This is a genomic window from Kitasatospora sp. NPDC058063 (assembly GCF_042885395.1).
GTDB lineage: Bacteria > Actinomycetota > Actinomycetes > Streptomycetales > Streptomycetaceae > Kitasatospora > Kitasatospora lactacystinica.
In genome coordinates this window covers 113,655-169,523 of the sequence record NZ_JBHVSD010000002.1, presented here as the reverse complement: position 1 = coordinate 169,523, position 55,869 = coordinate 113,655, and the positions used below count along the sequence as shown (strand labels likewise).

Sequence of the window (55,869 nt, the reverse complement as noted above, 5' to 3'; positions counted from 1 at the left end):
CCTGGAGGTACTGGTAGCCGAGTTCGGCCGCGAGCCGGGCCCGGTGGGCGATGAGGGCCCGGTAGATGCCCCGGCCGCGCCAGTCCGGTGCGGTGCCGCCGCCCCAGAGGCCGGCGAACCCGGTGCCCGGGACCAGCTCCATCCGGGCGCCGCTGACCGGGCGGTCGCCGGCCATCGCGACGACCATGCTGACGGTCGAGCTGCCGTGCCGCAGGTGGTCGAGCAACCGCGCGCGCAGCCCGGGGTTCTCGGAGCCGAAGGCCTGTTCGTTGGCCTCCATCAGCAGGTCCACCCCCGCCGGGTCGGTCACCGGGAGCAGCCGGACGCCCTCGGGCAGGGCCGCGTCGGTGGGCAGGTCCGCGATCCGGGCGAGCATCAGTGCCTCGTCCGGCTCCGGGGTGAAGCCGGCCGCCAGCAGCCTGGCGCCGAGGTCGGCGGGGCGGTCGTGGGAGTAGGCCTTCCACTCGAACTCCAGGCCCAGTCCGGCGAAGTGGCGCACCTGCGCGGCGATCGCCGCGTCCGCGCCGGCCTCGTCCAGGCCGGACCAGACCACACCGTTCCAGCTGTGCTCCGAGCCCACCTGCCGGATCACCGCACCGTCGCGTTCGACGCGACAGCCGGGGTCGGGCGACGCGTTGCGCCGGAGCCGGTCGTCGAACAGGGCGAGCACCTCGTCATGATCCATCCGCTCACTCCAGCACGAGCCGGGAGCGCGCGCCATCGAGTTTCCGTACCGCCGAACGCGGGCGACGGTCCCCGGCGGCGGTCGCACCCGCGGGAGACGCACCCGCTGGGGACTCATCCGAGGGCGAAGCATCCGCGCCCGGTGTCCGCTCCGCCGCCCCGATCCGGCCGGACCGGATCGCCTCGCCCGGCGCCCGAGCACCCATGATGGCGTCCAACAGGCCCCGGGCCCGGTCGAGTTCGTCCATCTGCCGGGTGATCCTGGCGCGCTCCCGGGCCAGGCCGGCGAGCAACTCGGGGCAGGTCGGGCCGGGCGGGCGCCGCCCGGGAAGCGGCAGGCCGTGGAGGATTTCGGCGATCACGGTGCTGTTGAGCCCGGCCGCGAGGAGGGTGCGGATGCCCCGGACGGTGTCCACGTCCCGCTCGTCGTACTCGCGGTAGCCGCTGGGGCGGCGCTCGGGGGCGAGCAGCCCCTGTTCCTCGTAGTAGCGCAGGGCGCGCGGGGTGACGCCGGCGCGCCGGGCGAGTTCTCCGATCCGCATCGCGGACACCTCCTCGGCGGAGCGTCCGCGCCGTCCGCCGCGACGTTCCACCGTGCCTCTGCGCCTTGACTCTGCCGTCGGCGTGAAGCTCTAGCGTAGCCGCCGTGCCGAACGAACGAACTTCCTCAACCACCCCTGCCCGAACAGCTGTTGCCGTGCTTGGCCTGGGCCCGATGGGCCGGGCGCTCACCGGGGCGCTGCGGGCCGCCGGGCATCCGGTCACCGTGTGGAACCGCACGCCGGGCCGGGACGCCGAGCCGCTCGACCTCGGCGCGCGGTCGGCCGCGAGCGCCGCCGAGGCGGTGGCGGACGCCCCGCTCGCGCTGCTCTGCGTCCGCGACCAGCCGGCCGCCCGTAGCGTGCTCGAGGCGGCCGGAACGGCGCTGCGCGGCCGGACCGTCGTCAACGCCACCTCGGTCTCCCCGGACGACGCGCGGGCGAACGCCGCCGACGCCGAGGCCCGGGGCTTCCGCCTCCTGGACGCCGCGGTCCTCACCCCCACCCCGACCGTCGGCCGCCCGGAGGGCACTGTCCTGCTGAGCGGCGACGCCGAGGCCTTCGCCGCCCACGAGGCGGCGCTGCGGGCACTGGGCGGCACCGTACGCCACGTGGGCGCGGACCCGGGGCGGGCGAGCGCCTTCGACGCCGCCCTGCTCGACCTGTTCTGGACCACCGTGCACGGCTACCTGCACGCCCTGGCGCTGGCCCGTGCCGAGGGCATCGGCGGCGTCGAACTCGCCCCGTACGCCCAGGGCCTGCCGCGCCTGCTGCCGCCGCTGATCGACGGCTACGCGCAGCGCGCGGACGAGCGCAGGCATCCGGGCGACCGCAGCAGTCTCGCCTCCGCCGAGGCCGGTCTGGCGCACGTCGCGCACACCGCCCGGGCGCGCGGCCTGGACACCTCGGTGCTGGACGCGGCGCTCGCCCTCACCCGGACGGCGGTCGGCGCCGGGCACGGGGCGGACGGAGTGTCCGTCCTGGTCGAGCTGCTCGCCAGGGACCGGCCGTCCGGCGGCGGCCCTACTGCGCCAGGTACCCGCCGTCCACCGGCAGCACGACCCCGGTGACGAAGGACGCGTCGTCGGAGGCGAGGAAGAGGACGGCCGCCGCGACCTCGGCCGGGTCCCCGAGCCGCCCCATCGGGTGCCGCTTCTCGATCGCCCCGAGGTACTCCGGGCCACCGGGCTCGTCGTACAGCCGGGCGACGCGCGCGGTGGTGATGGTGCCGGGGGCGACGGCGTTGACCCGGATGCCGCGGTCGGCCCATTCCACGGCGAGGTGTTTGGTGAGGCCGGAGGCGACGAACTTGGCGGGCCCGTACACCGCCTGGCCGCGCTGACCGGCCTCGCCGGAGATGGAGGACAGGCAGACGATCGAGCCGCCGGGCCGGTCCTGGGCGGTCATCGCCTCGATCGCGTACTTGCAGGTGAGGAACATGCCGCGGCCGTCCACCGCCATCACGTGGTCCCACTCCTCGGCGGTGGCCTCGGTGATCTCCATCAGGGGGATGATCCCGGCGTTGGCCACCAGGACGTCCAGTCGCCCGTGCCGCTCGACGGCGGCGGCCACCATCCGGCGGGCGTCCTCGTCCCGGGCCACGTCACCGACCACCGTGCTGACGGCGCCGGGGAACCGTTCGGCCAGTTGGTCCAGCCCGGCCGCGTCCACATCGGTGGCGACCACCGACGCGCCCTCCCGGGCGAAGCGTTCGGCGACCGCCCTCCCGATGCCGTTGGCCGCACCCGTCACCACACAGGAGCGGCCGGCCAGCCGCCCGCCCGCAGGGCTCTCCGCGTTCACAGTCACCATGGCGGGACTCTATCCAGCCGACGGGCGGGAGCCGGGGCTCTTCTACCGGTACGCCGGATCCGGACGGTCGGCGGCGCAAAAGCGGTCACGGAGCGGTCCCGGAGCGCTCCCAGGACGACGCGAAGCGGCGCGAAGGGACCGCGAAGGGGACATGAAGGGAGCGCGAGGACCAAGCCGGCGGAGAACCGGAACGGCGGCGGCCGGGACCGTCGGTACGGTCCCGGCCGCCGCGCCGCCGCTCCGGGGCGACCGCGGGACCTACACCCGCGCGTCGGTGGCCAGGGCCTGCGCCACCGGGAGGTTGGGCTGCGGGTGGGTCAGCAGGTGCACGCCCGCCGCCAGCGCGCCGCCGACCAGCGGGGCGAGCAGGAACAGCCACAGCTGCGACAGCGCCCCGCCGCCCGCGAACAGCGCCGGGCCGAGGCTGCGCGCCGGGTTGACCGAGGTGCCGGTGAGCGGGATGCCGACCAGGTGGACGACCACCAGCGCGACGCCGATCGGCAGCCCGTCGAAGCCGACCGCGGCCAGCCGGTGGGTGACCGCCAGGACGACGTAGACCAGCAGGAAGGTGAGGACGACCTCGGTCAGGAATGCGCCGCCGGCACTGATGTGCACCTGGGAGCGGTCGCCCCAGCCGTTGGTGCCGAGCTTGCCGTGGGTCTCCAGCCCCGGTATCTGCTTCGCCAGCAGCAGGACGAGCGCCGCGCCCGCGATGCCGCCGAGCACCTGCGCCACCCAGTACGACACCGCCGTGCGGCCGTCGATCCGGCGCGCCAGCAGGAAACCGAGCGTCACCGCCGGATTGACGTGGCAGCCGGAGATCGGGCCGAGCGCGTACGCGAGCGCCAGCAGCACGAAGCCGAACGCGAACGCGATGCCCACCGGACCGATCGCCTCCCCCGCGAGCACCGCCGCACCCACCGCCAGCAACACCAGCAGCAGGGTCCCGACGAACTCGCCGATCACCGCCCGCCTGTCCGTTCCGCCCATGCGCCTGGTCCTCCTGACCGTCAGGGCAGGCGGTCCGGTGCCGCCCACGTCCGGCCAACCCTGGTCGACCGTTCGGGGGACCGCATGTCGGCCGGACGGCTCAGCGCCGTGTTCACGGCGCGTCCGCCTGCCGAATTACTCCGAACGGATGAAACCGTACGAAAATGGCGAGCCCAATGCAAAACGGAGGTAAAACGGGCAGACAGGTACAGGTCGGGCGATGAACGGCTACCGGACCGTCAGCACGATCTTTCCGCGCAGGTGCCCGGCCTCGCTGACCCGCTGCGCCTCGGCCGCCTCCGCCAGCGGGAACACCCGGTGCAGCGGCAGTCGCAGGGTGCCCGCCTCGTGCAGGGCGAGCGCGGCCGCGAACGCGCGCCGGTGGTGGGACTCCACGCCCTCGACGCCGCCGTTGAACCGGACGCCGTGCTCCTGCGCCCCCACGACGTCGGCGATCGTCAGCACCCGGTCCGCGCTGCCCGTCAGCTCGATCGACAACGGCAGCACCCCGCCCCGCCCGGCCGCGTCCAGCGCCCGGTCCACCCCGCCCGGCGCGGCGGCCCGCACCCGCTCGGCCAGGCCCTCGCCGTACGCCACCGGGATCGCGCCGAGCTCGCGCAGGTGGTCGTGGTTCGCCTCGCTCGCGGTGCCGACCACGGTGATCCCGCGCGCCCGGGCGAACTGGAGCAGCACGGTGCCGACCCCGCCGGCCGCGCCGTGCACCAGCAGCGTCTCGCCCGACCGCACGCCCAGCAGGTCGAGGACCCGCTCGGAGGTCTCGGCCGCCGTCGGGAGCGCGGCGGCCTCCTCCCAGCCCAGCCCGGCGGGCTTGTGGGCCAGCACCGCCGCGTCCACCAGCGCGTGCTCCGCGTACGCGCCGCCCATCATGCTGCCGAACACCTCGTCGCCGGGAGCGAAGCCGCTCACCCCGGCGCCGACGGCCTCGACCACACCGGACACCTCGACACCCGGCACATAGGGGAAGACGACCGGGAAGAGCGCGGCCAGCTCGCCGGTGCGCAGCCTGCGGTCCACCGGATTGACGCCCACGGCGCGGACCGCGACCCGCACCTGGCCGGGCCCGGGCGCGGGCAGCTCGATGTCGATCGGGCGCAGCACGTCCGTGCCGCCGAACTCGGAGAAGGCGATCGCCTTGGTCATGGAAGGTCCTTAGGTTTCAGTGGAGTTGCCGACGGAGTCGCCGACGGAGCCAGTCGGTGGCGTTGCCGGCGGGTTCGCCGAGGGAGTCGTCGGCGGAGCCGGTCTGTGGAGCCGGTCGCTTCCGACGACTTCCATCCTGTGCCCGGGACGGCGCGGGCCCGCCCGGCCCTTCGGACGGTTCGACCTGTCCGAACGGCCAGGCCGCGACGGCGGCACCCGAACTAGGCTGGACCGCATGGACGACATGAACGGCGCGGCGGACACCGCCCGCACGGACGAGCCCTGGCGGCGGCACTGGGGCCGCCCCGAGGACGCGCTGGCCCGGGCCGTCGAGGTGCTGCGCGCTCCCCGGCCGGACATCCTCCCCCGCCTGTCCGAGGTACTCGGCACCCTCGTCCCGCACACCGCGCTCGCGCAGCTCAGCGGCGTCTGCACGTTCAACCCCACGCACGGCTACGGCCCGCCCGAGCTCACCGCGGCCCTCAGCACGCGGGACCTGTCCCGGCTGGCCGAACGCGCGGCCGCGACCACCTCGGCCGGCCGGCCCTGGCAGGGCGAGGCCGAACTCGCCGGACGGAACCGGCCGGTGGTGGTCGTGGCCACCACGCCGGCCGACGACAGCGGCGCCGCGCTGGTCCTCGTCCGGGCGGACACCGGACCCGTCGCACCCGGGGCACTCGCCGTCCTGCAACAGCTGTGGGACCTGGTGGTCGCCCACTCCGACCACCGCGCCACCGACGCCGCCCCCACCCAGACGGCCGCCTCCCGCGCCTCCGCCAACGCCCGGGCCCGCGCCATCGCCGAGTTCACCGGCACCCACAGCGCCGCACTCACCGCGATCCTGGCGCCGCTGCGCGCACCCGGCCTGGACGACGCCACGGCCCGCCGCACCGCCACCGAGCTGGCCGTCACCGCCCTGCTCGACCTGCGCCAGGGCGCCGAACTCGACCGCACGCTCAGCGAACAGCCCGCCGACACCGCCTTCGCCCGGCTGGTGCGCGAACTGCGCCCGCTGCTGCGCCACACCCGGGTCCACCTCGACGCCGCGCCCCCGGCGGAGGCCGGCCGCTCCATCCCGGCGGACGCCGCGCACACCGCCCGCGACGCCGTCCGGGTGGCCGTGCTGCTGATGCTGGAACAGGAGAAGCCGACCCGGCTGCACGTCAGCTGGCAGCTCACGGCCGACGGCCTGCTGCGCGCCGTGGTGCGCGGCGACGGCCTCGGCGCACTGACCGCCGACGCCCTCGCCGTCCACCGCACCGCCGACCGCATCACCGCCCTCGGCGGACACCACGGCGTCGAGGCGGTCCCCGGCTGGGGCACCACGGTGACCGTCGACCTCCCGCTGGCCCTGCCCGAACCCGCCGTCGTCACCGATCCGCTGGACGGCCTCCAGCCGCGCGAACGGGAGGTCCTCGACCAGCTGGCGCGCGGCCGCCGCAACCGGGACATCGCGGCGACGCTGCGGATCAGCGAGTCGACGGTGAAGTTCCACGTCGCCAACATCCTCGCCAAGCTCGACGTGTCCTCGCGCGGCGAGGCCGCCGCCCTGGCCCACCGCGCCGGACTGCCGCGCGGGCCGGTCGGGCTGCACGCGGCGTCCTGAACTCCCTCCCCCCGAAAGAAGACCCTCGTGACCGACCCCACCACCTGGGACCCGGCCGTCCCCGGCATCCTGCGCCTGCCCTCCGGCCGCCTCCTGCGCGGCCGCGGCCTCAGCCGCCCCCTGCCGCCCGGCCCCCGACCGGACTTCGGCCTCTACCTGTTGGGCCGCCCGCCGCACGTCGACTGGCCGAGCCGCTGGGTGCGCTGGCCCGACTTCCGCCTCCCCGCCGACCGCGCGGACGCCGCCGACGCCTTCCGCGAGGCCTGGGAGCGCGCCGCCACCGAGCGCGTCGAACTCGCCTGCGCCGGCGGGCGAGGACGCACGGGCACCGCCCTCGCCTGCATCGCCGTCCTGGACGGCGTCCCGGCCGCCGAGGCCGTGCCGTACGTGCGGGAGCACTACAGCCGGCACGCCGTCGAAACGCCGTGGCAGCGCAAGTTCGTGGAGCGGCTAGCCTAGGCGGGGTGGGTAGCGATCCAGGGACTTCGGTGGCCAACGAGGTCACCGGAACGGTCAACGGTGACGTGATCCAGGCCGGAACGGTCAACCTGAACAAGGCCGTTGAGCCCGAGGTCACCGCCGGGTCCATGGCCGCCGCCCGCGCCGCGTACGCCCGGCGGGTGCGGGAGACGTACGGGCGGCTCGACCTGGAGGTGCTCACCCCGCTCTCCGAGCAGGGCGAGCACCCGGCGGTCGAGCTGCGGGAGGTGTTCGTCACCCCGCAGGTGCGGGAGAACCCGCCACCGGTGGAGCTGCCACGCGAGCTGGTCCACCGACTGCTCACCAGCGGCGAGTTCACGGCGGAGGAACTGCCGGGCGACCTCGGGCAGTCCGCTCTCGAACGGCTGCGCAACGAGTACCTGAACCGGCCGACGGAGGACGTGCTCTCCGTCCTCGCCGGGCCGCGCGGCGAACGGGTGGTCCTGCTCGGTGACCCGGGGTCGGGGAAGTCCACGCTCGCCCGGTACCTGGCCCTCACACTGGTGCAGGACGCCGACGGTCCGCTCGCCCCGCTGGGCGGCCTGGTGCCGCTGGTGGTCGAGCTGCGCCAGTACGCCGAGGGGCAGTGGCGCGAGCGCACTTTCGAGGACTTCCTCGACCACCGCCACACCGTCGCCGGAATGTCCCTCCCCGGCCCCGAGCTGCGCCAACTCCTCACCGAGGGACGGGTCGTGGTCGTCTTCGACGGCCTGGACGAGCTCTTCGACCCGGGTGTGCGCGCCGCCACCGCCGAGCGCATCGCCGCCTTCGCCGCCCGCTACGACCGGGCGCGCGTGGTTGTCACCTCGCGCGTCATCGGCTACCAGCGCAGCGCCCTCGGCGGCGCCGGGTTCACCCACTTCATGCTCCAGGACCTCGATCCGGAGCGGATCGCCTGCTTCGCCCGCCGCTGGTACGCCATCGCCTGCCCGGCCGATGCCGAGCTGGCCGGCCGGCTGTTCGACCGCATCACCAGCGCCGTCGAGGCGTCCCGCCCCATCCGGGAACTCGCGGGCAACCCCTTGCTGTTGACCATCCTGACCATCATCGGCCGCCGCCAGACCCTGCCCCGCGACCGCCAGGGCGTCTACGAGCACGCGGTACGGGTCCTGGTCGCCCACTGGGACCGCGACACCAAGCACCTCAGCATCCCCCTGAAGCCCGGCGCCGCCGAGGCCCTCGGCCTCCTCGACGACCGCGAACGCCTGGAACTGCTCCGGCTGCTCGCCCGCCGCATGCAGGAGGGAACGGGTGGCATCGCCGGGAACCACATCCACGCGGAGGAGCTGGAGGAGGTGTTCCGCGACTACTTCACCCAGTTCGGCCTCCCGCCCCACCAGTGCCTCGCCGCCGCCCGCGCGCTGCGCGACCAGCTGCGGGAGCGCAACTTCATCCTGGCCCGGTACGGCGGCGAGGTCTACGGATTCGTCCACCGGGCGTTCCTGGAGTACCTCGCGGCGGCGGACATCGTCCAGCGCTACACGGTGGGACGGGAGTGGTCGCCGGAGGAGCTGATCGAGGAGGTCTTCGCGCGGCGGGTGGAGGACTCGATGTGGCACGAAGTCCTGCTCCTGGTGGTCAACCGGCTGAGCGAGGCGGACGCGGGGAGGGTGGTCGACCACCTGCTGGAGCAGGAGAACGCGGACTCCTTGATTCTGGCCTTCCAGTCATTGGCCGAGGTGCGGAAGATCGGGCTGCTGAACGCACAGAGCAGCCGTGCGATCGACTCCCTTGTCGCCGCATTGAGTGCGCCCGAATTCGCCGGTGCCATCGGACCGATAACCACCGCGCTGACTGCGCTGACCGCGACCCCCGCCTGGGCGGGACGTGGCCAATTCCTCTTCTGGTTCCACCTCCAAGGGCAGTTCACCGAGATGTGCAGGAAGGCGTCGATGGTGGCCGCCGCGTTCGACTCCACCATCGAGGGTTCCCTTGCCCGCATAACTTTTGGCCACCCGAGCGTCCGCGCCTCCGCCGTCGAGGCCCTGGCGCACCGGTGGGTCGGCCATGCCGGACTTCCGGCCACTCTGCTGGAACTCACAGCAGAGAATCAGCGCGAGGATGTCCGTTCCCGTGCGCTGGCAGAACTGGCGACGCGGTGGCCCGAGCATCATGCCGTCCTCCCTCTGGCCCTACGGAGCGCTGCCTGCTCGCCCGACGCTTCAGCGCGCAGGTCCGCATTGCGGCTCCTCGAGAGACGGGCACAGCATCCTGCTGTCCTGCCGCTCCTCCTGAAGCGCGCCACGGCCGACCCGGACTGGCTGACCAGGGAGACCGCGCTACGGGCACTCCGTTCGGGCTGGCCCGACCATCCGGACGTCCAACGGGTCCTCCAGGAAGCGGAGGAGCCGCGAGGTGGCTACCGCTACCGGCGCGAAACCACCTTGGTTCATGTCCCCGGGCCCTCCGACAGTCTCACCGATTTCATGGAAACCGCGAAGGACGCCAACGAGACCGTTCGGGCTTTCGCGGTCCCGAGCCTCGCAAGAACGTGGCCTACGGCCGACGAGGTACGCCGAGTGATTCTCGACCTCGCAACCGAAGACCCCGCCATCGAGGTCCGCAGAATTGCGGTCAGGGAACTCGCGGACCACTGGCCCGGGGACCCGGAAGTCCGAGCCCTGTTCTGGCAACTCGCCACGGCCGACACCGATGGCGAGTTGCGCTGCCACGCCGTCGAGGGCATCGCCGCCTCGGACGACAGCGCACCCGAGACCCTCGCACTGCTCACGCGGTCGGCCATGGACCCCGAGTCCACCCGGCTGAGGGCCCTGGCATTGACGCTACTGGCCTCACTCCATGGGGCCATCGGCGGAACGACCCAGTTGCTGCTCACCCGCGCCACGGAGGACCCTGCCTCCGAGGTCCGTGGAACAGCACTCAGTTGTTACGCGCTTCTCGCCCTTGACATGGCAGAAAGCACCATTCGCGGCCGGGCCGCCGACGACCCGAGCCCGGACGTCCGCAGCCGGGCGCTGACCACGCTCGCCTGGCAGTGGCCCAACAGTCCGGAGACCATGGCGGCGCTCCGACACGCTCTGGCCGACGACCCCGACCCCGAGGTCCGCGAGGCCGCCGAGGCCGGGCTCGGGGCGGTCGCGCACCTCACCTCCGGCACCTGAATCCCCTCAGAGGTCCCAGGTGCGGGCCGCCGCCCACGTCTCCAGCGGCTGCCAGTCGATCTCGGGGTGCTCGGCGTGCAGGGCCTCGGTGTCGATGTCGAGCCCGGGCTCCTGGAAGTAGCGGAACATCGTGGCGAGGTCCTCGGAGTACCCCGCCACGACCGAGAGCGGCACCTCCTCGCAGCGGATCGGCCGACCGCTCGCCGCAGTGATCGCGGCGGCGATCTGCTCGCCGGTGCGCCACTGGGAGGCGATGTCGATGCGGCGGCCCGCGTAGGCCTCGGGGCGGGCGAGGACGTGGGCGGCGAAGGCGCCGATGGTGCCGGCGGCGATCACGGGGAGCGGGACGCCGGGCGGCATGGGGAGGTGGAAGACGCCGTCGCGCAGGGACTGGAGGCTCCAGTCGTTGGCGTAGTTGTCCATGAAGGCGGCCGGGCCGAGGACGGTCCACGGCAGGCCGAGGCCGGCCAGGTGCCGCTCGACCCGGTACTTGCTGTCGAAGTGCGGGATGCCGGTGGAGCGGTCGGCATTGGTGGCGGAGGTGTAGACGACGTGCCGGACGCTTCCGACGGCCCGGGCGGCGTCCAGCAGGGCGGTGGCCTGGCGGACTTCGGCGTCGGGGTCGGTGCCGAACGGGGTGGACATCGCGAACAGCGCGCCGGCGCCGTCGAGTGCCGCGGCGAGGGAGGCCGGGTCGTCGAAGTCGGCGCGGACCACGTCGGCGCCGAGGGCGGCGAGTTCGGCGGCGGCGGGCGAGCCGGGCTCGCGGGTGAGGGCGCGGACGGGGCGGCCGGCGCGCAGCAGGGCGCGGGCGGTGGCGCCGCCCTGGGCTCCGGTGGCTCCGGTGACGGCGACGGGGGGCGAAGGCTCGATTATCTGCGTCATGCAGACAACATAGGGCGCCATCTCTGCGCGACGCAAACAATTAACGGGCGGCCGGTTACCCTTCCCCCATGACGATGTCCCGCGACGAGCTGATGGCCCGACTGTGGCCGGTCTCGCGCCGCTACCTGGCCTCGTACGTGCTGTTCAACCAGGCCGTCGCCGACCACCTGGGCATGCACCCGACCGACGTCCAGTGCCTCAACCTGCTCACCCTGGAGGACGGGCCGGTCACCACCGGCCGGATCGCCGAGCTCACCGGGCTCACCAGCGGCTCGGCCACCCGGCTGGTCGACCGGCTGGAGAAGGCCGGGCTGGTCACCCGGCAGCGCGACGAGGCGGACCGGCGGCGGGTACTGGTCGCGGTCCGCCCCGAGGCGCTGGAGCGCTTCGGGGCGGTGTGGCGCGAGCTGTCCACCGACTGGGTGGCCGCCTTCGCCGAGGACACCGAGGTCGAACTCGACTTCCTGCTACGGCACATGAACCGCACGGTCGAGCTGAGCCACCGGCAGATCGCCCGGCTCGCGGCCATGGATCCGGACGGCTCGAACGGGCCCTGAGCCCACGCGGGTGAAGCCCCCGGACGGGCCCGGACGGGTCCCCGGCCGGGTCAGGGCGACGCCAGTGGCGGCAGGGAACCGAGCGCGAGGACGTCGGCGCGGCCGGCGCGGTAGACGGTCCCACCGGCGGCGGCCAGCGAGACCGGATTGCCGCCCCCGCTGCCGCCGTCGAGCGGCTCCGACCGGTCCTGCCAGCGCAGCCCGCTCGTCGCGGGGTCGAAGGCGTACAACTGCTCGTCGCCCGCATCCGCGTACACGCCACCGCCGTCGGCGGCGATCATGGCGACCGGCCCGGGACGGCTGCCCGCGGGCACGTCGGTCGACCAGCGCCGGTCGCCGGTGTCGACGTCCAGCCCGGTCAGGCGGACCCCGCCGAACACGACGGCCGTCCCGTCGGCGGCCGACAGCGGACAGTCCACCACGCCGTGCTGCACGGACCTCCACCGCACCTCGCCGGTCGTCCCGTCCAGTGCGGAGACGAAGGTGGAGACCATCGCCTCGTTGACGGACACGAGGAGGACCGTGCCCCGGTGGACGGTGAGCGGTCCGGTCGCGACGACGTCGCGCTCCCACAGCCGCTCGCCGCTGCGCGCGTCGAGGGCCAGGACCCCGGTCGACCTGCCCGCCGCGTACACGGTGCCGCCGGCGAGGGCCAGGGCGGCCGAGGCGCCCGCCGGACCGGTCCACCGCGGCTCGCCCGTCGCCAGGTCGTAGCAGCGCACGGAGGACCCGTGCACGGCGAACACGCTGCCGCCGCCGACGGCGGGACCCTGCCCCGACCCGCCCTCGGTCCGGTCGGGCAGGACGGCCTCCCACCGCTGCTCCCCCGAGACGGCATCCAGAACGCACAGCCCGGTGTCGGTGGCCACGCAGACCACACCGTCCCCGGCGGCCACCGGCCAGCCACCCTGGGGGCCGGCCGCGTCGGGCGTGCTGACCGCACGGCTCCAACGGACCTCGCCGGTGCGCGGGTCGAGGGCGCGCACGCTGCCGTCGAACCCGGAGGCGTACAGACCCTGCCGGCGACCGGCGGACAGCGCGAGCCGCCCGTTCGCGGCGGTCGTCCGCCAGAGCCTCGGCCCGTGGGAGTCCCCCTGGCGGACCCAGGCTTCGAGGCCCGCCGCGGCCGCGAGCGCGCCCAGGCCGACGACACCCATCAACAGCTTCCGGCGGCCGACCGGGCGCCGGGTCGGCCGGGTCGGCGCGATGCCCCGCTCCGGCTCGGGCATCGGCACCGGCTCGGGCATCGGCTCCGGGTCCGGCATCGGCTCCGGTTCGGGCTCCGGGTCCGGCATCGGCTCCGATTCGGGCTCCGGCTCCAACTCGGGCCCGGGCCCGGGCTCGGGCTCCAACTCGGGCCCGGGCTTCGCCACGTCATCCCGTGCGGCGTCCTGTCTCGCATGCTCGTTCACGCCTGACAGGACTCCGCACCCCGCCCCGGGGTTGCCCCGGAACCGGAAGAAGATCACGACACGCCGGAACGGCGGCCGACACTACGTCTTCCGCAGCTGCGGCGCCGGCACCCCGATCAGCAGTTGCCGCACCGCGTCCCAGGCCGCGCGCAGGGCTGCCGCGACGGCCCGGGTGTCGGAGCCGAGCAGTCGCAGCCAGGCGCCGCTGTCCTGCGGCAGCACGCTGACCCCGTACAGCAACTCGCCGCGGCCCCGGCAGCGGTCGGCCACGGCCTCGTGCAGGACGTCCGCGATCCGGCCCGCCGGGGCGAGCGGGCTGAGGACGTACAGGCTGGACATCACGTCGTGCCCGGCCAGCACCGCCGGCCCGGTGACTCCGCTGCCCCCGGCCGGCGAGGGATCCAGCCGTACGGTGTCCAGCGCCACCAACTCGCCGTCGGGACGCCGCACTTCGAGGTCGGACGCGAACACCCGGTAGGCGTTGCGCTCGCCCCGGGCGAGCCGGCCGGCCAGGACGGTCTCACCGGCCAGCACCGTCGCCTCGGGGTCGACGGTGAGCACGGTCCGCTGGTAGAGGCGCGAGTCGACGAAGGGGATCACCGGCTCGGGCAGGTACTCGACGTAGGCGCGCGGGCCCGCCGCCAGGTTGACCAGCTGCGTCGCGTAGTCGTACTCCATCCGGTAGACCTTGGTGGCCGCCTGGGTGGTCAGGTGGACCGCCGTGTCGGCGCCGCAGCGCAGGTCGGTGCGGAGCCGGTCGGCCTGGAGGATGCCGCCGCCGGTGGACATCAGGAAGGTGACGGCGAGATCGGGGCGGGCCGGGTCGAAGTACAGCGGGCGCATGATCTGCAACGGCGACTTCTGGTAGTGGCCGGTGAGTTCGGTGCGCCCGCCGATCCGCTCGAAGGCCAGTTCCAGCAGCCCGACCTTGCCGGGACGCCCGACCGCGAGGGTGTCGGGCGTCCCGGCGTGGCGCCGGACCTCGTACGGGACGCGGGCCGGCTCGTAGTGCCGGGGGTCGAGCCGGGGCACCCCCGGAGCCGGAGCGTCCGCACCGGGCGCCGCGTCCGCACCGGGCGCACCGGCCTGAGCGGCCGCACCGGCCCGGACGTCCTGAACGTCCTGCACGTCCTGAACGTCCTGCACGGCCCGGGCAGCCGACGCGACCGTCACGCCGGAACCTTGCGGAAGGTCTCCAGGAAGGCCGCGATCTCCTCCAGCCCCTCCCCCGTCAGGCAGTTGGTGAGCACCACCGGCCCGCCCTCGCGCACCCGGTGGGCGTCGGACTCCATCACCCCGAGGTCGGCGCGGACGTACTGGGCGATGTCGATCTTGTTGATGACCAACAGGTCCGACTCGGTGATGCCCGGGCCGCGCTTGCGGGGCATCTTCTCGCCCTCGGCGGTGTCGAGGACGAAGAGGAAGAGATCCACCAGCACCGGGCTGAAGGTCAGGGTGAGGTTGTCGCCGCCGGACTCGAACAGCAGGGTGTCGACGTCCGGGAAGCGCTCCAGCATCTCGGCACCGGCCGCGAGGTTCATCGTCGGGTCGTCCCGGACGGCCGTGTGCGGGCAGGCGCCGGTCTCCACGCCGACCACCCGCTCCGGGTCGAGCAGCCCGGCCAGGGTGCGCCGCACGTGCTGGGCGTCCTCCTGGGTGTAGATGTCGTTGGTGATGACCGCCGGGCGGTGGCCGCGGGCGATCAGCACCGGGACGAGCGCCTCGATCAGCGCCGTCTTGCCGGAGCCCACCGGGCCGCCGATGCCCACGCGGAGCACGTTCTCGGTCAACTCTCCTCCTTGGATTGGTCGTTCTGGTGGCACGCGTACGCATCGAGTGGTCAGCTCATGAACAGCCGGGCCTCCGCCCGTTCGTGCCGCCCGGACATGGCGTCCGCGACCGGCACGCAGCCGCCGAGGTCCGCCAAGTCCCGTGCCAGCGCGGCGGAGACGACCTCCCGGATCACCGGGGAGGCCGCCCGCAGCACCACCTGCGCCTTGCGGTGGTCGGTCAGCCGCAGCCGGAGCGCCGCGCCGACGAAGCTGGTGCAGAACGCGAACAGGTCGCTGGTGACGGCCTGTTCGACCGGAACGCCGGCCGAGGCGTACGCCACCCCGGCCGCCACCGCCTGGCAGCCGGGGGCCCGCTTCCGCGCGACCAGTCCGGCGTACCGCTCCAGCGCCTCGCCGCCCACCGACTCCCGGGCGATGTCCAGGAGTTGGCGTCCGGTCCGGGTGGCGGCCAGGCGCAGTTCGCGGTTGAGCCGGGTGGCGTGCAGCCGCTGGTCGGTCTCGGCGAGTAGCTCCCAGTCGCCCGCGGTGGCCGCCCGGTGGGCCAGGACCAGCGCCGTGGCGTCGGACGGTCCGACGCCGTGCCGCAGCAGGTCGGCGAGCAGCGCGGGCAGGGTGTCCGGGGTGACGGCCTTGGCCTGGGCGTAGCCCTCCAGCCCGTGCGACAGGGTATAGAAACCGCTGGGGAAGGCCGAGTCGGTCAGCTGGAGGCAGACCAGCAGCGCGTCCAGGCCGTGCCCCGACACACCGGCGTCGGCAGCGACACCGACGACACCACCGGCGTCGGCGACAGCGGTGCCGCTCACGCGAGGTAGAACAGGTGGTTGAGCGGCAGTTCGCAGGCCGGCTCGATACTGGCGGGCTCGCCGTCCAGGGTGACCTTGTACGTCTCGGGGTCGACCGCGATCTTCGGCAGCGCGTCGTTGCGCACCATGTGCTGCTTGCCGACCGAACGGCACCGCCGCACCGGCAGCACCCGGCTCTCCAGCCCGAGTCGGGCCGGAACCCCGAGGTCGACGGCGGCCTGCGACATGAAGGACACCCGGGTGGCCTGCCTGGTCCGGCCGTACTGGCCGAACATCGGGCGGTAGTAGACCGGCTGCGGGGTGGGCAGCGAGGCGTTCGGGTCGCCCATCAGCGCCCAGTTGATCACGCCGCCCTTGATGACCATCTTCGGCTTGGCGGCGAAGGAGTTGATCGGCCAGAGCACGATGTCGGCGAGCTTGCCGGGCTCCAGCGAGCCGATGTGGTCGGCGGTACCGGAGGCGACGGCCGGGTTGATGGTGAGCTTGGCGAGGTAGCGCAGCACACGGGCGTTGTCGTTGCGCTCGCTGTCGCCGGCCAGCTTGCCGCGCTGGTCCTTGCAGTGGTGGGCGGTCTGGAAGGCGCGGGTGAAGGACTCGCCGATCCGGCCCATCGCCTGCGAGTCGGAGGAGAAGATCGAGATGACGCCCTCGTCGTGCAGCACGGTCTCGGCGGCGATGGTCTCGGCGCGGACCCGGGAGTCGGCGAAGGAGACGTCCTCGGGGATGCTGTGGCTGAGGTGGTGGCAGACCATCACCATGTCCAGCAGCTCGTCCACGGAGTTGACGGTGTAGGGCAGCGTGGGGTTGGTGGAGGACGGCAGCACGTTGGGCTCGCCGGCGATCCGCATGATGTCGGGGGCGTGGCCGCCGCCCGCGCCCTCGGTGTGGAAGGTGTGGATGGTGCGGCCGTCGATCGCGGACAGGGTGTCCTCGAAGTAGCCGGACTCGTTGAGGGTGTCGGTGTGGATGGCCACCTGCACGTCGTACTCGTCGGCGACGCTCAGCGCGCTGTCGATCGCGGCCGGGGTGCTGCCCCAGTCCTCGTGCACCTTGAGGCCGCACACGCCCGCCTCGACCTGCTCGCGCAGGGCTCCGGGCAGCGAGCCGTTGCCCTTGCCGAGCAGGCCGACGTTGACGGGCAGGTCCTCGACCGCCTGGTACATCCGGTGGATGTTCCACGGGCCGGGGGTGCAGGTGGTGCCGTTGGTGCCGTCGGACGGGCCGGTGCCGCCGCCGATCAGGGTGGTGATGCCGTTGCTCAGCGCCTCCTGCACCTGCTGCGGGGCGATGAAGTGGATGTGGGTGTCGATGCCGCCGGCGGTGGCGATCAGGTGCTCGCCGGAGATCACCTCGGTGCCGGGGCCGATCACCAGCCGCGGGTGCACGCCGCTCTGGGTGTGCGGGTTGCCGGCCTTGCCGACGGCGACGATCAGGCCGTCCTTGACGCCGATGTCGCCCTTGACCACGCCGAGCACCGCGTCCATGACGACCACATTGGTGATGACCAGGTCGAGCGCCCCCTGGAGCGAGGTCGCGGCCGGGTCCTGGGCCATCCCGTCGCGGATGCCCTTGCCGCCGCCGTAGACGGCCTCGTCGCCGTAGTGGCCCTGGTTGAAGTCCTGCTCGACCTCGACCAGGAGGTTGGTGTCGGCGAGGTGGAAGCGGTCGCCGACGGTGGGGCCGAAGAGGTCGGTGTACTGCCTGCGGGAGAGGATGGCCATCAGCGGTCGCCTTCCTGGTGGGTCTCCGTGCGGAAGTCCCGGGGCCGGTCTTCCTTGTGGTCGAGGTTGGTGCCCTTGAAGCCGAGGGCGATGGCCCGGTCGACGGCGCGGGCGCGGGTGGCGGGGGCGGTGATGCCGCCGTCCACGAGGTTGGCGAAGCCGACCAGGCGGCGGTGGCCGCCGAACTCGGCGAGCGTGACGTCCTTGGTGTCTCCCGGCTCGAACCGGACGGCGGTGCCGGCCGGGATGTCCAGGTGCTTGCCGAAGGCGGCGTTGCGGTCGAAGTCGAGGGCGCGGTTGGCCTCGAAGAAGTGGTAGTGGGAGCCCACCTGGATCGCCCGGTCGCCGGTGTTGCTGACCGTGACGGTGGCCTTGGCGCGGCCGGCGTTGATCTCCACCGGGTCCTCGCCGTACAGGTATGCGGCGCTACCGGACATGGCCGGCCTTCCTTTCTGCCGGGTCAGTGGGGGTGTGCGCGGGTCCCCGGGCGCGGCCGGGGCGGTCGTGCGAATGGTGCTGGTGGTTCTGATGCTGGTGCTGGTGGTTCCCGTGCGGCTGGTGGTGCTGGTGCTGATGGCTCTGCTCGTCCGGCCCGTGGCTGTGCGCGTAGCCGTGCCCGTGCTCGGCGTCGAGGCCGGCCAGGATGCCGTCCTCCCCGTGCCCGAGCAGGTGCAGCGCCGCCGCCGTCCGGGCCGCGACCACCCCGGCGACGGCGGACGGCCGCAGCAGCGGACCGCCGTCCCGCACGCCGGGCAGCGGGGTGCGCAGGGCCGGCCCGAAGGAGGCCGGAACGGCCGTCACCTCGCGGGCGCCGAGCAGGCGGCAGCGTTCGGCGCCCTCGGCCGGGTCGGGGTCGCCGCCGTCGAGGGCGACCTCGACCCACCGGTGCTTGCCGTACTGGCGGGTGAGGCGGGCGATCCGGAACAGCTCGGCGTCCTCGAACGGGCCGGCCGCCGGCGCGGTGACCAGCACCGCGCCGTCGGGGGCGGCGCCGGCGGCGGCGCGCAGCCAGCCGGTCAGGTGGTCGGCGGCGGCGAAGGGGGCGGTCAGCGCGAGCCGTCCGCGGCCTTCCCCGCCGGCCAGCCAGCGCAGCGCCCGGGCGGTGTCGGCGACCAGTGCGGGGTCGCGGCCGAGCGTCATCGGCACGACGCACACCGGTCCGTCGCCCGCCGCGGCGAGCGCCGACCGTACGGCCTCGGTGAGCGGACGGCCCGCGGGGGCGACCGCGTGCACGGTGGCACGCCCGGCGGCCGGGGGCCGGGTGGTGGAAGGCACCGTGGTCGGGTGCCGGGCGGCGGCCGGTCCGGTGGACCCGCCGACCACCAGGGCGGCGAGGTCGCGTCCGCCGTCGCTCTCGTGCCCACCGGCCAGCACCACGGTGGCGGCCTGAATCCGGGTCATCGCTCAGGCACCCACCGGGTCGTGGCAGGAGACCAGCTTGGTCCCGTCCAGGAACGCCGCCTCGACCTGGAGCAGCGGGAGCATCTCGCGCACGCCGGGCATGACGTCCTCGCCGCCGACGACCTGCTTGCCGATCTCCATGCACTCGGCGACGGTCCGGCCGTCCCGGGCGCCCTCCATGATCGCCTCGCTGATCAGCGCGCAGGCCTCGCTGTAGTTCAGCTTGACGCCGCGGTCTCGGCGTTTGCGGGCCAGGTCGGCGACGACGTAGATGTACAGCTTGTCCATCTCACGCGGCGAGAGATTCACGGGTATCACTCTTCCTTTCCGGGAATCCGATGAATGGCAGGGAGTGCTCGCGGCAATCGACCTGCCGAGAGTTCAAAAAAGCGAAGAGAAGCGAGGGGAAGCGAGGGGAAGCAAGGGAGCGAGAGCGGCGGGGAAAGTGGGGAAAGCGGGGAAAGTGAGGGGATCGCGGGGGCGTCGGGCGCGGAATCAGACCCGGCGCAGGCGCGGGACGGCCGGCGCGGCCGCCAGGAACAGCATCGTGGTCAGCACGAACGGCCAGGTGAAGGCATGGCCGCCGAAGGGCGCGGAGACCGCGCCGAGCGCCGGGGTCAGCACCGTCGCGCCGGCCGCACCGAGCAGGGCGTAGGCCGCGCTCCAGGCGTCGGGCGCCAGGAACACCCCGCACAGCGCGAGGGCGACCAGCACCCCGCTGTACCCGAGCAGGCCCTGCCCGACGGCCTCGCCGGGGGCGCCGAACGCCCAGGCCGCGAGCAGCCCGGTGGCGCTTCCCGCGCAGGCCATCAGGCCCGCGAGCCGGCTCGCCGCGAACAGCCCGGCCAGGAACAGCAGGCCGGCGTACCACTGCGGCACGAGGAAGATCTGACCGATGTTCGCGAAGAACCCGTGCCAGAGCTGGTCCCAGCTCAGCCCGGTCGGCCCCTCCGCCGGAACGGGCAGGGCGGCGGGCGCTCCCGCCCCGTGCCACAGCCGCCGCAGGCCGGGGGCGGCCGCCGTGACGGCGGTCGCGACCAGGCAGAACGGCGCGGTCAGCGCGGGCAGCCGCCAGGTGGCGAGCAGCGCCCCGAGTCCCGCCGTGACCACCACGGCGACGGCGGCCCCGAGGACCGCCACCGCGACCGTCGCGGGGTGCCCGGCGCCCAGGAAGGCGGCGCAACCCAGCGCCACCAGGCACCCGTTGTACCCGTGCAGCCCCGCCCCGACGGCCTCCCGGTCGAGCCCGAGCCCGTACGCGACGGCGGTGGAGACGGCACTGCCCAGCAGCCCGTAGAGGCCGTACCGCCAGTCGGCGGCGAACAGTGCGGCCACGAAGAAGAGTCCGCAGACGACGGACGGCATGAAATCGACCTGCGCGACGCCGCGCAGCACTTCCGCGAACCACCTGCCGGATATCGGACGAGTCGCCACCGAGGCGCTCTCCCCACCTTGTTGCCCATCCATGCTGCGCACCAATTTTCCGGTACGGCCGGCCTGCCGAAAGTCGGCCCCGGCGATTCCTCCGGAACCGTACTCCTACGGTTTGCGAAGTCCAGGGGGCACGGGCTGTTATGCCAAATCCACGAAGGGTGACCATCGGGCCACTGAGCTGCAACAATCTGTTGAAGTCAGTGCGGGTCGCGTTCGTTGCAGGGAGAAATCCTTTGCGAAGTTTTACCGACGGTTGGCATCGGTGCCGCCGGGGTCCGCGCTCACTTCACCCGGCCCAGATGCCGCGCCAGGAACCGTTCGGAGGAGATCAGTTGGAGCTCCGGCAGCTCCAAATGGCCCCCGGGGTTGGCGTGCAGCGTCTTCTCCCGCGAACCCAGCGCGCCGAACAGGGCCAGCGCCCCCTCGCGCAGGACCAGTTCGTCGTCCCACTGGAGGAGGAACTCCACCGGCACCCCGACCCGCTCCGCCGCCTCCGTCTGCGACGGGTGCCCCGTCAGCCCGAACACCGCGACGGCGACCCGGGGTTCGGCCGCCGCCAGCGGGAGGCCGATCACGCTCCCCAGCGACAGCCCCCAGTACCCCACCGGCCCGAGGCCCTCCGCCCGCCCGCCGAGCGCGTCCAGCACGGCCACCCATTCCGGCACCGCCCGCTCCGCGAGCGCCGCCGTGTGCCGCGCCACCCACGCGCTGATCGGCCGCCCCGCGGCGATCAACTCCCCGATCTCGGTGGCGAACCGCTCGTCCTGCGCACTGCGCAGCCGCTCCCCGTGCCCCGGCGCGTCCAGCGCCACCGCCGCGCACCCGAGCTCCCGCACGCACCGGCGGGCCCGGTCCACCAGCCCCGGCACCAGCTTGTGCTGCCCGCCGCCGTGCCCCAGCAGTAGCAGCGGCCGCCCGCCGAGGGGCGGTCCGTCCGGCTGCCAGAGCACCCCGGGCACGCCGTCGAGGGTGAAGCGGCGCTGCGTCACGCCGTCCGCGCTGGATTCCGAGGTGAAGTGCACCCCGCCATCATGGCTCCCGACACACGTTCGGGTCCCGGCTTTTCCGCGTTGCCACCGGAGCGGACCGCCACCGGCGGCTCCGCGGCGGCCCGCACGCCACGGCACCGGAGGGCACCGGAGGCCGGGCGGGCCGACGTTCCGCTCCGGGCTCGCCGCACCGGGATTCCGGTGCCTGTGAGCGCTACTGCGCGGCCGGGGCGGACTCGCCGAGGAAGGCGAGGAGGAGGGCGGTGGTTTCGGCCGGGCGCTCCAGGCTGGGGAGGTGGCCGGCCCAGGGGAGTTCCTGGTGGCGGGCGTCGGGGAGGAGGGTGGGGAGGGTGGCGGCGATGTCGCGGAAGTCCTGGAAGTCGTGGGCGCCGGCCACGGCCAGGGTGGGGGCGGTGATCCGGCCGAGGTCGACGTCCTCGCGGTCGGGGCCGAACGTCGCCTCCATCTGGACGTCGAAGGCGTGACGCTGCATCCGGCGGACGTGCGCGCGGGTCTGCTCGTCGGCCTCCGGGCCGAGCCAGGACTCGACGTTCAGCTCGACGGCCGCGTCGATCTCCCCGGCCTCGATCAGCTCGTCCTCCCGGCCGCCGAAGGCGCGCAGGGTGTCGCTGGGCCGGTGCCCGGGGATGCCCGCGCAGAGCAGGGCCAGCCTGGTGACCGCCTCGGGGCGCAGCGCGGCCGCCGTCAGGGCGATCCGGCCGCCGTGGGAGGCGCCGACCAGGGCGGCGGCCTCGATGCCCAGGTGGTCGAGCAGGGCCAGGACGTCCCCGGTGTCGCTGTACGGGCCGTCCGCGAGCGGCGTGTCGCCGAAGCCGCGGAAGTCGCAGCGGACCACCCGGTACCCGGCGTCGATCAGCGGCTGCCACTGCGCGTCCCACATCCGCCGGTCGCACACCGAGGAGTGCAGCAGCACCACGGCGGGCCCACTGCCTGCTACATCATGAGAAATGATCATCCGGCGGATAGTAGTGCCCCTGCCGCCGTTCCCCAAGCAGTTTGAAGCCGCCGCACCCACCCGGTAAGCGCTTCCGGCCTCCCCGGGGCTCTGGACGGGTGAAGGAGGTGATCGGAGGTGCTCATGGGAGAAGCGAAGAGCGATCGGGACGACGGGTTCCAGGCGTTCATCGTCGCGGCCTGGCCGCGCCTGGTACGGACGGCGTACCTGCTGGCCGGCGAGCAGTACGCGGCCGAGGACCTGGTGCAGTCCGCCGCCGAGAAGGCCTGCGCGGCCTGGGCGAAGGTGCGCCGGGCCGACGATCCGTACGCCTACGTGCGGCGGATCCTGGTCAACCAGCACGCCCGGCGCTGGCGCCGCCGGGCGCCGGAGCTGCTGGTGGACGCGGTGCCGGACACGGCGGGGGCGGAGGACGGCTTCGCCCGCTCCGACCAGCGCGGGGCCCTGCTGGCCGCACTCGCCACCCTGCCGCCGCGCCAGCGCGAGGCGGTGGTGCTGCGGCACTGGGAGGACCTGAGCGACAGCCAGACGGCGGCGGCCATGGGCTGCTCGGTGGGTGCGGTGCGCAGCCACGCGGCGAAGGGCATCGCACGGCTGCGGCAGGTCACGGCGCTGGTGGAACTCAAGGACACGACACGGATCGGAGGAGCGGCATGAACCGGGAGCCGGACGGGGTGGGTACGGGCGCGGACGACGGCGAGGACCTGTGGGTGGGGTTCGGCCTCGCCGAGGCGGCGGCCGGCGCGAGCATCGGCCCGGCGCCGGTGGCGGACATCGTGGCGGGCGGCCGCCGGCTGCGGCACCGCCGCCGTACGGTGGTCGGCGCGGCGGTGCTGGCCTCGGTGGTGGCCCTGACCGGAGGTGCGCTGACGCAGCTGCGCCCGGGCGGGGCACCCGCCCACGGAATCGGTGCCGCGAGCGTCGGCGCCGCGCTCTCCCCGACGCCCGGCCCCACGCCGGAGCGCACTCCCGATTGGGGCTACCCCATCCCGCCGGACGGGACCGCCCCGGCCTTTCGGGACCCGCTCGCCCCGGTCCGGGTGCTGCTGGGTCAGGGCCTGACCCCGGACGGAAAGCAGTGGCAGCTGTGGGAGGCGCTGTGGCCGCAGGCTCCGCAGCGGCGGGCGTTCGAGCAGGCGACGGCGGTGTGGGAGGAGCGCAGCCGGTACGACCCGGCGGTGCCCGAGCCGACGCCGGAGTACGTCCGGCAGTACTGGCAGCCGGACTCCGACGTCACCAACGTCTACTTCATGGTGGACGGGGTGCGGCAGTCCCACGACTCCGAGGGCACCCAGCCGGCCCCGGGCCGGGTCGACCCGCGCAGCCGGACCGCTTTCGGCGGCGGCCTGGTCGGCCACCGGGGCAAAGGCGACACCGTGGCCCCGCTCGACGTGGTGCTGCTCTCCCTCGGCCCGGACGTCGGCCGGGTGGTGGTGACCTGGGCGGACGGCAGCACCACCGAGCCGGCGTTCGTCACCGTGGCCGACTCCCCGATCCGCGCGATGGTGGTGGCCCGCCCGGGGACGATGCGGGCGAAGTCCTGGCAGTTCTTCGACAAGGACGGCAACACGCTCCCGGACGCCGGAGCCCGGTACCTGACGGAGCCTGCCTCCTGAGACGGCGGCGGGAGTGGGAAGTCGGCCGGGCCGACTTCCCGCTCCTCGCCCACCCCTCAGCCGAGCAGCAGCTTCGCGGCCACCGTCGCACCGTCCGTGCGGATGCCGGCGGCGACGGCGGCGGCGCGCTCACGGGTGGCGGGGGCGAGGGCGAGGCGGAGGGCCGCGGTGAGGGATCCGGTGGTCGTGGTCGGGCCGTCGTGGGCGGCGCCGATGCCCAGCTCCGCCACCCGCGAGGCCCAGTAGGGCTGGTCCACGATCTGCGGGACCAGCACCTGCGGCACGCCGGCCCGGGCGGCCGTGGTGGTGGTGCCCGCACCGCCGTGGTGGACGACGGCCGCGACCTTCCGGAACAGCGCCTGCTGGTTGACCTCGCCGACCGCGAAGCAGTCCTCGGCCCCGTCCACCTCGGCCAGTCGGGCCCAGCCGCGGCCGAGCAGCACCCGCCGGCCCTGCGCCCGGACCGCCTCGACGGCGACCCGGGCCGCGTCCACCGGGTCGCGCAGCGGCATGCTGCCGAAGCCGACGTACACCGGCGGCTCGCCGGCCGCCAGGAAGGCCGACAGGTCGGCGGGCAGCGGGCGTTCGTCCGGCAGGATCCACGCGCCGGTCTGCACCGCCTCGGGCCAGGCAGCGCCTGCCGCGCCCCCGCCCCCGCCCCCGCCCGTGGCCGGGCCCGGCCACGGGTCGAGCAGCGGGTCGGTGGCCAGCCACGGCCGCCCGGTGAGGACGTGGTCCCGGACGTTGTCGGCCACGGGCAGTCCGACGGCCGCCCGGTGGGTGTTGACCGCCGCGCCGAACAGCGCGTTCATCGTCCCGATGTTGAGCTCCCACAGCTCCCGGGGGTCGGTCACCTCCGGCGGGTACGGCAGCATCGGGTACTCGAACGGCCGGTGGTGCGGGGAGGGCAGCATGGTCGGCTGGAGGGCGACGCAGGTGAAGCGGGCGCCCAGTCGCTCGGCCGCCGCCTGGGCTCCGGCCACCGCCGGGAACAGGCCGGTGGCCACGACCGCACCGCCCGGCTCGGCCGCCCCGAGCACCGCCGCGTGGAACTGCTCGACCAACCGGGCCGCGCGCTCGGGGAGTTCCGAGGGCGCCGGGGGCGGTCCGCTGACCAGCGAACGCACCGACTGCCCGACCGGCACCAGTTCGACCCCGGCCTCGGCCAGCCGGACCGCGAACTCCTCGTCCGGCGGCGCGCACACCCGCGCCTCGGCGCCCAGTTCCCGCAGCCGCAGCGCCAGCGCGGCCATCGGCTCGACGTCCCCGCGCGACCCGTACGTCGACAACACCACTCGCACGTCGTGACTCCCCCGTTCCCTCGGATTGCGTCCTCGAGCCGGTGATTCTGCGGCAGCACCGGGGCCTTGTGGCAAGGCCCCCCGTGCGCTGTACGTTGAGAGTGGCGAGGAGTGGGTACGCCTCCGGACACCACCACGCCTGCGGACACCGCCACGACGCCGGACACCGCCACGACGCCGAACCTCCATGACACACCGGGCGGGTGCCGTAATTCCCCGGGCGGGCGCCGAAGCGCCTGGCAGACTCTCCCCATGCGCACCGTCATTGAGCACATGGCCGCTCAACTCGCCCGTGTGCCGGGCGTGGTGGGGGTGATGCTCGGCGGGAGCCGGGCCCGGGGCGAGGAGGGGCCGGAGTCGGACTGGGACCTCGGGGTGTACTACCGGGGCGCCCCCGACCTCGACGCGCTGCGGGCGCTCGCCGGGCCGGAGGTCGAGGTGGCCGGGCCGGGCGGCTGGGGCCCGTGGGTGAACGGCGGTGCGTGGCTGCGGGTCGAGGGTGTCGCCGTGGACTGGATCCTGCGGGACCTCGACCGGGTCGGGCGGGTGTGGGCGGACTGCCGCCGGGGCCGCTTCGAGGTGGGAACGCAGGCCGGCCACCCGCTCGGCTTCTGGTCGCCCTGCTACCCGGGCGAGGTCGCCCTCGGACTGCCGCTGGCCGACCCCACCGGGGAGTTGACGCGGCTCAAGGAACAGGCCGCCGACTATCCGGAGCCGCTGCGCGACGCCCTCGTCGCGGCCACCTGGGAGGCCGGCTTCCTGCTCGACACCGCCGCGAAGAGCGCCGCCCGCGCCGATGCCCTGCACGTCTCGCTCTGTCTGTCGCGCGCCGTCGGCATCCTGGTCCAGGCCCTCCACGCCCACCACCGCCGCTGGTGCCTCAACGAGAAGGGCGCCCTGGCCGTTGCGGAGCAACTTCCGGACACTCCGGCGGACTTCGGCACGACGGTGCGCGGCCTGCTCGCCGCGCCCGGCGGATCGGCGGCCGAGCTGACGGCCACGGTCGCCCGGGCGCGGGAGCTGACCCGGGAGACCGTGGCCGCGCTGGGCCGCTGAGCCGGCTCCCGGGCTCCCGGCGGGGCGGTCCAGGCCTCCCGGCGAGCCGGTCAGTCCCGGTACCAGGAGACGGTGAACCCGTGGTCGGCCGCCGACGCCACCTCGACGGCCGCCGCCCGCAGCTCCCGCTCCCAGTCCTGCCGCGCCCCGGACTCCCGGTCGCCGAGGCAGTCCGGGCAGCAGACCTGGTCGGCCAGCGCCGCGAACCGCTGTTCCGCCGCGTCAGCGGCCCCGCCGCTCGCCCGCCAGAGCTCGCTGACGGCGTCCCCCGACGTGATCTCCTCCGACACCAGCCGGGCCGCCGTACGGTGCAGCAGGCAGCGCCCGACGAAGTCCTCGTCCGGCACCGGCAGGCCGAGCTCGGCCATCGCCTGCCACAGCAGCCCGCTGAGCTCGGCCGAGCGCTCGCCGCGGCCCCGACGCCCCGCCAGGTCGCACAGCGCGGCCGACTGCGCACCGACTCCCGCCGCCAGCAGCTCGGCGGCGGCCATCGGCAGGTCCTCGGGGTGGACGAGCCCGGTGGCGTACCGCCAGGCCAGGGTGAAGGCGTCGTTCATGGCGACATCCTGACAAGACGACCGCGGCCGTCGCCACCCGGTATCCGCGGCCCTGCGGGAAACCGCGGGGTGGCGTGCTGCGGGAAACCGCAGGAGGTTCGCCGGAAACCCTCATACCGCCACTGACCTGCGGTTTCTAGCGTGGAGCCAGCCGGGGACGAGCAGTCCCCCGACCACCTTGGAGCCCCGCATGCCGCACACCGTCCTCGCCATCGCCCAGCAGCCCGCCGACGGGTTCGCCGGCTGGGCGGCCGACCTGGTCGACACCATGGGCGGCCCAGGGGCCGGCCTGGCGATCGCGCTGGAGAACCTCTTCCCGCCGCTGCCCAGCGAGGTGATCCTGCCGCTGACGGGCTTCGCCGCCGGGCAGGGCGTGATCAGCCTCGCGTCCGCGCTGACCTGGACCACCCTCGGTTCGGTCACCGGGGCCGTCGTCCTCTACTGGCTGGGCGCCCTGTTCGGCCGGGAGCGGATGCACGCGATCTGGGCCCGGCTGCCGCTGGTCAAGGCCTCCGACCTGGAGCGCACCGAGGCCTGGTTCGCCCGGCACGGGACGAAGGCGGTGCTGCTGGGCCGGATGGTGCCGATCTTCCGCAGCCTGATCTCGGTGCCGGCCGGGGTCGAGCGGATGCCGCTGCCCGCGTTCGTCATGCTGACCACGATCGGCAGCCTGGTGTGGAACACCGTGCTGGTGATGGCCGGCTTCCTGCTCGGGGACCGCTGGGACGTGGTGGAGACGTACGTCGGGCTGCTCTCCAAGGCGGTCCTGGTCGTGGTCGTGCTGGCCGTGGCCGGGTACGTCGTGATGCGCGTCCGCGGCCGCGGCGGCGAGAGCGCCGCCCAGCACCGCCGCACCCGGTGACCGCCCCGGACGGCGCCGCGCACATCGGCCCCATCGGCCCCATCGGCCCCATCGGCCCCATCGGCGCCACCGGCGCCACCGGCCCCGTAAGCTCGAACCCCGTGCAAGGGGATGGAGCAGACACCACGTCATGGCCGCGCCGCGCCGCCGGAGTTCTGCTCGGCTGCCCGAGCGCCGCCCTCGCCGCGCTGTACCTGCTGCTGGCCGGCGCCGTCCTCGGCCCGTTCCTGCTCTGGCCGCGCACCCGCCCGTACGCGGCGCCGGGCCTGCTGTCCGGGGTGCGCCGGCTGGCCGCCCTGGAGCGGGCCCGGCGCAGGGCGTTCTTCGGCGACCGCTTCCCCCGCCACTACCGGGCGGACGACCGCAGGCTGCTGCGCTACCTGGTGGTGCGCAGCGGTGGCGGGCTGGTCGCCGGGGTGGTGCTGGGGCTGCTGGTCTTCGGGCTGGCGCTGGCCGTGCTGCTGGTCGGCGGGGTGCTGCGCGGCTCGCTGGGCTGGGAGGAGCTGGCGACCCAGGTGCTGCTCGGCGGGGTGCTGCTCTTCCTGGCCGTACAGGGCCTGTTCTCGCTGGCCGCGCTGGACGCCCGGACCGCCCGGGAGTGCTTCGGGCCGTCCGAGGCCGAGCTGCTGCGCCGCCGGATCGCCGAACTCGCGGACAGCCGGGCCGCGGTGGTGCGGGCGGTGGACACCGAGCGGCGCCGGATCGAGCGGGATCTGCACGACGGCGTGCAGCAGCGGGTGGTGGCGCTGGCGATGCTGCTCGGCCGGGTGCGGCGCGGCCTGGACCGCCACCAGGGCCCGGAGCGGACGGAGGCGCTGCTGCGCCAGGCGCACCGGGAGGCGCGGGAGGTGCTGACCGAGCTGCGCGAGGTGGCCTGGCGGGCGTACCCGTCGGCGCTGGACACCCTGGGCCTGGAGGAGGCGCTGGGCGGGGTGGCCGAGCGGTGCGCCATCCCGCTGCGGCTGCGCTACGAGGTGGCCGGCCCGCTCCCCGAACCCGTGCGGACCGCGGCCTACTTCGTGGTGTCGGAGTGCGTCACCAACGCCGCCAAGCACTCCGCCGCCTCGGCGGTCTCGGCCCGGGTCGAGCGGGCCGCCGGCCTGCTCACGGTGCGGGTGGAGGACGACGGCGCGGGCGGCGCGGATCCTGCCGGCAGCGGCCTGACCGGACTGCGCGGGCGGGTGGCCGCGCTGGACGGTACCCTCCACGTCCACAGCCCCGCCGGGGGCCCGACCGTCATCACCGCGGAGCTGCCATGCGCGTGACCCTCGCCGAGGACTCGACCCTGCTGCGGGAGGGCCTGGTCCGCCTGCTCGCCGAGGAGGGGCACGAGGTGCTGGCCGCGGTGGGCGACGCGACGGCGCTGACCGCGGCGGTGGCGGAGCAGCAGCCGGACGTCGTGGTGGTGGACATCCGGATGCCGCCGACCCACACCGACGAGGGGCTGCGGGCGGCGGTGGAGATCCGCGAGCGGTGGCCGCGGGTCGGGGTCCTGGTGCTCTCCCAGCACATCGAACGCGGTTACGCGGCCCGGCTGTTGGACGCCGGCGCGGAGCGGGTCGGCTATCTGCTGAAGGACCGGGTGGCCGAGGTCGAGGAGTTCCTGGACGCCCTGGTGCGGGTCGCGGCGGGCGGCGCGGTGATCGACCCGGAGGTGGTCCGTCGCCTGGTGGTGCACACCACCCGCACCGACCCGCTGGCCCGGCTCACCCCGCGGGAGCGCAGCGTCCTGGAGGCGCTCGCCGAGGGCTGGACCAACGCCGCCATCGCGCAGCGGCTGCACGTCTCGCTGAGCGCGGTGGAGAAGAACCTCAACGCCGTCTTCGACAAGCTGGACCTGCCCCGCACCACGGACCACAACCGCCGCATCCTGGCCGTCCTGCACTACCTCGGCGTGTAGGGCCGGTCTCCTGGGTCCTTGCCGGACCCGACGGCACGGACCCAGACGGGGAACGGCGGGATGGCCGCTTCCTCCCCCTCCCCCTCAGCCTCCTCCTCGTCCGTGATCCTGGTGACGCCGGGCTCCGCGTCGGCGAGGTAGTCCGCGACGATCGGTCCGAGGTCCGCCACCGGTTCGTACGCGCCGCCGAACGGCAGGTCGTCCGGGCCGACCGAGCCGGTCGAGCAGCGCAGCTGCCCGGCCTGGTCGTCGTGCCAGACGTAGAACGTGGCCGGCCCGTCGTGGCCCAGCGCCCGGACCCGGTCCCGGAGCAGGGCGGCGGTCCGCTCGAAGGCGGCCACCACCTCCGGGACGCTCAGCGCCCGCCGGTCCTCGACCTCGGCGGTCAGCCACCAGGTGTTGGTCTCCCACTCCACCGGGTGGTCGTCCGGCTCCAGCGCCAGCGGCTCGTCCGCCAGCTCGGCGATCCACGTCAACAGCATGGCGCCAGTATCCCCGGCCGGGCGACGCCCCCGACCCCCAGCCCCCGGCCCCCGACCCCCGGGGCTCAGCGCTCCCGCGGCTCCCGGGCCCGGAGCGCGGCGACGTGGCCGGGGCGGGGACGGGGGCGGGCCGCTCTCCCGGCGCCGTCGCGGGCGGCATCCGGCGACCCGAGGTCGAGCACCCGGTCGGCCAGCGGCAGCAGGGCCCGGTCGTGGGTGATCAGGACGGTGGTGCGCCCGGCCATCAGGCGGCGCAGCGCGGGAACGAGCTGCGCGACGGTGTGCACGTCCAGGCCGCTGGTGGGTTCGTCCAGGACCAGCACGGGGGAGTCGCGCAGGAAGGCGCGGGCGATGGCCACGCGCCGGCTCTGCCCGCCGGAGAGCTGGAAGCCGTCGGCGCCGATCACGGTGCGGTAGCCGTCCGGGAGCGCGGTGACGAAGTCGTGGGCGTCGGCGTTGCGGGCGGCGCGTTCGACGGCGGCGGGCGGGGCGTCGGGGCGGCCGTAGGCGATGTTGTCGGCGATGCTCGCGTGGAACAGCGGGGCCTCCTGGGGCAGCAGGGTGACCGCTCGGCGCAGTGAGGCGAGGGTGAGGTCGCGCAGGTCCTGCCCGTCGAGGCGGACGGTGCCGGCCTGCGGGTCGAGGAAGCGGACCAGGAGCTTGGCGAGGGTGGATTTGCCGCTGCCGTTGGGCCCGAGGACGGCCAGGCTCTCGCCGGGGCACAGGTCGAGGTCCAGGTCGGCCAGGACCGGCGGTCCGGGGACGCCCGTGGCACCGGGGTAGCCGGCGCGGACGCCCTGGAGGGTGATCCGGCCCCGGACCGGGCCGGTGTCCCGGGCCGTGGGGCGTTCCTGCACCGGGCTGCGGATCTCGTGCAGCTCCAGGACGCGTTCGCCCGAGGCGCAGGCCGTACCGGCCAGCGGAATGAGTGCGGCGAGCTGCTGGACGGGCTCGAACAGCTGGGCCATGAAGGCGGCGAAGGCGAGCAGGCCGCCGAGGCTGAGCTGTCCGTGGATGACCTCCAGCGCGCCGACACCCACCACGACCAGCCCGGCGAGCAGCTGAAGCACTCCGAGGAAGGGCTGGTAGAACTCGGCGACCCGGGCGGCGGCGAGTTCGGCGTCGAGCAGGGCCCGGCCCTCCCGATGGACCCGTTCGACCTCGCGGTTCTCCTGGCCGCACGTCCGGGTGACCATGGCGTTGCGCAGGGATTCCTCCAGCAGCGCGGTGACCCCTCCGGCGCGGCGCTGGACCCGCCGTTCCCGGCGCCGGATGACACGTCCGAACAGGCTGCTGGAGAGGATGAACAGCGGGGCGGCCAGCAGCGCGGCCAGGGTGAGCGGCCAGCTCAGGTAGAACGCGGCACCGGTGAACAGCAGCAGGCTGACGACGGCCACCGCACCGTCGACCAGCCCTGTGGCCACCATCTGCTCGATCTCGGCGATGTCGACGGTGAGCCGCGCCACCAGGTCGCCGCGCCAGCGGCTCCCCAGCGTGTCGGGGGGCAGGGTGTGCAGGTGGGCGAGGGTGTCCGTTCGCAGCCGCAGCATGTAGCGCTCGGCGGTCCTCGTGCTGGTGTAGGCGCCGGCGAAGGTGAACAGCGCCGCGACGGCGGCCGCACCGAGCATCAGGGCCGCGAGCGGCCAGAAGTCGCCGAAGTGCCGGGGGACGAGGACGTCGTCGATGAGGTCCTTGAACAGCCAGACCGAGACGACCTCGCCGAAGGCGCCGACGACGAGCAGGGCCGCGCTCACCGGGAGCCAGCGCGCGTCGGGGCGCACCCACGGCCAGAACCGGCGGATCAGCTCCCGCAGCGGTATGACCGGCGATTCCGCCACCGGTCCCTGGTCGTCGGCCTCGTTGGCCTTGTTGGGCTTGTCTGCCTCGGCGGCCTTGTTTGTCTTGTTGGCCTCGGCGGCCTCGGCGGCCTTGTCGACCTCATCGGCCGCCCGGTCGCCCGGGGGCGTCACATCGCGCATGGACACGACCCGTTGCTCTCGGAGACGTCGTTCCGGAATCCGGAAACGACGTTCCGGGATCCGGACCCGCCGTACCGGGGTGGGGCCGCGTCATCCTCCGTGCGGAGGCGCCGGCGACCCCAGGGCGAGGGGCCGGCGGTAGCACCGCCGGCCCCTGGGGTGACGCTGGTCGGACCTGCCGTGTGCAGTCCTAGCCGAAAGCGCTGTCACCAAAAACCGAAACGACGACGGTGGTGACCACGGCGGTCGCGGTCACGACCACGGTCCCGACGATCACGACCGTAACCACGGTCTCTGTCTCCTCCACGGCCGAAGTAACTCATCACGGCTTCTCTCTCTCGTCGTGTCGGCCCTCCGCGCGCCCACGACCCGCACCGACGGCGCGAATTACGGGGAACTGGAGGCCGTTACCGGTGGTCGAACCCTTCCGGCGGCCTGTCGGCGACGCCCGGATCGATTCGCCCCACTCCTCCAGTATCCGCCTACCGAACGTATGCGCAGCTTCAGAGCCGATCGGATTGTGCGGTTGTCGGATCCTGCATCTGTTCGACGACCACGGTGGATGGCGTCCCGCCCGTCACGTTCAGCAACTCCCGGTACGTCATCGGGACGACGGTGTGCGGGTGTCCGGCGGCGGCCCAGAGCACCTCGTACGCGTCGAGCGCCGTGTCGACCACGGTGCGCAGCGGCGCCGGGTGGCCGGTCGGGGCGACGCCGCCGATGGCCTGGCCGGTGGCCTCCCGGACCTGGGCGGCGGTGGCGCGTTCGATCGGGCCGGTTCCCAACTGCCGTGCCAGATAGGCGGTGTCGACCCGGTGGGCGCCGCTGGTCATCACCAGCAGTGGCGCGCCGTCACAAATGAACACCAGGCTGTTCGCGATGGCGCCGACCTCGCAGCCCAGCGCGGCGGCGGCCTCGGCGGCGGTGCGGGCGGAGTCGGGCAGGACGCGGATCTCGCCGGGGACACCGGCCACCGCCAGTGCCTCGGCGACGGCCTGACTGCGTGTGGGGAGTGAAGAGGTCATCGGCCCATCATGCCTTCCGTGCCGAGCGGCGCGAGGCGGCGCTCAGCACCGCCCGTACGCCCGCGGTGAGCACCGAGGCGTCCCGCCCGGCGCCCCACACGACCCCGCCGCCGGGCCCGCCGACCCGTGCCTCCACGTAGGCGACGGCGTCCCGCCCGGAGCCCACCGCGTGCTCGCCGAAGGAGAGGATCTCCGCCCCCACGGCGTCGGCCACCGCGTCCAGCGGCCCGGCGCCGGTGCCCCGGCGGCCGTCGACCTCGGCCCAGTCGTCCCCGACCCGCCACCGCCGGCCGGCCCCCGCGTCCAGGTACTCGGCCCGGAACAGTCCGTACAGCTCCTCCGCCGTCATCTCCCGGCCGCTGTCGTCGGTGGCCTCCTGCACCACCCGGGCGAAGTCGATCTGCAGCCGCCGGGGCAGTTCCAGCCCTTCCGCGGCCTGCAGCAGGTGGGCGATCCCGCCCTTGCCCGACTGGCTGTTGACCCGGATCACCGCCTCGTAGTCCCGCCCCAGGTCGGCCGGGTCGATCGGCAGGTACGGCACCGACCAGGGCGCCTCCCGCTGCGGGACGCCCAGCGCGGCGGCGGTCTCGGCGTGCCGGGCGAAGCCCTTGCGGATGGCGTCCTGGTGGGTGCCGGAGAAGGCGGTGTGCACCAGGTCGCCCGCGTAGGGGTGCCGCTCGTGGACGGGCAGCCGGTTGCAGTGCTCGACGGTGCGCCGGATCGCGTCGATGTCGGAGAGGTCCAGCATCGGGTCGACACCCTGGGTGTGCAGGTTGAGCGCCAGGGTGACGAGGTCGACGTTGCCGGTCCGCTCGCCGTTGCCGAACAGGCAGCCCTCGACCCGCTGGGCGCCGGCGAGGACGGCGAGTTCCGCGCAGGCGACGCCGGTACCGCGGTCGTTGTGCGGGTGGACGGAGAGGATCACCGCCTCGCGCCGTTCCAGGTGGCGGTCCATGTACTCGATCTGGTCGGCGTACACGTTGGGGGTGGCGATCTCGACGGTGGCCGGCAGGTTGTGGATCACCGGCCGCTCGGGCGAGGCGTCCCAGAGCCGGGTGAGCCCGTTGCACACCTCCAGCGCGTAGTCCGGCTCGGTCAGGTTGAACACTTCGGGCGAGAACTGGAACCGCAGGCCGTCCCGGCCCTCCCCCAGCCTGGCCATCAGCGTCGCGGCCGAGGTGATCAGCGCCCGGAGCCCGGCGCGCTCCTTGCCCAGGACCACCTCCCGCCACTGCGGCGCGGTGGCGGTGTACAGGTGGACGACCACCCGGGGCAGGCCCGCGACGGCTTCGAAGGTGCGCTCGACCAGGTCGGCCCGGGCCGCCGTGAAGACCACGACGGTGACGTCCTCGGGCACGGCTCCGGGGGTGGTCGCCAGTTGGCGGACGAAGTCGAAGTCGGTGCGGCTGGCGGACGGGTAGCCGACCTCGATCTCCTTGAAGCCCATGGCCAGGAACAGGTCGAACATCCGCTGCTTGCGCGCCGGGTCCATCGGCTCGGCCAGTGCCTGGTTGCCGTCGCGCAGGTCGACGGGCACCCACAGCGGGGCCCGCTCGATGCGACGGCCGGGCCAGCGGCGCAGCAGGGCGGGCACGTGCACCCGCTCGTGCGCGGGGCGGTAGCGGTGGGAGGGCATGGTGCCGCCGCGCTGGGGGTTCCAGGCGGGGGCGGCGGCCGGGACGGGCCCGGCGGGGGCGTGCAGGGTGGGGAAGCGTACGGGCGGTCGCATGACGGGGTTCCTCGCTCGGGGCGGACACCGGAGACCGGCAGGACGGCGCGCCGCAGCGGGGTGCCGGTCCGGTCACGCCCCGCTGCGGCCGCCAAGAAGAAGGCCCCCCGGGGGGAGCGTCCACGGCTGCATGCCGGGTAGAGTAACCACGACCGAAGTCCTCAGACAACCTGACAGGTGAACCCGATGGCCGCGCTCCGCCCCTCCCCCCTCGCCGAACAGGCCGCCGCCCGGCTGGAGGAGCAGATCCGGGCCGGGCGGTGGCCGGTGGGCGGGAAGCTTCCGGGCGAGGTGGCGCTGGCCGAGGAGCTGGGCGTCGGCCGCTCGACCGTCCGGGAGGCGCTGCGCACCCTCGCGGCGGCCGGGATGGTGCGCAGCCGCCAGGGCTCCGGGGTCTACGTCACCGCCGACCGGCCCACCGGGGACTGGGCCGCCCGGCTGCGCCGCGCGGAGCTGGCGCACGTCTACGAGGTGCGGACGGTGGTCGAGGTGCAGGCGGCCCGGCTGGCGGCCGACCGCCGCACCGGGGCGGACCTCGCCGCGCTCGACGCCGCGCTGGCGGCTCGCCGGGCGGCGGGCGGGGCGGACGACGCCGCCTTCGTGGACGCCGACATCGCGCTGCACACGGCCGTGGTGGCGGCCGCGCACAATCCCGTCCTGGACGACCTGTTCGCCCAGTTCGCCCCGGTCCTGCGTGAGCAGCTGGTCGCCCTGGTCGGTCTGTTCGGCCTGCGCGCGGAGGATCCGGACCACGGCTACGACGCCCACGCGGATCTCGTCCGGGCCCTGCACGACGGCGATCCGGAGGCGGCCGGGCGGGTGCTGGCGGCGGAGCTGGAGGCCACCCGCTCCCGCCTGCTGGCGCACTGACGGGGCGCCCGGGGTCCGCGCGACGGGGCGTCACACAGTTTTCACACCCCGGCCACCCGCCGGCCGGGCGCCGCGACGACACTGTGTCGAGCAGGCCCGGAACCGCTCCCTCCGCATACGCACCGTCAACGGTCGAGTGACCTTGTGTTCACCGCGTGTGCAAGCACGGCCCAGGCAGCGAACGGATTTTCACTCCAATCACACGGTATGACTAGTATCGCTTCGTCAAAAACCGTGCCCGGACGGCCCGCCCCTCACCGGCCGGCCGCCAGCCCCAAGGAGTCAGCTCTGCGCGCGCGTGCGAATCGGCGGCCCCCGACGCCGAAGGGCCCCCGCAGGCGTCCACGCCTGTCCCTGCGGACGGCGCTGCTCGTCCTGGCCGTCGTCCCCAGCATCGCCCTGGTCGCCCTCTGGGCCGTGACCAGCGGTGAGACCATCGCCGACTTCCAGCGACTGGCCGACCAGGCCACCGTCGCGCAGAAGGCCGGCCAACCGTCCAACATCGTCTACTACAACCTCCAGGAGGAGCGCCGGCTCAGCGCCGAGGCGCTCGCCCGGCCCGGCTCCAACGCCGACCAGCTGCGCCGCCAGCGCCAGCTGACCGACGACGCGGTGCGGCAGTTCCAGACCCTCTCCGGGGCGACCGCCGACAACGCCCCCGCCGAGGTCCGCTCCGCCGTCGTCGAGGCCCGCCAGGCCATGGGCAAGCTGGCCGAACAGCGTGCCGCCGTCGACCGCGCCACCACCGACCAGCAGAGCGTCTTCGCCTACTACACCGACCTGATCAGCGTCGACCTGCGGCTGTTCACCGCGCTCAGCCGGGTCGACACCGGCGAGGTCACCTGGCTGTCCAAGACCCTGGTCAACTCCTTCTGGGCCAAGGAGATGATCTCCCGCGAGGACGCCGTCCTGGCCCGCGGCTGGCCCACCGGGCGGCTGTCCGCCACCGACTACCAGCAGGTCCAGCAGCTGATCGGCGCGCAGGACCACCTGCTCAACGTCCAGGTCCTGCCGTACATCCCGGACGCCGAAGCACCGGCCTGGCACGACCTGGTCAACAGCCCGTCCTGGCAGGCCAAGGCCGCCGTCGAGCAGGCCCTGCTCAAGCCCACCGCCGCCGACGCCGCCGGCACCGTCAAGCTCCCGGCCACCCAGGACCAGTGGCGCCAGGCCCTCGACGGGCTCAACCCGCCACTGGTCAAGGCCATCGAGGACCGCACCAACGGCATCATCGAGGTCGCCAAGAGCGCCATCATCGGCATGCTCACCCGGGTCGTGCTGACCACCGTCATCGGCCTGATCACGGTCGTCGCGGTCGTCATCGCCTCCTGGCGCCTGAGCCGCTCGCTGCGCCGCCGCATCAAGGACCTGCACACCCAGGCCGAGGAGATGCAGCGCACCCTGCCCGAGGTGGTCGAACGCCTCGGCCGCGGCGAGCAGGTGGACGTCGAGGCCGAGACCCGCACCATCACCGCCGGCCCGCACGGCAACGGCACCGACGAGCTGGCCCGGCTCGGCCAGGCACTCAACCTGGCCCGCTCCGCCGCCCTGGAGTCCGCCGTCGGCCAGGCCGAGCAGCACCGCGGCTTCGAGCGGCTGCTCCAGCGCATCGCCCGCCGCACCCAGCTGCTGATCGGCCGCCAGCTGCGCAAGCTGGACGAACTGGAGCGCAAGCACGACGACCCGGAGGTCCTGGAGGGCCTCTTCGACCTCGACCACCTCACCGCCCGCCTGCGCCGGTACGAGGAGAACCTCGTCATCATGGCCGGCGGCCAGCCGCAGCGGCGCTGGCGCAAGCCCGTCCCGCTGCTGGACGTGCTGCGCGCCGCACAGGGCGAGGTGCAGGACTACCGCCGGATCTCGATCGACATCGAGGGCGACCCGTGGCTGTCCGAACGGGCCGTCGGCCCGGTGGCGCACGTGCTCGCCGAACTGATGGAGAACGCCACCACCTTCTCCAAGCCGCCCACGCCGGTCGAGGTGCGCGCCGCCGTGGTCGGCCGCGGGCTCGCGATCGAGATCGAGGACCGGGGCCTGGGCATGGACCCGGAGCAGTACGACGCCGCCAACGAACTGATGAGCCGCCCGCCGCGCACCGATGTGCTGGCCCGGGCCGACGACATCCGCCTCGGCTTCCACGTGGTCTCCCGGCTGGCCGCCCTGCACGGGCTGAGGATCGAGTTCCGCCCGTCCGCCTTCGGCGGCACCCGGGCGGTCGTGCTCGTCCCGGACGAACTGGTCATCGAGGGCGACACCGGACTGCCGGACGGCGCCGGCGGTACGGCCACCGAGCCCATCCCGCTGGTGCGCCGCTCGCGCCGGGCCGTGCGCTCGGCCTCCGACGAGACGCCCGTCCCGGTGCCGGCCGGTCCGCCGGTCGCGCCGGTGGACTCCTTCGGTCTGGACTCCTTCGGCCAGGGCGGCTTCGTCCCGCAGGCCGCTCCGGTGCCGCTGCCGCTCTCCTCGACGGGCGTCGGGGCGGACATCCGGGCGAGTGTCGAGGCGGGCGCGGAGACGACCGCCGAGACGATCGCCGAGGCCGAGCCGGAAGCCACCGTCCACGAGATCCCGCTGCCGGAGGCGCCGTTCCTGCACGGGCAGCCGTTCCCGCAGGGACAGCCGTTCCCGCAGGAGCAGCCCTACCAGCCCGAACAACCCTTCCCGCAGGAGCAGGCCTACCAGCCGTACGAGTCCGGGCAGGCCTACGAGTCCGGGCAGGCCTTCGGCGCCGAGCCGTCCCACCCCTCCGGGCCGCCGGTCCGGCCGGAGCAGCCGATCGAGCACAGCTCCCCGGCCGACCCGGCACCCGCCCTGGACACCCCGGCCTACCCGGACATCGCCTACGCCCGGGTCACCGAGGCCGAGGCCCCGTACGCCGACGAGCAGTACCGCCCGGCCGACCACTACCGGCTGGCCGAGCGCCGGCAGCGCCGCGAGTACCGGACCTCGGTGCCGTTCAGCCCGGCCGAGGGCGGCCAGGCCCCACTGCCGCAGCGCGTCCGGCAGGCCAGCCTGGCGGCCGAGCTGCGGGTGCCCCCGCCGGAGCGGTCGTCGTGGGTCGAGCGGCCCGCCGCCGGGGCCGCCGCCCCGCCCGCGGGCCCGGTCGAGCGCACCGACTGCCCGGTGCGGCGCTCGGGTGCGGCGATCGGCGCCTTCCAGCGCCAGTCCCGCGCCGCCCGGGCCCAGGACAGCGGCGAGCACCCGCTGCCCACCGCCCCGCCGGCCCCCTCCCCCGCACCCGCCGGCCACCCGGCTCCCGCGCCCGCCCCGTCCCCCTGGGCTCTTCCGGCCGCGGACACCCGAACCACACGAACGGATGACCAGTCATGAACCGCACGATCGCCACCCACCAGGACCTGGACTGGCTGCTGGACGGACTCGTCGACTCGGTGCCCGGGACCAGGAACGCCGTCCTGCTCTCCGACGACGGTCTCGTGGTCAGCCACTCCCGCACCATCGAGCGGGCCGACGCCGAGCGGCTGGCCGCCGTCGCCACCGGCCAGCAGAGCCTGGCCCGCGGGGTCGGGGCGCTGTTCGACGGCGGCCCGGTGCACCAGGTGATCGTCGAGCTCGCCGAGTGCTGGCTGTTCGTCATCGCCGCCGCCCAGGGCACCCACCTGGCCGTGGTCGCCTCCCAGGAGGTGGACGCCGAGGTGATGTCCGTCGCGATGCACACCCTGGTGCAGCAGGTCGGCCAGAAGCTCACCACCCCGGTCCGCGGCGAGGGTGCCCCCGCCGCCCCGGCCTCCTTCGACGCCTTCGCCGCCCGGAACCGGGGCTGACCCGGGTGGAACCGTACGGGAACGACGCCTGGGGGGACGGCCCCGACGACGGCCGGGACGACGGCCGGCGGCGCGGCGCGGCGCCGCACTGGAGCGAGCTGGAGGAGGACGGGGAGGACGAGACGGGCAGCATGGTGCGCCCGTACACGATCACCCGCGGCCGGACCGCGCCCGAGCGCGACGACCTCACCCTCATCACCGTGCTCACCACGGTCGAGGCGGAGGCCGACGCGGCCCTGGCGCGGGGCAGCCGCGCCGGTGCTCGCGGCCTGCAGCCCGAACACCGGCTGATCCTCGAACGCTGCCGGCGCCCCATCGCCGTCGCCGAGGTGTCGGCGGGCCTGGACCTCCCGGTCTCGGTCACCAAGATCCTGCTGGGCGACCTGGTCTCCCAGGGCCTGCTGAAGGCCCGGGCACCGCTCTCGGTGGCCCGGGCCGCCGGGGGCGTGGACCTCGGCCTGCTCACGGCCGTACGCGAAGGACTCCGGAGACTCTGAACATGGCAACACCCCACTCCGCCATCGACGCCCCCACCGCCCCGGCCGCCGTCAAGATCCTGATCGCGGGCGGCTTCGGCGTGGGCAAGACCACCCTGGTCGGCTCGGTCAGCGAGGTCGCCCCGCTGCGCACCGAGGAGTACCTGACCCGGGCCAGCGTCGGCATCGACGACCTGGCCGGCGTCGACCAGAAGACCACCACCACCGTCGCGCTCGACTTCGGGCGGATCACGGTCAGCCCCGAGCTGGTCCTCTACCTGTTCGGCACGCCCGGCCAGGAACGTTTCTGGTTCATGTGGAACGACCTGGTCAACGGCGCCCTCGGCGGGATCGTCATCGCCGACACCCGCCGGCTGGAGACCAGCTTCGCCTCCATCGACTTCTTCGAGAGCCGGGGCATCCCGTTCGTGGTCGCGATCAACTGCTTCCACAACACCAACACCCGCACCCCCGACGAGATCCGGGCCGCGCTCGACCTCGACCCGCAGGTGCCGATGCTGCTCGGGGACGTGCGCGAGCGCGCCTTCGGCCGGGACCTGCTGCTCGCCCTGGTCGACCACCTGATGGACCTCGCCGCCACGCGCGCCGGCTGAACCGGTCCCGGCCGGACCGTACTCGGCCGAGCCCCCACACTCCTGCGAACTTCCCTTCGGAGCGACCCTCATGACCAGACCCCTGCGCGTCCTCGTCAACGGTGGCGGCATCGGCGGCCTCACCCTCGCCACCGCCCTCGCCCAGCGCGGCCACCGGGTCGACGTCGCCGAGCTGCGCGAGCAGCTGGAGGCCCTCGGCGTCGGCATCATCCAGCCGTCCAACGCCCTGCACGTGATGCGCGAGATCGGCGTCCTGGAGGACTGCCTGTCCGTCGGCTTCCCGTGGGAGGTGCTGACCATCTGCGACCCGGCCGGCACCACCCTCGCGAGGATCCCGCAGCCCCGGATGGGCGACGTGCCCTCCAACAACGGCATCCCGCGCCCCGCGCTGGCCCGCGTGCTGGCCGACGCCGCCGCCGGGGCGGGCGTCACGGTCCGCTTCGGCACCACCATCGGCACCCTGCACGAGGACGCCCACGGCGTCGAGGTCGCCCTCACCGACGGGCACGTCGGCCGCTACGACCTGGTCGTCGGCTTCGACGGCATCGGCTCGCCGCTGCGCCGCCACCTGTACGGCGAGAAGTACGCCCCCGAGTACACCGGCTTCGCCAACTGGCGTGTCACGCTGCCGCGTTCGCCCGAGGTGCAGGGCGTGGTGATGTCCTCCGGCAACCTCAGCGCCAAGGCCCTGCTCACCCCGATCAGCACGGAGCAGATGTACCTGGGCTCGGTCTTCGCCGAGGCCGAGGACTTCCGTCCGGACCCGGAGCGCGCCCACGAGCAGCTGCGGGAGCGGCTGGCCGGCTTCGGCGGGCCGATCGCCGAGGCGCTGGCGCTGATCACCGACCCGGCCGCCGTGGTGCACTCGCGGATCTCCCAGGTCACCGTCGAGGAGCCCTGGCACGTCGGCCGGATCGTCCTGGCCGGCGACGCCGCCCACGCCTCCACCCCGCACCTCGCCCAGGGCGCCGCGATGGCCGTCGAGGACGCGCTCGTGCTCGCCCTGAGCCTGGACGCGGCCGACACCGTGCCGGCCGCCCTCGCCGCCTGGGAGGAGCGCCGCCGCCCCCGCGCCATGTGGGTCCAGGCCCTGTCGCGGGCCGTCCTCAAGCAGGAGACGGGCACGCCGACCACGCCGGAGGAGGACGAGCTCCTCAAGGTCGGCATCCCGGGCGCGGCGCACGTCCTGGTCCAGCCGTACTGACGGCTGCGGCCTCGGCCCCTTCGCCCGGCCGCGGCCCCGGCCCCGGCCCCGGGTCCAGCGGCGCGCTTCGGCGCGTCGCCGGGCCGGGCGAAGGGGCGGGCAGCCGGGCGGGCGGGCGGTTCAGCGACCGGCCAACTGCAGGATCCGGTACCCGAGCCACCCCGGCAGGACCAGCGCGAGGGCCAGCCCCGCCATCACCAGGTCGGCCTTCCTGGTGGCGAGTTGCGCCCTCCAGGCCATCGCCCGCTGCCGCCTCCCGGTCGCGGCCAGCGCCGCGTGGATGGTGCGGACCAGGTGCACGGTGGGCGTCCGCAGGGAGGAACCGCCCGACCGGGCCGTCCACGCCGTCCGCCCCCTGCGCTCCTTCACCGGGAACACCCGTGGGGTCCAGTGGGCGTCGAAGGCGATGACGGCTCCGACCCAGTGCCCGCCCACGACCATCTCCCTGGGCAGCAGCGGGGTGGGGAGGCTCGCGTTCACCTGTCCGGCCAGCTCCGGAAAGCCGCGCGGGGCCAGCAGGATCAGCTTCGCCGGCGGCTGCGTGGCCCGGGCCTCCCCGATCTCCCACCGCAGCCCCTCCCCCGGCCCCAGCCGCAGCACGATCAGCTGGGACAGGTCCATCAACCGCCGCACGGTGCCCTGCCAGTCGTCGGGCGGCAGGTAGAAGCGGGCCGCCCCCAGGAGCGGAAGGGTCTCCCCCGGCCGCCCCACCGCGATCACGGGACCGACGGCGCCCAGTGCGGCGGCGAACTGCACCTCCCGCGCGCGGAGGTCGCTCCTCGCCCTGTCGTCCGCCCGGGCGGCCGCCTCGTCGTCGTCGAAGCTGCGCAGGTAGAGCACGGGTCTGCGACCGTCCCGGAGCAGGGCCTGGGCCGCCCCGCGAGCCGCGTACGGACGGGTGCCGCGCAGGAGCAGGAGGCCGGCCCCCGCGGTCGCGACGCCGCCCGCCAGCAGCAGGAGCGACGCCTCCGGCGGGAGCGCGTCGCTGCGCTCCGACACGGCGACGGCGAGCGCGCCGCCCCCGGCCAGCACGCACCCGGCGGTGTTGGCGGCCAGGACGGCCCGCCGGCATCGCGGCCGCCGGGTGCCGTAGCGGTCGACGAGCGCGACGATCTCGGCGACCCCCGCCCGCCGGCGGTGCCGCAGCCACAGGGCGGGTCCGAGCAGCGCCAGGGCGACCGCCCCGCACCACAGCGCCCCCGCCCTGCTCGCGCGGACCTGCTGGCCCACGCCCACGTTGACCAGCAGGTGCAGGGCCGCGTACGCCGCCGTGAGCGCGACCGCCGTGATCCACCGGGCGAACATCCGTAGCCGGGACGACACGCCGACCACCCCCGAACCCTCGCGCAGCAGTTGAGCAGGACCCTTCAATCCGATACCGCAACGGACGGGCCGTCATGCGTGTGCGATCGGAGCCGGTTCCCGGGCGCACGCCCCGAGCGGGACGGCCCGGAGCACGTCCGGGCCGTCCGTCGGCGGATCCTCCGCAGTGTCACGCGCCGGGCGCCTCCGCCCCGGTGGACGCCGGACACTCCTGTTCGACCGGGTCACCGCGCCGGCCGACAAGCGGCCGGCCCGCCGACGGGCGGCCGGCTTGACGGCGCACGCCGCACGCCGCTTCGAACCCGCCGGCCGCCACGGGCTCGTACGGATCAACCCGCCGAACGGAGCGGCGCCGGGCGGGCCGAGGGCACCGGTCGGCTGATCTGGTCCCGGCGGTCCCACACCGCCTTGGAGATGCGGGCGAGCAGGCGGGCCGCCGGGTCGGTGCGGTCCGTGCCGTCGGCGAGCGGGCCGGTGTAGCAGACGGCGATCAGGTAGGGCGGGCAGTCGGCTGCCTGGACGAGGCCCACGGCGAGCCGGGTACCGGGGATCCAGCCGTTCTTGAAGGCGATCCGGGTGTTGGAGGGGAGGCCGGCGGCCAGGTCCACCCGGAACTCGTTGCATTCGAGGAGGCCGAGGAGTTCGGGCTCGTCGGCGAGCGAGCGCAGCAGCCGGACCAGGTCGCGGGCGCTCACCCGGTTGTGCACGCCCCGGGCGCGCGCCGCGTGGTCCTCGATCCCGCGCGGGGTGGCGCTGTGCGTGGCTCCGGCGCGGCGCCACACGTCGGCGACGGCCTGCTGGGTGGTGCGGGCCAGGCAGATGTTGGTGGCGAGGTTGGAGGAGTGGGTGATCATCCGCTCGGCGAGCAGCCGGAGCGGGACGTGGGTGCCGAGCAGCTCCCAGGGCAGCGGATCGCTGTCCCGGTCCGGGTCGTTGCCGAACTCCCCGCCCACGACGGACTCGAAGCGGTTCACCACCGGGACTTCGGCGTCGAGACCGACGCCGCCGCGGCAGAGCGCGGCGAGCACGGCGACCTTCATCGTGCTCGCGGCGTCGTGCAGTTCGTCCGGGTTGTGGAGGAACACCGGCTTCGAGTCGCCCATCCAGGGGGCCACCACCACAGAGAGCATGGAGGAAGGGTAGGGCAGAACCGGTCGGGCCTCGACGGTTGCGGCGCACGACACGAACCCGCGGCCGCCGCGGCGGCCCGTCAGCCGCCGGGAGGCAGCGCCAATGGCTTGCGCAGCAGCCACTGGCCGGCCGTCCGCCGCGGCTGCCGCACGACGATCCGGCCGTGGCGCTTCCTGCCGACCAGTTCCACGCGCAGGACGACCGGCCCGCCGGAGTCCGGCGCCCGGTCGTTCCTGACCCTGCTGAACTCCAGTGCCAGGGCGTCGGAATCGACCACGACGCCGGGCCCGGTGATCAGCGTCAGGGTCTTGCCCTCCATGTCCAGGTCGATCCGCAGGGTGTCCTGGGTGATCACCGCCCGGGTGAAGTCGAGCGTCACGTCGCACCACTCCACGAAGAGTTCCAGCCGTCGCGGCACCACCCAGCGCCCCTCCCGCCTGACCGCGCTCCACCGCTGGTCGATCCGCAGGACGTCCTTGACCTCCGCCACGGCCCCGTCGGCGGAGATCGACACCTGCGGCAAGTCGGCGGTCAGTCCGGCCAGTTCGCCGAGCGTCCGCGCCGACAGGGCGGCCTCCAGGCGCTCGTCCAGCTCGTCCGGGGTCAGCCGGCCGTCGCCCGCCGCGACCCGCAGCAGCTCGGCCACCCGGTCCCGGTCGGCGTGGGAGGCCCGCATCCCGGACTGCTGCGGGCCGCCGCCGGAGTGCGTCCCGGCGGGCACGATCTCTCCCGGCATACTTCCCGTCCTGAACTCGACGATGGTCGTCACGCGTCGGGGTCGGCGACACGGACGGGAACTCACGATATATCGCGATAGGAGTTCCCGCCAGACCACTCAGCGGGACGGGCCGTCCACGGCGCGCGGGCTCACCAGCATGCGGATGTCGTCGGCGGCCCACAGCACGAACCGTTCGACCGGGACCACCCGGTGGCCCGGCTCGGGCCGGAAGCCGAGCCGCTTGAGCAGGACGGCCAGCACCACCTGGGCCTCCGTCATGGCCAGGCCCGCCCCCTCGCAGGCGCGCGGGCCCAGGCCGAACGGGATCCAGGCCAGCCGGGGGCGCCCCGCCGACTCCTCGGGGGTGAACCGCTCGGGCCGGAACCGCTCCGGCTCGGGCCAGTACGCGGGGTTCAGGTGGACGGCCAGGATCGGGAGGAGGACCACCGCCCCGGCGGGGACGGTGTACCCGCCGACGGCCAGCGGACCGGCGGTCCACCGGGCGCCGTACGGGCCGGGCGGGTAGCGGCGCAGCGACTCGCGCAGGACCATCCCCAGGTACGGCAGCCGGTGCAGGTCGGCGTGGTCGGGCGCCGGGCGGTCACCGAGGACGCGGTCGAGTTCCTCGGTGACGCGCGCGGCCGCCTCCGGGTGGGCGGCGAGCAGGTGCAGCGTCCAGGAGACGGCCACGCCCGTGGTGTGATGGGCGGCCAGCATCACGGCGAGGACGGTGTCGCGGATCCTCGCGGGGCTCTCCCCGGCCTCGACGAGGGCGCCGATCAGGTCGCTGCGGTCGCGGGTGCCGGGGTTGTCGGTGTCGGGGCCGCCTGCGCCGCGGTCGCGGGTGCCGGGGCCGCCGGCGCTCGGGCCGTCCGGGCGGTGCGCGGCGATCACCCGGTCGACCGTCGCCCGCAGCCGGGCGAGGGCCCGCGCGGTCCGTTCGACGTGCTGCTCCGGGGCCTGCTCGGCCGGATCCCGGTAGAGGCGCTCCAACCGGTCGGCGAGCACCACCTCGAAGGCCTCGACCACGCCGTCCGGGTCCTCGACCTCGCCGCCCAGGGCGTAGCCGCAGACCATCCGGAGGGAGAGCCCGGCCAGTTCCCGCTGGAGCTCGACGGGCCGCCCGGCGGGCAGGGCGGCCCAGCGGTCGGCGAGCCCGGTCGCCAGGGCGGCGAAGCGGGCGACGTGCCGTTCGTGCGAGGGCCGTCCGGCCAGGACGGTGAGCAGCAGCCGGCGCCACGGCCCGTGCTCGTCGGCCGGGAGCACCTGGAGGTTGCCCGCCTCGAACAGCGGGTCCAGGAAGGAGAACAGCCGCCGGGGCCGCTCGTCGAGGTGGACCGCGGCCTCCAGCAGCACCGGATCGGCGATCGACACGGCGGTCCCGGCCCCGGGCAGCTGGAGCCGCGCGACGGGTCCGTACTCGACGTGCAGCCACAGCTGGTAGGCGTGCAGGCCGCCCGCCCGCGCGATGGCGCCCACCCCGCCGTCGGCGCACGGTTCGGGCCCCGGGATCTCCATCGCACCTCCTCGTGACGGCGCGGGAAGTCGGCCCGGCCGACTTCCCGTGCTCCGGTCCTGCTCCGGTGTCAGTTGACGAAGTAGCTGAAACCGACCGTCGCCGCGGACATCCCGGCGGCGATCTCCCGCGTCAGCGACCCCTGGCAGTTCGCCGCGGAGTACACGTCGACCCTCGCGTCCGTGAGGTTCTGGACGAGTACGGGCGACAGGGTCGGGTAGCACCCCCGGGCCGGGTTCTGGTGCGCCGCACCGTTCACCACCAGCACCCCCGTCGCCGCCTGTGCGGGCACGGCGAACGCGAGCACTCCGGCGGCGGCCAGCATCCCGACCGCGGCAATCCGACGACGCATGACTGTTCTCCCTTCCGAGGGCGCACGACCGGTTGCGGCGCCCTTCCGGGGCATGGATTCCCCCGCCGCCCCGTCCGCGCCGGAAACCCCCGCCGCAATCCCCCGAACCGACGAGGGCGTACGGGCTCCTGCCGGGTCTCCGGCGAGGAGGCGATGTCGCGGCCACGGCTGCTCGGGGCGCTCGTCTCCGGGCGGACGGGCCGGGACGGGCCGGGACCGGCCGGGACCGGCCGGTGACGGCGGCCCTCAGTCGCCGAGCAGCCGCAGGGCCTGCCGCAGGTTGTGCTCGGCGATGCCGGCCATGGCCTCGCGGGCCGGGAAGTCCCCGTCGAGCAGGCGCAGCGGTCCCGCCGTCAGCGAGAGGCGCTGCGCCAGCGCATAGAGGGCGAGCCGGTCCTCGTCCAGTCCGTCGGCCGCCAGCGGCCGGTAGTCGGCCTCGTTCAGGCGGATCCGCAGGAAGACGTGCTCCCACTCGACGTCGAAGTACATCGTGCCCTCGATGTCGATCAGCACCGGGCGGCCGTCGGCGTCCACCAGCACGTGGTCGGGCCCGAGTTCGCCGTGCACCACGGCGTGCTCCGCGCGCGGCCGCACCGCCGCCGCCAGCTCCCGCAGGCGTTCCGCGAAGCGGTCCCGGGCCCCGGCGATCCGGGGATCGCGCGCCGCCGCCTCCGCGAGGTCGCGCAGGGCGCGGTCCCGTACGACGCCCTCGCAGGACGGCCCGTGCGAGGTTCCTCCGCCGTCGACGACGGCCACCTTCCCGTAGCCGGGCGCGCGGTGGCCGTGCATGGCGCCCAGCGCGTCGCCGAGCCGGGCCAGCACCGGGGCGGCGGCGCGCGGGTCGCGGGCGAGCAGCTTCTCCAGGCTCTCGCCGGGAACGTCCTCGACGATCGCAAGGTCGGCCGTGTCCGGGGTGCCGGCGCCGTCCCGGTCGCCGGCGCGCTCGACGAACCGGAGCGCCGGGACGCGGACGCCGAGCGCGCCCAGCCGCGCGTGCGCGGCCTGGAACAGGTCGAGGCCGAGTCCGGGCGAGAACGGGTCGGCGAGGTCGTCGTCCCCCTCGGCCGCGGGCCAGTGGTTCTCGGTCCGGTCCCAGCGGTAGGCGACCGCCGTCGTCCCGTCGTCCATCAACAGCCGGTACACGCCCTTCTTGCTGCCGCCCGTCAGCCGCTCGACCGTCTCCAGCCGGCGGCCGCCGCCCAGCGCGGCGCGCGCCGCGCCCGCCAACCGCTCCCGCACCGCCGCCCCGGCCCCTTCTTGTCCTGGTCGCCCCCGGGCCGGCCGTCCCTCCGTCCCGGCCGGCGCACCCTGGCTCCGCAGGTGGCGGCTCACATCACCGACCAGGGTGATCCGCACCCGCCGCTCCACGAACCGCCACCGCCCGTCCTCCCCGCGCGCGAAGCGGTCGTGGTACCGGCCGGCGGCGATGGCCTGCAGCGGCAGTTCGGGCAGCGCCTGCAGCACCGTAACGTACGAGCGCGCGACCGCCGTCCCCGCCCGCTCGTCGACCTCGACGGCCAGGTTGCCGGTGACGTGCTGGGTCCGCGGCGTCCCGTCGGCGTACACGGCGATCGTCTCCCGGAACATCGCCTCGATCGCCGCGGCCCCGCGGACCGGCGCACCGCTGCCGACGAAGACGGCGTCGGCGAGCAGGGCGCCGAGCCCCGCGAAGTCGCCGTCGTCCACGAGTTCGGCGTAGCGCGCGATCAGGTTCTCGATCGCGCGGTGGCTCGGTACCGGATCGACGGACGCGGACATGCTCTCCCCCACGGGCCCGGCGGCAGTCGGTTCTTCCGCCCCTCTCCCCGACTCTCCCACGCTTTTGACCGGGCATCGGAAATCCGCCGGCGGGGACGCGCACCTGGCGGAGCTCGCCGTACCCGAGTGGCGGGCGGCGCCGGACGCGCTCCAGCAGCTTCCGGAGATCGGCACCGACGGGCCGGACGCCGCGTCGGCCTGACGCGAACGGTCGCGGCGCCCGGCGGCTACCGGCCGGGCGCCTCGGCCAGCCGGGAGATCTCGGCGGCGACGGCCTCCGGTTCGGCGGCGACGGTGACGCGGGCGGCGCCGTCCAGGCCCGGGTGGGCGCCGACCCGGACGGAGTGCCGGGCGTTGCGCAGCAGGTCGAGGTCGTTGATGTCGTTGCCGAAGGCGTTGTACGCGTCGATCCCCAGCGAGGTCAGCGCCTCCCACTTGTTCGTGGTGCCCGGGGCGAAGTCGATGATCGCCTCGTCGAGGTGGTGGTTGACGGTCATCCCGAGCGCGCGGCCGGCCTCCGCGAGGGCCGCCGGGTCGGTCGCGTCGACCACCAGGAACTTGACCACGGCGGGGAGTTCGGCGAGCTCCACCCGGCGGGCGAGGCCGCCCTGGTCGACCCGGCCGCGGATCGGGTGGTCGGCCGGTCCGGTGTAGGCGTAGTCCCACGGGCCGTCGGCGAGGTAGCCCGCCCGGAACCGCTCGGCCTCGGTCAGCAGCCGGTCGAGGTCACCGGCCTCGAACGCGGCCCGCGCCCGCACCCGGCCGTCGACGGAGACCAGGCTGCCGTTGCCGCCGATCAGCGTCGCGGCGGGAAAGGCCCCGTCGAGGACGGGCAGGAGGTCGCGGACCGGCCGGGCGGAGGCGAAGACCAGCTGGTGCCCGGCCCGCTCGCAGTCCGCCAGCGCGGCGAGGATCCGGCGGTCGATCGTCCGCCCGTCGAAGCAGAGGGTGCCGTCGATGTCGAAGACCGTGGTGCGGGCACTGGTGGTGATCATCGTGCGATCGTATCCAGGCGGTGCGGTGCACGATCCCGCGGCCCTTCGGGTACGGCCGGATCGGGAAGTCGGCGGGCCCGGCTTCCCGATCCGGCCGAAGCCCTCCGACACGTCCCCGTCGTCCGGGCGGGACGGTCACCCGCGGGCCGGGCCGGTCGCCGGTCGCGCCGCGCGGCGGTGGCGGCGGACGGCGTCGCGGTTGGCGCAGAGCTGGGAGCAGTAGCGCCGGCGGCCGGTCCGCGTGGTGTCGGCGAAGAGGGTGGTGCACTCGGCGACGGCGCACCGGCCGAGCCGGTGCATGCCGCGGCCCACCAGGTGGAAGGCGGTGCCGACGGCGATCAGGGTGGACAGCACGGCGGCGAACGGCTGGTGGTCGTCGCGGTAGTGGAGGTGCCAGCCATCGGCGTGGTCGGTCAGCCGGGGGTGGGCGGCGTCGGCGGCCAGCATCCGGTTGAGCCGTTCGGCCCGTTCGCGCTCGTCGGCCGCGTCGACCACCGCCTCCCAGCTGTCCAGCAGGGCCAGGATGCGCGCCAGGTCCGCCGGCAGGACCGGTCCGTCGACCACCAGCCCGGCCGCGCGGCAGCGGTCCACCAGTTCCCCGGCGGTTCCGGGGCGCCGGTTGGCCAGTTCCGCGGCGAGGTGCACGGCGCCTTCGCCGTAAGGGTTGAGATGCATAAGACCATGACACCAGGCTGCTGAGCATGAGTCAGCACACCGGCACCGAAAAGCACTCCGGGCCGAGGGCCGTCGGGGACGCCGCCCGCCCGCTCCGGTACCGCTGGGTGGTCCTCGGCGTCGCCACCGTCACCCAGGCCGCCTCCGGCTTCTTCGTCCAGGGCATCGGGGCGATGGCCGTCCCCCTGCAGCAGTCACTGGACCTCAGCACGACCCGGCTCGGCCTGCTCCTGTCCGCCTCCCAACTGGTGCCGCTGGTAGGCCTGCTGGTGGCCGGTGCGCTCCTGGACCGGCACAGCGAGCGCTGGGTCGTCGGCATCGGTTCCGCCGTGGTCGCCGCGGCCCTGCTCCTCGGCGGCCTGGCGCAGGGGTACGCCTCCCTGCTCGCCGTCCTGCTGGTCGTCGGCGCCGGATACAGCACCGTGCAGCCCGGCGGCAGCAAGTCGGTGGCCGTCTGGTTCGCCCCGGCGCAGCGGGGACTGGCCATGGGCGTCCGCCAGGCGGGGCTGCCGCTGGGCGGCGCACTCGCCGCCGCCGTCCTGCCGCTGGTGGCCGTGGCGCACGGGTGGCGGGCGGCGCTCGTGGTCGGCGGGCTGGTCGCCCTCGTGGGCGCCGGGCTCTTCACCGCCCTCTACCGGCGGCCGCCGGCCGCCACGGCCCTGCGCCCCGCTCCCGGCACCGCCGCGCCGACGGCCTCCGTCCGCTCCCGGCTGCGGATGCTCCGCGAGCCGGCCATGACGCGGATCCTGTTCTCCGGTCTGAGCCTGGTCTCGGTGCACAGCGGCATCGGCGTGCTCGGCGCGCTGTACCTCCACGACGTGACGGCCCTCGGCCCCGGTCCGGGCGCCGCCGTCCTGGTGGCGGTCCAGGTGGCGGGGGCGGCCGGCCGGATCGCGCTGGCGGCCTGGAGCGACCGCAGCCGTGCCGGGCGGTACCGGCCCGTCCTGGTCTGTCTGGGCGCGGTGGTGGCCGGGTTGACGGCCCTGGCGACGCCGGCGGGCCACTCCCCCGTGGCGGCCGCCCTCCTGTTCACCTGGCTGGGCTTCTTCGGCATCGGCTGGTACGGCCCCTGGGTGGCCCACCTGGCGGAGTCGGCCCCACCGGGCCGGACCGGCTTCGCCCTCGGGCTGGTCATGGCCGTCAACCAACTGGCCGTCGTCCTGGTCCCGCCCGCCCTCGGGCTGCTCCGCGACACCACCCACGGCTTCACCGCCGCCTGGGCCGCCCTCGCCGCGGCCACGGCCGCGACCCTCGTGCTGACCGCCCGCGGCGGGGGCGGCGGCGGGCGCGGCACCCCTGCCGCCACGGGCCGCACACCGGCGGGTACCGTACGGCCGTGAGCAACGAGACGCCTCCCGGGTGGTACCCGGCCCCCGGTCCGGACGGCGCCCCCGGCCACGAGCGCTGGTGGGACGGCAACGCCTGGACCAGCGACGTCCGGCCGGTCCAGGGCGGCTACGGCTACCCGGGCCAGGAGGCGCCCCCGGCGCAGCAGGCATACCCGAGCCACCCCGGCCCACAGGCCTACCCGGGCCCGCAGACGTACCCCGGCCCGCAGGCGTACCCGGCCGCGGGCTACGGCCAACCCGGCCCCGGCTACCCGCCGATGGCCGCGGCCCCGCCCCCCGCCCCCAAGCGGGCCAAGCCGGGCGTGATCATCGCCGTCGCGGTCGGCGTCCTGGCGGTCGGCGGCAGCATCGCCGGAGTCGCGCTCAGCCACGGCGGCGACCCCGCGGCGGACCCGACCACCGACCCCACCGTTTCCGTCAGCCGCAGCGCCGGCCCGACCACGAGCCCCGGCCCCACCCCGAAGCCGGCCACGCCCAAGCCCGCCCCGGTCCTCCGGAGCACCGTCGCGGACCAGCAGCACTCGATCACCCTCCCGGTGTTCGAGGGCTGGGAGGTGACGACGACCGACACCCCGCAGTGGTCGGTCTACCTCGGCAGCGGCCGCTACACCTGCGCGAACGGCAAGGCCTGCATCCGCGGCCGGTTCTCGGTGGAGAAGAACACCATCCAGGGCGACAGCGCCAAGGCCGCCGCCGACGCCGCCATGCCGACCGTCGCCAAGCAGATCTTCAGCGGGATGACCTCGCAGACCGACTACGGCTCGGGCAGCCTCGCCGTCGCCGGCGTGGCCGGCTACGCGACCCGCTGGCACATCACCAACGCCGACGGCACCCAGGGCTACGTCCTGCTGGCCGCCCTCCCCGCGAAGGGCGGGGGCTACGTGGTCTTCGACGGCGGCGTGGACGACGACCCGGCCGCCCCGGACGTCTCGGTGCTGGACCAGATCCTCCTGGGCGTCAAGAAGGACGACGCCCCCACCAGCGGCACCTGACGTCCCGTTGCGGCGGTGTCGCGACCGGCGTCGCCCTCGCGGCCACGGCCGTGGCCGCCCCGCCTCCGGGCGCGCGGCCGCGCGGCTCCACCCCTCGCGGCCTCCCGCGCGTTCCGCGGCACCGGGCTGCCACAGTGCTCGGCTACGCCGACCGGTCGTCCGGGAGCCGCTCCGGGAAGGTGGGCGGCGGGAGCGGGCGCGGGCGTGCGGCGGGCCGGTCGCTGCGGCGCAGGACGAAGACCACGGGGAGGGCGATCAGGCCGGGCCCGGCGAGCAGGCCGGCCAGCCACTGGCGGCCGTCCAGGCCGACGATCACCGAGCCGGCGAGCATTCCGGCGGCGAGCACGAAGCCGGCCACCAGTCCGCCGGCGTAGAGCTGGTGGGCGCGCTGGTCCTTGCGGTCCTGGGCCGCGATCCGGGCACGCTCGGTCACGTGCTCCTCCCGCATCCGGGCCGCTTCGAGCGCCGAGGCCGACGCCGTCCGCTCGCGTTCCAGCGACGCCAGGTGGCGCTCCCGGGCACTCTCCCGGGCGTGTTCGCGCCGGAGTTCCAGTTCGAGGTGCTCCAGGGCCACCCGCAGGTGCTCGGGCGGAAGTCGGGCCCACTGGGTGGCGACCTCCAGGGCCGTCGGACGGCGGGTGCGGCTCTCCTCGGGGGTGGTCACCGGTCGTCACCTCGGGGCGTGGGGGCGGTGCGGTCGGGGCTGCGGTCCGCGCCCGGCGGCGGGCCGAGCCGGAGGAAGAGGCGTTCCAGGCCCTCGGCGACGGTCTCGGCGGCCACCGGGGTCAGCGGGTCGTCGGCGAACTCCAACAGGGGCCGGTGCCCGGCCCCGTAGCCGCTCCCGGTGAGCGCCGCGTCGCCGTCCGCCCAGGCGAGGACGCCGCCGGAGACGTCGGACCGGAAGACCGGCCCGCTGCCCACCGGCCCCGCCTTCGAAAGGCCCTCCGAAAGAACCGGCGGCAGGCCCGCGGGGACGGGGAACCCCAGGCCCATGGGTGCGGGCCCGGACGGCAGCGGGCTCTGAACGCGCCTCCCGGGCCCGTCCGCCGGTGCGCCCGGTCGCGGCGGCGTCGGCAGCGCCAGCGCGGCCAGCACCGCCGCGGCCGGCGCCAGGAGGGCCGCCCACCAGCCGATCCCGGTGGCGGCGTACAGGACCAGCGTCCCGGCCCAGACCAGGACGGCCGCGCCGCCGAGCACCGCACGTCTGCTCCCCACACCGCCCCCTTCCTCCGGTCCGAGCCTACCCATGACGAGGGCCCCCCGGTCGGAGAACTCCGCCGAGGGGCCCGGAAGGTGGCGAGGGGTCAGCTGTGCTGCGGGGCGGGCAGCGTCGCCGAGCCCGCGAGCAGCGGCCACTCCCGGTGGAACGGCGGCAGGGGCAGCTTGCCCTCGATGACCGGGGTGCCGAAGACCTTCAGGTGGGCGAGCAGCGAACCGTTCAGGTCGACGCCGCCGACCAGCGACCAACTGCCCTGCGCCTGCGGCGGGTTGCCGGAGGAGTCGGCGACCAGCGAGCCCTCCGCCCGGGCGCTCAGATAGGGGGCGACAGTGGTCTCCACGCCGACGGTGTCGTACAGGCCGAGGCTGATCTCGGCGCCGAGCGCGGCCCGGACGCCCGCCTTGCCGTTGAGCCGCACGTGCACCGGGGAGACCTTGGTCTCGGCGCTGGTGGCCGGGGTCCAGCCCTTGCCGCCGGTGTAGTCGGCGCGCACCGCCCAGATGCCGGTGGCGTCCTGTTCCGCCTCCAGGTGGACCTGGCCGTCGGCGCTGACCTCCAGGTAGCAGGTGAGGCCGAGGTTGACGACCACCGGCAGGCCGGCGACCGTCAGCACCGGGCTGGCCTGCAGCTTGGCGAAGGGCACCCGGACGGGCGCCGCGCCGGTGCTGCGGGCGGCGTCGCCGGTGACCTTCCACTGGGCGTGGGCGCCGAGGTCGAAGCCGATCGAGGCGGTGCGCGGGCTGCCGGCCGCCGCGCCGTGGTAGGCGAAGTGGACGGCGGGGTGGAGCTGGAGCGAGCCGGACGCGTCGAGGCTCGCGCCGTCGGGCAGCGGGACGGGGGCCTTGAGGTTCACCTCCAGGGTGCCGGAGGCGTCGGCCTGGACGCCGTTCCCGGTCAGGCCGGCGGTCGCCTTGAGGTCCTTGACCAGCGGGGTCACGGTGATGCCGTGCGGGTCGACGGGGACGTTGCCGTCGGCCTCGGTGCCGCCGAGGAGTTCGGCCAGAGTGGCCGGACGGGTGGTCAGGGCGATGGTGTTGCCCGCGCCGGGCCGGACGCCGGTGACGGCGACCAGCGCGCCCTGCGGGGCGGCGGCGGTGGGCGGGCTGGCGATCAGCTGCCCGGGCTGGACGGCCGCGGCCGCGACTGCGGCAGACGGGACGGCGCCCGGCGAGGTCGTAGCCGAGGCTGTGGGCGAGGTCGTGGCCGAAGCCGTGGGCGAAGCAGTGGGCGAAGCCGTGGCTGGGGCGGTGGCCGGGGCGGCCGGCCCCGTCGCCGACAGCACGGCCGTGCCGCCCGCCGGGTCGTAGGCCGTCAGCTGGAGGTTCTTCGCCGCCGCCGTGACGGCGCCACCGTCCTTGCCCGGGCTGCCGATCGCGGCCTGGTGGTCCCCTGCGGGTGCGGCGGTGACGGTGGTTCCGCTCGGGGTCGGACGGCCGGCGGCGGGGCTGCCCGCCTTGGCGCGCGGGGTGCCACCGGCGGGCGGGGCGGCGGCCGGGCTGCCCCCGGCGGCGGTCGCGACCGGGTCGGCGACGGTGGCGGCGGCCGGTGCGACACCGGCCTGGGAGGTACCGGGGCTGGTCGGCCCGCACGCGGCGGCCCCGGCGAGGACGAGGGTGAGGACGGCGGGGCCGGCGGCCCTGCCTATGGAGCTTTTGAACACGCGGCGTCATGTTACTGACGAGGAATAACTTTGTCGAAGACAGGCCAAAAAAGCCGGACCGATCAGGTTTAACCGCAGGTCATCCGAGGTTCGTCGGAGTGGAGGGATCAGCCGGGCCAACCGGGCCCCGCCCCAGCCGCGCCGCCGGCAGCGGCGACCCGTCCAGCGCGCCGACCCCGCCCATGCCCCTGCCCTCGCCCCTGTCCGTACCCTCGCCCTCGCCCGAGAGCACGGCGAGGTACCGCGAGCGCGCCATCGGTTCCGCCCCGAGGCTCCGCACGTGCGGCCCGTCCCACTGCGCGTCGAGCAGCCGCCCGCCCGCCGCGCCGAACCTCGCCCCGAGATCGGCGACGGCGACCCGGG

General features: G+C 74.8%; 54 protein-coding genes and 2 pseudogenes (2 of these 56 running past the window's edge). 20 read left to right on the top strand and 36 right to left on the bottom strand.

The genetic code is table 11. The annotated features are described in order from the left end of the window. Together ACFVUY_RS04535 and ACFVUY_RS04530 are read right to left on the bottom strand one after the other, a co-directional pair. A protein-coding gene (locus ACFVUY_RS04535) for a GNAT family N-acetyltransferase (protein WP_387694466.1) crosses the window boundary here: on the bottom strand, positions 1–685 show its 5' portion. Its footprint begins 89 nt before the window's first position; 685 of the gene's 774 nt are visible here — the first part of the coding sequence; the start codon lies at positions 683–685; its stop codon lies beyond the left edge, outside the window. Between the two features lie 4 nt (positions 686–689). Beyond that, positions 690–1,226, bottom strand: coding sequence for a MerR family transcriptional regulator (locus ACFVUY_RS04530; RefSeq protein ID WP_387727286.1), 537 nt, complete (start codon positions 1,224–1,226; stop codon positions 690–692). Positions 1,227–1,381: 155 nt separating this feature from the next. Here ACFVUY_RS04530 and ACFVUY_RS04525 point away from each other — a divergent pair, with 155 nt between their 5' ends. Continuing rightward, positions 1,382–2,293 carry an NAD(P)-dependent oxidoreductase gene (locus tag ACFVUY_RS04525; protein WP_387694464.1) on the top strand — a complete coding sequence of 304 codons (912 nt, stop codon included), beginning with the start codon at positions 1,382–1,384 and terminating at the stop codon, positions 2,291–2,293. Here the strand turns inward: ACFVUY_RS04525 and ACFVUY_RS04520 are convergent. The 3 genes from ACFVUY_RS04520 to ACFVUY_RS04510 form a co-directional block, all read right to left on the bottom strand. Next, entirely contained in the window at positions 2,247–3,035 is a 789-nt protein-coding gene (locus ACFVUY_RS04520) for an SDR family NAD(P)-dependent oxidoreductase (protein ID WP_387727284.1), read from the bottom strand. The genes ACFVUY_RS04525 and ACFVUY_RS04520 overlap by 47 nt on opposite strands. A gap of 258 nt (positions 3,036–3,293) precedes the next feature. Then, a complete protein-coding gene (locus tag ACFVUY_RS04515) occupies positions 3,294–4,025 on the bottom strand; it encodes an MIP family channel protein (RefSeq protein ID WP_387727282.1) in 732 nt (243 codons plus the stop codon). A 228-nt stretch (positions 4,026–4,253) separates the two neighbouring features. Beyond that, positions 4,254–5,186 carry an NADP-dependent oxidoreductase gene (locus tag ACFVUY_RS04510; protein ID WP_387727280.1) on the bottom strand — a complete coding sequence of 311 codons (933 nt, stop codon included), beginning with the start codon at positions 5,184–5,186 and terminating at the stop codon, positions 4,254–4,256. A 235-nt stretch (positions 5,187–5,421) separates the two neighbouring features. On the opposite strand from ACFVUY_RS04510, the gene ACFVUY_RS04505 reads away from it, so the two are divergent. Genes ACFVUY_RS04505 through ACFVUY_RS04495 form a run of 3 tightly spaced genes read left to right on the top strand, consistent with a single transcriptional unit; the run spans position 5,422 to position 10,394 of the window. Continuing rightward, a complete protein-coding gene (locus ACFVUY_RS04505; RefSeq protein WP_387727278.1) occupies positions 5,422–6,792 on the top strand; it encodes a LuxR C-terminal-related transcriptional regulator in 1,371 nt (456 codons plus the stop codon). A 27-nt stretch (positions 6,793–6,819) separates the two neighbouring features. Continuing rightward, the gene (locus ACFVUY_RS04500; RefSeq protein ID WP_387689673.1) at positions 6,820–7,251 is read left to right on the top strand and encodes a protein phosphatase; all 432 of its coding nucleotides are present in this window, start codon (positions 6,820–6,822) and stop codon (positions 7,249–7,251) included. Between the two features lie 5 nt (positions 7,252–7,256). After that, on the top strand, positions 7,257–10,394 hold the full coding sequence (locus tag ACFVUY_RS04495; protein ID WP_387727276.1) for a HEAT repeat domain-containing protein: 3,138 nt from the start codon (positions 7,257–7,259) through the stop codon (positions 10,392–10,394). 6 nt (positions 10,395–10,400) lie between these two features. Here ACFVUY_RS04495 and ACFVUY_RS04490 read toward each other — a convergent pair whose 3' ends face one another. Then, positions 10,401–11,279: an NmrA/HSCARG family protein gene (locus ACFVUY_RS04490; protein WP_387727274.1), complete on the bottom strand. Its 879-nt coding sequence runs from the start codon at positions 11,277–11,279 to the stop codon at positions 10,401–10,403. Positions 11,280–11,353: 74 nt separating this feature from the next. Between ACFVUY_RS04490 and ACFVUY_RS04485 the strand changes: the two genes are divergently transcribed. After that, positions 11,354–11,836 (top strand): MarR family winged helix-turn-helix transcriptional regulator, encoded by a 483-nt coding sequence (locus tag ACFVUY_RS04485; RefSeq protein ID WP_387727783.1) that lies wholly within the window; start codon positions 11,354–11,356, stop codon positions 11,834–11,836. Between the two features lie 50 nt (positions 11,837–11,886). On the opposite strand, the gene ACFVUY_RS04480 is transcribed toward ACFVUY_RS04485, so the two are convergent. The 11 genes from ACFVUY_RS04480 to ACFVUY_RS04430 form a co-directional block, all read right to left on the bottom strand. Next, positions 11,887–13,209 (bottom strand): PQQ-binding-like beta-propeller repeat protein, encoded by a 1,323-nt coding sequence (locus tag ACFVUY_RS04480; protein ID WP_387727272.1) that lies wholly within the window; start codon positions 13,207–13,209, stop codon positions 11,887–11,889. Between the two features lie 120 nt (positions 13,210–13,329). Beyond that, positions 13,330–14,280 (bottom strand): urease accessory protein UreD, encoded by a 951-nt coding sequence (locus ACFVUY_RS04475; RefSeq protein ID WP_387727781.1) that lies wholly within the window; start codon positions 14,278–14,280, stop codon positions 13,330–13,332. Positions 14,281–14,417: 137 nt separating this feature from the next. Continuing rightward, positions 14,418–15,038, bottom strand: a complete 621-nt coding sequence (gene ureG, locus ACFVUY_RS04470; protein ID WP_387689683.1) for an urease accessory protein UreG — start codon at positions 15,036–15,038, stop codon at positions 14,418–14,420. A gap of 50 nt (positions 15,039–15,088) precedes the next feature. Next, positions 15,089–15,844 (bottom strand): urease accessory protein UreF, encoded by a 756-nt coding sequence (locus ACFVUY_RS04465; protein ID WP_387727270.1) that lies wholly within the window; start codon positions 15,842–15,844, stop codon positions 15,089–15,091. Next, complete coding sequence (gene ureC, locus ACFVUY_RS04460) at positions 15,841–17,565, bottom strand: urease subunit alpha (protein WP_387727268.1); 1,725 nt, start codon at positions 17,563–17,565, stop codon at positions 15,841–15,843. The genes ACFVUY_RS04465 and ureC overlap by 4 nt, the downstream gene beginning before the upstream one ends. Next, positions 17,565–18,002, bottom strand: coding sequence for an urease subunit beta (locus tag ACFVUY_RS04455; protein WP_359904398.1), 438 nt, complete (start codon positions 18,000–18,002; stop codon positions 17,565–17,567). Before ACFVUY_RS04455 ends, ureC begins: the two co-directional genes overlap by 1 nt. After that, complete coding sequence (locus tag ACFVUY_RS04450) at positions 17,992–18,966, bottom strand: cobalamin biosynthesis protein CbiX (RefSeq protein ID WP_387727266.1); 975 nt, start codon at positions 18,964–18,966, stop codon at positions 17,992–17,994. Before ACFVUY_RS04450 ends, ACFVUY_RS04455 begins: the two co-directional genes overlap by 11 nt. Before the next feature lie 3 nt (positions 18,967–18,969). Continuing rightward, on the bottom strand, positions 18,970–19,275 hold the full coding sequence (locus ACFVUY_RS04445) for an urease subunit gamma (protein ID WP_188298983.1): 306 nt from the start codon (positions 19,273–19,275) through the stop codon (positions 18,970–18,972). Between the two features lie 186 nt (positions 19,276–19,461). Then, positions 19,462–20,400 (bottom strand): urea transporter, encoded by a 939-nt coding sequence (locus tag ACFVUY_RS04440; RefSeq protein ID WP_387727264.1) that lies wholly within the window; start codon positions 20,398–20,400, stop codon positions 19,462–19,464. Positions 20,401–20,681: 281 nt separating this feature from the next. Next, a complete protein-coding gene (locus ACFVUY_RS04435) occupies positions 20,682–21,422 on the bottom strand; it encodes an alpha/beta hydrolase (protein WP_387727262.1) in 741 nt (246 codons plus the stop codon). A 181-nt stretch (positions 21,423–21,603) separates the two neighbouring features. After that, positions 21,604–22,365, bottom strand: coding sequence for an alpha/beta fold hydrolase (locus ACFVUY_RS04430; RefSeq protein ID WP_387727260.1), 762 nt, complete (start codon positions 22,363–22,365; stop codon positions 21,604–21,606). 123 nt (positions 22,366–22,488) lie between these two features. Here ACFVUY_RS04430 and ACFVUY_RS04425 point away from each other — a divergent pair, with 123 nt between their 5' ends. Then, positions 22,489–23,022 carry a SigE family RNA polymerase sigma factor gene (locus tag ACFVUY_RS04425; protein WP_387689696.1) on the top strand — a complete coding sequence of 178 codons (534 nt, stop codon included), beginning with the start codon at positions 22,489–22,491 and terminating at the stop codon, positions 23,020–23,022. Further along, complete coding sequence (locus ACFVUY_RS04420) at positions 23,019–23,981, top strand: hypothetical protein (RefSeq protein ID WP_387689698.1); 963 nt, start codon at positions 23,019–23,021, stop codon at positions 23,979–23,981. The genes ACFVUY_RS04425 and ACFVUY_RS04420 overlap by 4 nt, the downstream gene beginning before the upstream one ends. A gap of 56 nt (positions 23,982–24,037) precedes the next feature. Here the strand turns inward: ACFVUY_RS04420 and ACFVUY_RS04415 are convergent, their stop codons facing one another. Continuing rightward, positions 24,038–25,282 carry a glycosyltransferase gene (locus tag ACFVUY_RS04415; protein WP_387727258.1) on the bottom strand — a complete coding sequence of 415 codons (1,245 nt, stop codon included), beginning with the start codon at positions 25,280–25,282 and terminating at the stop codon, positions 24,038–24,040. Positions 25,283–25,534: 252 nt separating this feature from the next. Here ACFVUY_RS04415 and ACFVUY_RS04410 point away from each other — a divergent pair, with 252 nt between their 5' ends. Further along, positions 25,535–26,338 (top strand): nucleotidyltransferase family protein, encoded by an 804-nt coding sequence (locus ACFVUY_RS04410; RefSeq protein WP_387727256.1) that lies wholly within the window; start codon positions 25,535–25,537, stop codon positions 26,336–26,338. A gap of 50 nt (positions 26,339–26,388) precedes the next feature. Here ACFVUY_RS04410 and ACFVUY_RS04405 read toward each other — a convergent pair whose 3' ends face one another. Continuing rightward, positions 26,389–26,895 (bottom strand): hypothetical protein, encoded by a 507-nt coding sequence (locus ACFVUY_RS04405; protein WP_387727254.1) that lies wholly within the window; start codon positions 26,893–26,895, stop codon positions 26,389–26,391. Positions 26,896–27,085: 190 nt separating this feature from the next. Here ACFVUY_RS04405 and ACFVUY_RS04400 point away from each other — a divergent pair, with 190 nt between their 5' ends. The 3 genes from ACFVUY_RS04400 to ACFVUY_RS04390 all read left to right on the top strand — a co-directional run bounded on the left by ACFVUY_RS04400 (position 27,086) and on the right by ACFVUY_RS04390 (position 29,657). Continuing rightward, positions 27,086–27,757 (top strand): DedA family protein, encoded by a 672-nt coding sequence (locus tag ACFVUY_RS04400; protein ID WP_387689705.1) that lies wholly within the window; start codon positions 27,086–27,088, stop codon positions 27,755–27,757. A gap of 101 nt (positions 27,758–27,858) precedes the next feature. After that, positions 27,859–29,022, top strand: coding sequence for a histidine kinase (locus ACFVUY_RS04395; protein ID WP_359914118.1), 1,164 nt, complete (start codon positions 27,859–27,861; stop codon positions 29,020–29,022). After that, positions 29,013–29,657 (top strand): response regulator, encoded by a 645-nt coding sequence (locus tag ACFVUY_RS04390; protein ID WP_380537760.1) that lies wholly within the window; start codon positions 29,013–29,015, stop codon positions 29,655–29,657. Before ACFVUY_RS04395 ends, ACFVUY_RS04390 begins: the two co-directional genes overlap by 10 nt. On the opposite strand, the gene ACFVUY_RS04385 is transcribed toward ACFVUY_RS04390, so the two are convergent. The 4 genes from ACFVUY_RS04385 to ACFVUY_RS04370 form a co-directional block, all read right to left on the bottom strand. Then, the gene (locus tag ACFVUY_RS04385; RefSeq protein ID WP_387727252.1) at positions 29,642–30,139 is read right to left on the bottom strand and encodes a hypothetical protein; all 498 of its coding nucleotides are present in this window, start codon (positions 30,137–30,139) and stop codon (positions 29,642–29,644) included. The genes ACFVUY_RS04390 and ACFVUY_RS04385 overlap by 16 nt on opposite strands. Positions 30,140–30,204: 65 nt before the next feature. Continuing rightward, complete coding sequence (locus tag ACFVUY_RS04380; RefSeq protein ID WP_387727779.1) at positions 30,205–32,118, bottom strand: ABC transporter ATP-binding protein; 1,914 nt, start codon at positions 32,116–32,118, stop codon at positions 30,205–30,207. A gap of 503 nt (positions 32,119–32,621) precedes the next feature. Beyond that, positions 32,622–33,143: a YbaK/EbsC family protein gene (locus tag ACFVUY_RS04375; protein WP_387727250.1), complete on the bottom strand. Its 522-nt coding sequence runs from the start codon at positions 33,141–33,143 to the stop codon at positions 32,622–32,624. Positions 33,144–33,150: 7 nt separating this feature from the next. Next, the gene (locus ACFVUY_RS04370) at positions 33,151–34,872 is read right to left on the bottom strand and encodes a 2-isopropylmalate synthase (protein WP_387727248.1); all 1,722 of its coding nucleotides are present in this window, start codon (positions 34,870–34,872) and stop codon (positions 33,151–33,153) included. Positions 34,873–35,058: 186 nt separating this feature from the next. On the opposite strand from ACFVUY_RS04370, the gene ACFVUY_RS04365 reads away from it, so the two are divergent. From ACFVUY_RS04365 to ACFVUY_RS04340, 6 genes are all read left to right on the top strand, one after another. Next, positions 35,059–35,742: a FadR/GntR family transcriptional regulator gene (locus ACFVUY_RS04365; protein WP_387727246.1), complete on the top strand. Its 684-nt coding sequence runs from the start codon at positions 35,059–35,061 to the stop codon at positions 35,740–35,742. 417 nt (positions 35,743–36,159) lie between these two features. Then, positions 36,160–39,072, top strand: coding sequence for a nitrate- and nitrite sensing domain-containing protein (locus tag ACFVUY_RS04360; RefSeq protein WP_387727244.1), 2,913 nt, complete (start codon positions 36,160–36,162; stop codon positions 39,070–39,072). Then, entirely contained in the window at positions 39,069–39,524 is a 456-nt protein-coding gene (locus ACFVUY_RS04355) for a roadblock/LC7 domain-containing protein (protein ID WP_387689721.1), read from the top strand. Before ACFVUY_RS04360 ends, ACFVUY_RS04355 begins: the two co-directional genes overlap by 4 nt. Before the next feature lie 5 nt (positions 39,525–39,529). Further along, on the top strand, positions 39,530–40,021 hold the full coding sequence (locus tag ACFVUY_RS04350) for a DUF742 domain-containing protein (RefSeq protein WP_387727242.1): 492 nt from the start codon (positions 39,530–39,532) through the stop codon (positions 40,019–40,021). Positions 40,022–40,023: 2 nt separating this feature from the next. Next, a complete protein-coding gene (locus tag ACFVUY_RS04345; RefSeq protein WP_387689725.1) occupies positions 40,024–40,614 on the top strand; it encodes an ATP/GTP-binding protein in 591 nt (196 codons plus the stop codon). 70 nt (positions 40,615–40,684) lie between these two features. After that, positions 40,685–41,818, top strand: coding sequence for an FAD-dependent monooxygenase (locus tag ACFVUY_RS04340; RefSeq protein ID WP_387727240.1), 1,134 nt, complete (start codon positions 40,685–40,687; stop codon positions 41,816–41,818). Positions 41,819–41,938: 120 nt separating this feature from the next. Here ACFVUY_RS04340 and ACFVUY_RS04335 read toward each other — a convergent pair whose 3' ends face one another. From ACFVUY_RS04335 to ACFVUY_RS04305, 7 genes and pseudogenes are all read right to left on the bottom strand, one after another. Next, complete coding sequence (locus ACFVUY_RS04335) at positions 41,939–43,189, bottom strand: transferase (protein ID WP_387727238.1); 1,251 nt, start codon at positions 43,187–43,189, stop codon at positions 41,939–41,941. A 281-nt stretch (positions 43,190–43,470) separates the two neighbouring features. After that, on the bottom strand, positions 43,471–44,271 hold the full coding sequence (locus ACFVUY_RS04330) for a serine hydrolase (RefSeq protein WP_387727236.1): 801 nt from the start codon (positions 44,269–44,271) through the stop codon (positions 43,471–43,473). Positions 44,272–44,351: 80 nt separating this feature from the next. After that, positions 44,352–45,008 carry a DUF1707 domain-containing protein gene (locus ACFVUY_RS04325; protein WP_387727234.1) on the bottom strand — a complete coding sequence of 219 codons (657 nt, stop codon included), beginning with the start codon at positions 45,006–45,008 and terminating at the stop codon, positions 44,352–44,354. 99 nt (positions 45,009–45,107) lie between these two features. Next, positions 45,108–46,508, bottom strand: coding sequence for a cytochrome P450 (locus ACFVUY_RS04320; RefSeq protein ID WP_387727232.1), 1,401 nt, complete (start codon positions 46,506–46,508; stop codon positions 45,108–45,110). A gap of 68 nt (positions 46,509–46,576) precedes the next feature. Further along, positions 46,577–46,858, bottom strand: a complete 282-nt coding sequence (locus tag ACFVUY_RS04315) for a hypothetical protein (RefSeq protein WP_387689734.1) — start codon at positions 46,856–46,858, stop codon at positions 46,577–46,579. Between the two features lie 246 nt (positions 46,859–47,104). Then, positions 47,105–48,001 carry a phosphotransferase family protein gene (locus tag ACFVUY_RS04310; protein ID WP_387727777.1) on the bottom strand — a complete coding sequence of 299 codons (897 nt, stop codon included), beginning with the start codon at positions 47,999–48,001 and terminating at the stop codon, positions 47,105–47,107. Between the two features lie 225 nt (positions 48,002–48,226). Further along, positions 48,227–48,616 (bottom strand): annotated as a pseudogene (locus tag ACFVUY_RS04305) (nuclear transport factor 2 family protein); the annotation flags it as partial. A gap of 94 nt (positions 48,617–48,710) precedes the next feature. Here ACFVUY_RS04305 and ACFVUY_RS04300 point away from each other — a divergent pair. Continuing rightward, positions 48,711–48,800: pseudogene (locus ACFVUY_RS04300) on the top strand (alpha/beta hydrolase); the annotation flags it as partial. Positions 48,801–48,843: 43 nt separating this feature from the next. On the opposite strand, the gene ACFVUY_RS04295 reads toward ACFVUY_RS04300, so the two are convergent. Together ACFVUY_RS04295 and ACFVUY_RS04290 are read right to left on the bottom strand one after the other, a co-directional pair. Next, positions 48,844–49,611: an HAD hydrolase family protein gene (locus ACFVUY_RS04295; protein ID WP_387727230.1), complete on the bottom strand. Its 768-nt coding sequence runs from the start codon at positions 49,609–49,611 to the stop codon at positions 48,844–48,846. Positions 49,612–49,746: 135 nt separating this feature from the next. Then, positions 49,747–50,286, bottom strand: coding sequence for a CGNR zinc finger domain-containing protein (locus ACFVUY_RS04290; RefSeq protein WP_387689740.1), 540 nt, complete (start codon positions 50,284–50,286; stop codon positions 49,747–49,749). Between the two features lie 26 nt (positions 50,287–50,312). Here ACFVUY_RS04290 and ACFVUY_RS04285 point away from each other — a divergent pair, with 26 nt between their 5' ends. Both ACFVUY_RS04285 and ACFVUY_RS04280 read left to right on the top strand, forming a co-directional pair. Continuing rightward, a complete protein-coding gene (locus tag ACFVUY_RS04285) occupies positions 50,313–51,626 on the top strand; it encodes an MFS transporter (protein ID WP_387727228.1) in 1,314 nt (437 codons plus the stop codon). Continuing rightward, positions 51,623–52,627 carry a DUF2510 domain-containing protein gene (locus ACFVUY_RS04280; RefSeq protein ID WP_387727226.1) on the top strand — a complete coding sequence of 335 codons (1,005 nt, stop codon included), beginning with the start codon at positions 51,623–51,625 and terminating at the stop codon, positions 52,625–52,627. Before ACFVUY_RS04285 ends, ACFVUY_RS04280 begins: the two co-directional genes overlap by 4 nt. 142 nt (positions 52,628–52,769) lie before the next feature. Here ACFVUY_RS04280 and ACFVUY_RS04275 read toward each other — a convergent pair whose 3' ends face one another. The 4 genes from ACFVUY_RS04275 to ACFVUY_RS04260 all read right to left on the bottom strand — a co-directional run. Continuing rightward, on the bottom strand, positions 52,770–53,291 hold the full coding sequence (locus ACFVUY_RS04275; protein WP_387727224.1) for a hypothetical protein: 522 nt from the start codon (positions 53,289–53,291) through the stop codon (positions 52,770–52,772). Then, entirely contained in the window at positions 53,288–53,842 is a 555-nt protein-coding gene (locus ACFVUY_RS04270) for a hypothetical protein (RefSeq protein WP_387727222.1), read from the bottom strand. Before ACFVUY_RS04270 ends, ACFVUY_RS04275 begins: the two co-directional genes overlap by 4 nt. A gap of 89 nt (positions 53,843–53,931) precedes the next feature. Further along, entirely contained in the window at positions 53,932–55,506 is a 1,575-nt protein-coding gene (locus tag ACFVUY_RS04265; protein ID WP_387727220.1) for a hypothetical protein, read from the bottom strand. Positions 55,507–55,585: 79 nt separating this feature from the next. Further along, on the bottom strand, positions 55,586–55,869 hold the end of the coding sequence (locus ACFVUY_RS04260) for a leucyl/phenylalanyl-tRNA--protein transferase (protein ID WP_387727219.1). 616 nt of this gene lie beyond the right edge of the window; 284 of the gene's 900 nt are visible here — the last part of the coding sequence; its start codon lies off the right edge, out of view; it ends in the stop codon at positions 55,586–55,588.

Coding starts and splice junctions, on each gene's coding strand:
- ACFVUY_RS04530 (WP_387727286.1), bottom strand. CDS start 1,226: ATGCGGATCGGAGAACTCGCCCGGCGCGCCGGCGTCACCCCGCGCGCC.
- ACFVUY_RS04520 (WP_387727284.1), bottom strand. CDS start 3,035: ATGGTGACTGTGAACGCGGAGAGCCCTGCGGGCGGGCGGCTGGCCGGC.
- ACFVUY_RS04515 (WP_387727282.1), bottom strand. CDS start 4,025: ATGGGCGGAACGGACAGGCGGGCGGTGATCGGCGAGTTCGTCGGGACC.
- ACFVUY_RS04510 (WP_387727280.1), bottom strand. CDS start 5,186: ATGACCAAGGCGATCGCCTTCTCCGAGTTCGGCGGCACGGACGTGCTG.
- ACFVUY_RS04505 (WP_387727278.1), top strand. CDS start 5,422: ATGGACGACATGAACGGCGCGGCGGACACCGCCCGCACGGACGAGCCC.
- ACFVUY_RS04490 (WP_387727274.1), bottom strand. CDS start 11,279: ATGACGCAGATAATCGAGCCTTCGCCCCCCGTCGCCGTCACCGGAGCC.
- ACFVUY_RS04485 (WP_387727783.1), top strand. CDS start 11,354: ATGTCCCGCGACGAGCTGATGGCCCGACTGTGGCCGGTCTCGCGCCGC.
- ureC (WP_387727268.1), bottom strand. CDS start 17,565: ATGGCCATCCTCTCCCGCAGGCAGTACACCGACCTCTTCGGCCCCACC.
- ACFVUY_RS04455 (WP_359904398.1), bottom strand. CDS start 18,002: ATGTCCGGTAGCGCCGCATACCTGTACGGCGAGGACCCGGTGGAGATC.
- ACFVUY_RS04450 (WP_387727266.1), bottom strand. CDS start 18,966: ATGACCCGGATTCAGGCCGCCACCGTGGTGCTGGCCGGTGGGCACGAG.
- ACFVUY_RS04430 (WP_387727260.1), bottom strand. CDS start 22,365: ATGATCATTTCTCATGATGTAGCAGGCAGTGGGCCCGCCGTGGTGCTG.
- ACFVUY_RS04425 (WP_387689696.1), top strand. CDS start 22,489: ATGGGAGAAGCGAAGAGCGATCGGGACGACGGGTTCCAGGCGTTCATC.
- ACFVUY_RS04420 (WP_387689698.1), top strand. CDS start 23,019: ATGAACCGGGAGCCGGACGGGGTGGGTACGGGCGCGGACGACGGCGAG.
- ACFVUY_RS04410 (WP_387727256.1), top strand. CDS start 25,535: ATGCGCACCGTCATTGAGCACATGGCCGCTCAACTCGCCCGTGTGCCG.
- ACFVUY_RS04405 (WP_387727254.1), bottom strand. CDS start 26,895: ATGAACGACGCCTTCACCCTGGCCTGGCGGTACGCCACCGGGCTCGTC.
- ACFVUY_RS04400 (WP_387689705.1), top strand. CDS start 27,086: ATGCCGCACACCGTCCTCGCCATCGCCCAGCAGCCCGCCGACGGGTTC.
- ACFVUY_RS04390 (WP_380537760.1), top strand. CDS start 29,013: ATGCGCGTGACCCTCGCCGAGGACTCGACCCTGCTGCGGGAGGGCCTG.
- ACFVUY_RS04385 (WP_387727252.1), bottom strand. CDS start 30,139: ATGCTGTTGACGTGGATCGCCGAGCTGGCGGACGAGCCGCTGGCGCTG.
- ACFVUY_RS04380 (WP_387727779.1), bottom strand. CDS start 32,118: ATGCGCGATGTGACGCCCCCGGGCGACCGGGCGGCCGATGAGGTCGAC.
- ACFVUY_RS04375 (WP_387727250.1), bottom strand. CDS start 33,143: ATGACCTCTTCACTCCCCACACGCAGTCAGGCCGTCGCCGAGGCACTG.
- ACFVUY_RS04370 (WP_387727248.1), bottom strand. CDS start 34,872: ATGCGACCGCCCGTACGCTTCCCCACCCTGCACGCCCCCGCCGGGCCC.
- ACFVUY_RS04365 (WP_387727246.1), top strand. CDS start 35,059: ATGGCCGCGCTCCGCCCCTCCCCCCTCGCCGAACAGGCCGCCGCCCGG.
- ACFVUY_RS04355 (WP_387689721.1), top strand. CDS start 39,069: ATGAACCGCACGATCGCCACCCACCAGGACCTGGACTGGCTGCTGGAC.
- ACFVUY_RS04345 (WP_387689725.1), top strand. CDS start 40,024: ATGGCAACACCCCACTCCGCCATCGACGCCCCCACCGCCCCGGCCGCC.
- ACFVUY_RS04340 (WP_387727240.1), top strand. CDS start 40,685: ATGACCAGACCCCTGCGCGTCCTCGTCAACGGTGGCGGCATCGGCGGC.
- ACFVUY_RS04330 (WP_387727236.1), bottom strand. CDS start 44,271: ATGCTCTCTGTGGTGGTGGCCCCCTGGATGGGCGACTCGAAGCCGGTG.
- ACFVUY_RS04325 (WP_387727234.1), bottom strand. CDS start 45,008: ATGCCGGGAGAGATCGTGCCCGCCGGGACGCACTCCGGCGGCGGCCCG.
- ACFVUY_RS04320 (WP_387727232.1), bottom strand. CDS start 46,508: ATGGAGATCCCGGGGCCCGAACCGTGCGCCGACGGCGGGGTGGGCGCC.
- ACFVUY_RS04315 (WP_387689734.1), bottom strand. CDS start 46,858: ATGCGTCGTCGGATTGCCGCGGTCGGGATGCTGGCCGCCGCCGGAGTG.
- ACFVUY_RS04295 (WP_387727230.1), bottom strand. CDS start 49,611: ATGATCACCACCAGTGCCCGCACCACGGTCTTCGACATCGACGGCACC.
- ACFVUY_RS04290 (WP_387689740.1), bottom strand. CDS start 50,286: ATGCATCTCAACCCTTACGGCGAAGGCGCCGTGCACCTCGCCGCGGAA.
- ACFVUY_RS04285 (WP_387727228.1), top strand. CDS start 50,313: ATGAGTCAGCACACCGGCACCGAAAAGCACTCCGGGCCGAGGGCCGTC.